The following is a 57671-nucleotide window of genomic DNA, read 5'->3' as shown; positions in this document are numbered from 1 at the left end:
CAATAAAAATTTTTCATTCCAGTCCGGCTGGACTTTTTTTAATTGACAAATACATGAAATTATAGTACATGTTATATATGAGTGACTGCTCACTCTGATCTTCAGCAATTTGCATCCTGATTGCCGACGGAAGGCGCACAGCGAGCTTCTCCGTGCAGGAATCATTTAACAAACGCCTTTCGATGACAACCGTTGCATACGCACACTCTAGTCCAGGAGGAATCTGATGCGATTAACGACTAAGGTATCGACCGTACTGATGGTACTTCTCTTCAGCACGGCTCTTTTTGCGGGGCAGTGGGTATACAAACCCATGAGCATCAACGCAAAAAAAGGCGACGTGATCCTTTCCACCGGTGAGGGATTCATTCAAGACATGCTCGCGCTCCTCGGCTGTTACTGGAGCCACAGCGGCATGGCGGTCGACGACGGAACCAGCATCCGTCACAACACCATGTACGTGAGTGAAATTCCCATTGAGTACAATTACTTCCTGTGGATCCAGACCACGCCCAAGCGCCTGAATCCCACGCGCCTGAGCAACGGTCTGCCCGGCATTCTCACCGAGAACATCGACACCACGTATAACGTCACGCATAACTTCAACGCGGCCGGCGGCGCGGTGCTCAAACCTGCGGCGGCGAACGAAGGCCTCTATCGCGGCGCGTTGAACGCGGCGGCGGACGTGATGAACTACCTCAAGGGCTACTACCGGGTAAACGCGTACATGAACATGTACCAGCTCGATTATGTGAACTACTACATCACCGGCAGGGGCAATCACTGCTCGGGGACGTGCTGGTATGCGAATTACTATTCCGGCAAACCGATGAACGTGGCGACCATCTCGCCCAGCCTCGTGGCCACCTGCTCGAACAGCCTGTACACCTCGGTGGTGAACATGGTTCGTGACGACGCGGGCGGATTCGGCTCCTTCATAATCGACATCGAGGGCCTCTTCGGGACCGGTGCCGACGAGAAGGTCGCAAACCAGATCGTGAACACCTTCGGGTTCGACCGCTCCACCGACACGTCGTCCTACTGGAGATCGAGGGTCGGTTCGCTGACGGCTGTTGCCAATGCGCCCGATCACCTGCTCCTCCAGTCGTACACGAACCCGAGCAGCAGGAACCCCGGCGTACAGACGGCGGCTTCGTCGAACTACGGCCAGGTGGATCCGCTCGTGATCACCTCGGGATACTACTACTGGGTCGATTAAGATCCGACGTATCGTTTAAATGTAATCTGGAGTCCCCGCCGAATGATCGGCGGGGATTTTTTATATTTTTTTGAAGCAATCCGTCCGGACTTTTTTATTGACAAAAGACATGGAATCATGATACATGTTCGTATTGAGTGATTACTCACTCTTTATTCACAACACCGTGCATCAGGTGACGTCGAAAGGCACATTCACCGATCTTCTCCATACAGGAACCATATATCTTTATGCCCTCCGATGGCAATTCTTGCATGCACCAAAAATCGAGTCCGGGAGGTATTAGATGCGGTTAACGACTAAGGTATTCACCGTGCTGCTGGTTCTTCTTTTCGGCACGGCGCTCTTCGCAGGGCAGTGGGTATATAAGCCCATGAGCATCAATGCTCAAAAAGGTGACGTGGTTCTTTCCCCCGGGGAAGGCTTCATTCATGACATGCTCGGGCTCCTGGGCTGTTACTGGAGCCACAGCGGCATGGCGATCGATGACGGTGCCAACATCCGTCACAACACCATGTACGTGAGCGAAGTTCCCATCGAGTACAATTATTTTCTCGGCATCAAGACGACGCCTAAAAGACTGAATCCCGACAGGCTCTCGAACGGTCTTCCCGGCATTCTCACCGAGGACATCGACACCACGTACAACGTCACCAAGAGTTTTATGGCGTCGGGCGGCGCGGTGCTTAAACCGACTGCGACGAACGAAGCGGGATATCGCGGCGCGTTGAACGCGGCGGCGGAGGTAATGAAGTACCTCGTAGCCTACTACCGGGTCAATTCGTACATGAATATCTACCAGCTCGACTATGTGAACTACCTCATCAAGGGCAGGGGCAATGCCTGCTCGGGGACCTGCTGGTATGCGAATTACTTTTCCGGCAAGACGATGAGCGTGGCGACCATTCCGCCTAACCTCGTATCGGTCTGCGCGAGCAACATGTATTCTTCGGTGGTGAACATGGTACGCGACAATGCCGGAGGATTCGGCTCCTTCGTGATCGACATCGAGGGCCTTTTCGGGACCGGCGCCGACGAGAAGGTCGCGAACCAGATCGTGAACACCTTCGCGTTTGACCGCTCCACCGACACCTCGTCCTACTGGAGGTCGAGGGTGGGTTCGCTCACTGCACATGCCAACGCTCCCGACCACCTGCTTCTCCAGAACTTTATCAACCCGGCTGGTGCAAACCCCGGCGTGCAGACCGAGTCCACGTCGTACTACGGACAGGTTGATCCGCTCGTGATTACCGCGGGCTATTACTACTGGGTCGATTAGGTTCCGATACTGCCGCATGGATTGAAATGCACAACGAGTCCCCGCCGGCAGCACATCGGCGGGGACTTTTATATGGTGGACGCTTTTCCGCATCTATGAGAGTATTTGATCCGCCGATTCGCTTGAACGATCGGGAACGCATAAAACAATAAAGGCACGCATATGACCAGGAAGAACATACTCATCATCGCCGTGGCAGCAGTCGCAATTATTCTGGGAATTATTCTCACGCGCGGAGAGAAAGACCCCGCCGAGGATAAGAAGTCCGCGAAAAGCAAGGAGTATGCCGGCCTGCTTGATTTTCTCACCGCCCCGGACAACGAACCGGAATCGAAGGAGGTGAACCCGGACGAGGTCCCCTCGTATGAAATCGAGGAGGCAAAAATCATCAAGGACGTCATCGTCGAGAAGGACCCCGTGTGCTCCGGGGAGGATTTCAAGGTTACCGTAGTAGCACATAATCCCAACGGGCCCGACAAACACCTCGTGTACCGCATCGGCGACAAGATGGGGAATCCCGCCATCCTCCGCTTCACCCAGCCCGGAACGAGGGAATTCTACGTCGTGGCGCGCGACGAGGGCAAGCACATAGACCACCGCGTGGTGCAGGTACAGGTCCAGGATTGTCCCGGGAAGCCGGTCGTCGTGCTCAAGGCGCGCATGCACCACACAATACCCGAGACGGGAATGTTCGAGGTGACCTCCGAAAAGGGGCTCACCGGCACATGCACCTATGAATGGGATTTTGGAGACGGGAAGAAGACGACGACGAACACCGGTTACGCCACCCACACATATGCGGACCGCGTCCAATCCGAGCTGCAGTCGAGCTACGTCATCTCGCTCAAGGTCACCGATTCCCTGAACAAGGCCGTGGATATCCGGGCGAGCCTTTCCTTCCCCAACATTCACTATATCTCCAAGCTCATGGGCCAGCCCATCCTGCCCGTGACCGCCGACAAGTTCGCCACCTATGCGGGCGGGATCTACGAGGTCAACGCGACCATCAAAAACATCTTCGAAAGCCAGGTGGAATTCGACGAGGCCGAGCTCGAGATCAAGCCATGCGACAGCTCGTATTCCCCCACGGTAAGGGTCGTCCAGGCACGCGAGCTCATGGACACGTCGCTCCTCGCTCCCCTTGAAAGCCTCACGCAGACGATACGCATGTCGAAGGCGCTGCTGCCGCCATCTTCCTGCAACGTGACCATCACCTTCTCGGGACCATTCGACAAATCCACGCGCGTGACCGCGAAGGTATATGTCGATATCCCGCCGTCCTCCGCGAAGGACATCGATACCGCGCGGGACAAGACCGTGACCGATAAGGCCATGGTTGAGAAGCTTAACAAGGCCTCCCGCATCCTGGGCACGGGAAAGCCCATCACCCCGGAGGACCTGGACCGGCTCGAGAAAGAGGGGAAGCTTTAGGGATCGCGCCGGACGCACGACGATGGAAAGGCGGGGCCGGGGGGCACCCTCATGCAATGCCCTCATGTCCCGAATGCTGACGGTGAATCGGTCCGACTAATCAAATCTTCTTTCAAAGGGAGGCCCCTGAATGAAAAGCGCCGATATAGCACCAACCCCGGGAATAAGGCTCCCCAGGGTGAACCAGGTCGGGATTGTCGTGAAGGACATTGTTTCGGCTGTAACGCATTACGAATCGGTGCTGGGAATCGGCCCGTGGTTCCGGACGAAGACCGCGTCGCACGAGACGTTCTACCGGGGGAAGCCCGTTACGGTCGAGCTTGACCTCGCGATCGCCTTCCAGGGCGGAACCGAGATCGAGCTCATCGAGCTCAAGGGCGGCGACGAATGCATCTATTCCGCGCTCCTCCGGAAAGAGGGGGGCGGGCTCCACCACGTGGGCTCGATCGTGTCCTCGTACGACCGGGCCATGAAACGCGTCAGGGACGCGGGCGTGGGCGTCATCCAGTCGGGCGTAATCACCACGAAGGGCGGCGCCGTCACGCGCTATGCGTACCTTGACACGGTGCGGCAGTGCGGTATCATCACCGAGATCATCGAATCGAAACTCGCGGGTATCCCTGTGCCGCAGAACAAGCTCATGATGAGGATAGGTTGCCTCACCGGCGACGTCGAGCGGGTGAAGGCGGGGGGTTGATGGCATGGGGACCCGACACGCCGCGTCGCGGGTATGTACTTTACAGGGGTGATCAAATGTTCGGAACAAGGTCCGCCGTTTCCACAGTCCCCTGGTGGTTACTGTAGGGGTACGCCAATGGAACTAATCGCGACCGTTAATGAGAAAAAAGTCTTCCACCTCGACCTGCGCACCGAATGGGAAATGGAATACGTCCAGTCCTATTCCTGGGTGGCATTGGTAATCGCCGGGAGCGCCGCCCCCGATCGCCTCGACGCGATCCTTTCCGCCTGCAAAAAATATAAAACCGGCTATATCGTCTGTAGCGGGGAGACGAGCGGGGAGGCGTATTCTTTTTTCGACCTGGAGACGTTTGATGCGGGAAACTCCGAAATCGAGCGCTTCGAAAATCCGCCCTGCGTGATAGAGAAACCGTCGCCGGCCGACGCCCTGTGGTATTCACTGTACTTCGCGACCTGCGAGGAGGGCGTTCTACGGGCGGTGGTATGCTTCGACTGCACAGATCGCGGGGTGAAGAAATACCTCGCGGCACAGGCGGGAGAGATGAACGAAGACGAAAGCTACCTGTCCCCCGAACCCGATGAAGAGGTTATTGAATACGATTCCTGACCGTTTCCCCAAAAAAATTTTCTTTGACCTTGCCGAATCCATGGGTTATAATCTGCTTTTGCTGCCGCGAACACTTTAATAATTAAAAGGAGAGCGTATGAGAAAATTACGGATTATCGCTATCCTCGTCGCCTGTGCATTCGCCCTGACTTCGATGTCGCTCATGGCGAAGGACGACAAGGATAAATTCTTCGACAAGGACAAGGCCATGAAGGCCGCCGACAAGGGCGTGGACCTGTACAAGTCGCAGAAGGGCGGAGACTCGGAAAAAGACGCGGATCAGGTTAAGGACAAGGATAAGGACAAAGACAAAGATAAAGACAAGGATAAGGATAAGAAGGGCCCCGATATCGCAAACGAAAAAAAGGCGAAGATAAAGGGCTATCGCAAGGTCGTCGAGAAGCTGAAGACTGTTGCGGCGAAGCTCGATGAGAAGGGGAAAAAGGACCAGGCCGACAAGCTCCGGGCAAAAATAAAAATGATCGAAGACAAGCTCGCGGCGAAGGAAAAGAAGCTCGACGCCAAGGCCGATAAAGACGAGCCTGCAGCGAAGAAAGGCTGAGGAGGAACATCAATGAAAATGAAATCACTTGTAGTATTATTAGCGTTTCTCTCCATGGTCGCCCTGGGCGGCTGCAAGAAGGATGCCGTCGATCCCGCGGCCGAGATCGAGAAGAAATACAGCGCGGTCACCGAAGACAACGCACTGGAAGAAGCCGATAAGATCCTGAAAGAGATTGATGAGCTTTAGGAAACGGCATTCAGGGCTGCGAAGCAAAGTCGCATCCCGAACCGCCGATCCGGCGGATAGCCGCACTTGACTAAACCACGCGGGGCTTCCACCCCGCGTTTCGTTTTTCCCGGCGCCGGCAGGCGCCCCCTCATAATACCGGAACACGCGGAGGCTGCAGGCGATGAAGGATAAAATCAAGCGGGACCCCGCCTCGCTGACATGAAAAATTACCTGAAAATCCTGATTGCCGCATGCGCGCTCCTGCTCCTTGCAATCGCGTACGTCTGGAATTCCGGAAAGGAAGCCAGGCCCGCGATCGGAAAGGCGGGCACGGTCGAATACGGCGGCATAGTCGTGCGCTATTACGAACGCGGCACGGGCGACACGGTCGTGCTCATACCGAGCCTGGGGAGATCCGAGAGCGACTTTAACGAGCTCGCCGGCACGCTCTCCGCCTCCGGGTTCCGCACGGTCGCCGTGGAGCTGCGCGGCGTGTCCGCGGGCTCCGGCCTTTTCGCGAAGCTTACGCACCACGACTACGCGAACGACGCCGCCGCCGTTATACGAAATATCGGGGCGGACGGAAAGGTTCACGTGGTGGGACACGCTTTCGGCAACCGCATCGCGCGGACCCTGGCCAGTGACCACCCGGGGACGGTGCGCTCCCTCATCCTCATCGCGGCGGGGGGATACGTTCCCATCCCGGACGACATCCGGAAAGCGATGTACATATGCTTTTTTAATTTCCTTCCCGACCGCGTCCGCGGGAAGTACATTCGAAAGGCGTTTTTCGCGCCGGGCGCCGCCGATATACCGGAATACTGGGTATCGGGCTGGTATTTCCGGGCCGCCTGGCCGCAGTCCCGGGCGACGCTCGCAACCCCGCGCGAGGAATGGTGGGCCGGGGGAAACGCGCCCATACTGGTCCTCCAGGGCGCCAACGACGCCATCGCGCCCGCGGAAAACGCGGACGCGATGAAGCGGGAATTCGGGGATCGCGTATCGGTGGTGAGGGTTCCAACCGTGGGACACGCCATGCTCCCCGAGCGGCCGGACCTTATCGCGAAGTCAATCGTCTCGTACCTTCGCGCGCATTGAGCGCGCTCGGCCGTTAGGCGGAATAAGAACCCCCCGGGCCGGCCGCGCCGCTTCCCGGCGTGCGCGTATCGGCCCCCTTCCCCGCCGCGGTCTGGAAGGGCCCTTCCCGCGTCACCGCGCCGGGATCACCGGCAGCTCGATCCTCGAGGGATACGCCTTCGCGCGATGCACGGTCACGGTTGTCGCGGGGCAGTCCTCCGGGCGGTCCCCGGAACAGAGGTACGGGTTCATCTCGAAATTTTTGTCGTCCGCGCACGCGACCGCGACGCGCACGCGGTGTCCCTTTTTGAAGAGCCACGAGGTGGGAAGGAGATCGAAGCGCAGCTCCGTGATCTTCCCGCCCGCGAGGGGCTTCGCGGAATACTGGTCCTTTTTATATCCGTGCCACGGGAGGTCGGGCTTCACGTCGATCTTCCCGAGCACCTGGTCGTCGTCGTTGTACATATTTTTCCACCCCGCGCGCAGCTGGCCCTCGGTCACGTAGAGCGATTTTCCCGACTCGTCGACATCGGACAGGTACACGAAGAAATCGCCGTCATCGCGGTTCGACGAGACGTACAGGCTCACGACGGGATGCCCCGTCACCTCCATATCGCGATCGAGCGCGGGCGTGTCCCAGGTGAGGCATTTCGCGTCCTGGCCGGTACGCTCCATGAGACCGTCGGGGACGTACATCATGAGCCAGCGGTTCACCTCGTTCTTCCCGTAGCTCGAGCTGTGGGTGAAGTCGACGTCGTACCGGTCCGCGCCGTCGGCCCCCGGCGCCTCGGCGAGCGCGCGTCCCTCGCCAAAATAGAACGGCGTCACGCGGCCGCGCGCAGGCGGCCATTCGTTCTCGGAGCGCCAGCCGGCGTTCATCACGTAGATGTTCACGGGCGCCTCCCGGTCGATGCCGTTCTCGATTCCCTTCAGATAGCGGTCGAAGAAGCGCAGGCGCTCTACCGTGATGATCTTCTCATAATCGACACCGTAGTCGAAATATTTTCCGTAGGCCTTGCTGATATACGGCGGGTAGTGGAAGCGGGGCGCGAGGTGGAGCTTCGCGCGGGTCTTTCCCGCCATGGTCGCGTGAATCTTCGCCGTGCCCCGTACGAAGCCGTCGAACCAGCCGCCGATATTGTACACCGGGATTCCCGATTCGATCACCTCTTTCAGGTAGTAGCCAGGGCTTCCGTCGACTACGCGGTAGGGCCCGAAAACCTCGGGCGCGATGGTGTCGAAGTACGGGGCGCTCTTTCTTTTAAACGAGGTGAAGAGCACGTTTTTTTTATGTTCGAGTGTCGCCTTGTGATAGAGCCCCTCGCGCGCCTTGCCGTCGGCGTAGACAGGCGGGCCGTCGTCCAGGAAGCTCGCGGGATCGCCCGCGCCCATGAGGGGCATCTCGTCGGCGAAATCACCGTCCACGTCCTCGTCGGCGGCGGGCGCCGTGGGTATGCTCAGGTTCGCGGGATCGAACCGGTTCAGGTTCAGGTCGAGCAGGAGCTTCGCGTAGCGCTCGATCCAGGCGATCGCGTCGATCCCGCCGGGTTTCACCCCCTCGGTGTAGGCCTCGGAGACGATGACCTCGGGCATTATGCAGGCAAGGGCCTTCGGCTTTTTCGCGGCGATCATGAGCTGTATCCAGCCCAGGTACGACCGACCGTACATCCCCACCTTCCCGTTCGACCACGGCTGCGCGCCTATCCAGTCGACAAGCTCCTTCCCGTCCTCGGCGATTCCGGGCGTGAACGGCATCTGCGCGCCGAACGACGCACCCGCGCCGCGCATGTCGGCGACCACGAAGGCGTAGCCGTGGGAGAGGAAGAGCTTCACGTCTTCCCGCGTGGACCAGTCGAATATCGGCCCCCACGTGCCTCTTGAGATCCGCGCGAACAGCTTTTCGTACCACGCCATTTTCGGAAAGAGGTACGCCCTGCCGTAGGGCGTGAAGACGAAGAGGGAGGGAAATTTTTCCTGCGCGGGCCCGTCTTTCGGAATGAAATAATCCACCGCGAGCCTGGTGCCGTCCTTCATGGGGACGAGACGCGTTTCCTTCGCATAGCCCTTGAACGCGGGGGCGGAGTAGCCGGAATATTCCAGGTGTCGGCTCACGGGTGCGCCCTCGTTCGCGCACGAAAGAAACGCGAGGGATAGCGCAAGACAGACCGCGGTGACGACAAGTCCCGACAAACGATACGTATACATGGCGTATGCCCCCTGTTATTCAAACGAGCATATGCCGGCGGGCGCGTTTGTCCAGCAGAATTACAGCGCGCCGCCCGTCACAGTGCCTCGTAAAACTTGAGCATCCTCGCGCGCATGGCCGCGTCCGGCATACGTCCGAATCCCGCGCCCATGTTGTCGCCCATGTGCCGCGCGCTGGAGCTCGCGGGAATCGCGCAGGTGACCGCCGGGTGCGAGACGACGAATTTCAGGAAGAACTGGCCCCAGCTCGCACAGTCGAATTCCGCGCTCCAGCCGGGGAGCGGTGTGCCCTTCACCTTCCGGAACATGTCGCCCCTCTGGAAGGGGCGGTTGATGAGCACGGCAATGCCCCTGTCCGCCGCGAGCGGCAGCAGGCGTTCCTCGGCCGCACGCTCCTCGATGCTGTAGGAAAACTGGACGAAATCGAGCTGTTCCGATCTCATGATCTTTTCGAGCTCGTCGTGGGAGCGGCCGTGCGAAGTCGTGATGCCGATATAGCGTATCGTCCCCTGGCGCTTCCAGTCGCGGAGCACCGGGAGGTGTGCCTGCCAGTCGCGCAGGTTGTGAATCTGCATGAGGTCCATCACGCTCACGCCTATGAGCTCCATCGAGCGCCGCATCTGCCCGATACCCGCGTCCCGCCCGTCGATCCACACCTTCGTAGCCGCGAACACGGACTTCTTCGTCCCCGTCTCCTCCAGGAGTTTACCCACGACGGCCTCGGAGGTGCCGTACATGGGCGAGGAATCGATCACCGTACCGCCGCCGTCAAAGAAGGCCCTTACGACCCCGGCGAGCTCATCCAGCGCGGCCCGGTTCGTACCCGCGTCGAAGGTGCGCGAGGTTCCCATTCCTATCACGGGAATTTTTTCGCCGGAGGACGGGATGGCGCGCCGCGCGTGCGTGCGCTCTTCCGCCCCCAGGCCGCCGCGCGCGAGTGAGTATCCTGCCGCGAAAGCAGCCGCGCCCGCCAGAAATTTCCGCCGTGTTATCGTCAAGTTAGTTTCAATCATGCTGCAAGCCTCCATTGTCCAATGTTCCCGTACCCGCAGAGGGGCGTTCCGTTGCATTGTGCGCGAAATCAGCGTCCCCCGTGCGTCCCTTTTTCCGCGGCGGCGAGCGTCTCCTGCCGCAGGCCCAGTCTCCAGGCAATCCACGCCCACAGGGCGGCGAGCGGCATCGCCGCGAACGCCGTGCCCGCCACGGAAAGTCCCAGCCCGCCCATCGCGGCATACGCCCAGGCGCTCAGCGCGTCCCCGCCGCGGTAGACCACCGTGTCGATGAAATTTTTCGCCTTGTACTTTTCCTCACGACCCAGGACCACATAGAGCATTTCGCGCCCCGGCCGCGTGAGGGCGTAATCCCCCGCCCGCCGCACGACCTGCACGGCGACGATCGTCCCGAGCGCGGGCATCGCCCCCAGGAACGCGAAGCCCGCCGTGAGCAGCGCCGGTACGGCGGCAAGAGATATTCCGATACCAAAGCGCCCGACGATCCTCCCGGTCAGGAACACCTGCACCGCGAGGGTGAGCGCGTTCACGGCGAAATCCATGCCGGCGAAAAACGCCATGCGCCGCGACGGGTCGTCCAGGTACGCGCGCACGATGTGGGCCTGCTGGAAATAGAGGAACGTGGACAGGGTCGTGAAAAGGAGCATGAACGCACATATCCCCGCGAGGTACGGCGAAGAGAATACGAGCCGGATACCCGCGAGCACGCCTCCCCCGATCGCCCTTTCATTTTCGGGGGCCGATGCGCTCTCACGCGTTCCCGCATGCCGTGCGTCCGGCATTGCTTTCTCCTGGTCCTTCCAGGAGGCCAGCCGGCGGATGCACAGCACCGCCACCGCGAGGAAGCCCGCCGAAAAGAGCAGGAGGACCGGCGGCCCGAACGGCATCACGAGCGCGGCCGCGAGCGCGGGACCCGCAAGCGCCCCCGCGGTACCGCCGGCCGCGATGATCCCAAAGAGCCGTGCCGCGCGCGCGCTCGTGAATATGTCCGCCATGAAGCTCCAGAAGACCGATACGATGAAAAGGTTGTAGACGCTCGCCCAGATGAAAAAAGCCCGCGCGATTCCTGCCGGGGCGATGCCCGATCTGAACAGCGCGAAGAACAGGAGCAGGTTTCCAATGAAGAACAGGTAGACGTACACAAGGAGCCTGCGCGGCGCAAAGCGCCGGGCGGCCCACCCGAACAGCGGCACCGCGGCCAGCATCACGACAAACGTGCCGCTGAACATCCATTGCAGCTTTTCAACTCCCCCCGCGATGCCCATCTCGTCGCGCAGGGGACGAATAATGTAATAGCCGCATAGGAGGGAAAAATGATACATGAACGACCAAGTCAGCGCCGGCCATTCGCCGGGTCCTATCGCGAGGAGACTTTCCCGAATCCGGTCAAGCCGCGAAGCTGATCCCGGGGCCGCCGCGGGATTCACGCGTTTCCTCCCCGTGGGCGCAACTGATTATTCCTCTTCCAGGAACACCATGTTCGGCAGCTTGGCCTGCGGGTTTTCATGGAGCGCCCTCGCGTGGATCGTGTCTATGAATTCGCGCGCATGGCCTATATCGCCCGCCCAGAACAGGAACAGGATCTCATTGGCGTCGTCGATATTACGCCAGAGATGCTCCAGGTACAGGCCCTGCTCCGCGTGCCGCGTCGAATCCGCGACCAGGACCCGCCGGATGTCCGCGTAATTCACGCCCTTGAGCCTTGCCAAGACATGCGCCATGCCGACACTCCCTTACTTGTAATGCCCCCGCATCGCATGACCCGGCCCTTTTCAGGACCGGAACGCTATCACCAGCGCGATCGCGATGGCGGCGGGAAGCGCCTGAACGTATAGAATTTTCCGGCTTGCGGTCAACGCGCCGAACACACCCGCGACGATCACGCAGCCAAGGAAGAAAATCCTGACGTGGATCCCGTCGGCGCCCAGCATGAGGCCCCACGCGAGACCCGCGGACAAAAAGCCGTTATAGAGCCCCTGGTTCGCGGCCAGTACGCGCGACGCCTTCGCGAACTCCGGCGTGAGACGAAACGCCTTCCTTCCCGCCGGCTTTTCCCAGAGGAACATTTCAAGCACGAGAATATACACGTGCACAAGGGCGACCACTGCGACCGTGATGTCGGCGATCAGTTCCATTTTTTCACCATAGTTATTATTAATATTTTTTCGGGAAAAATTCCAACGGGGACGGAAAAATATTTCGATTTCCGTGAAAGACCGGCGATTTGTCCTGAATTGCAGCGGTCGCACCTTTTGACTTTTCCCCGCTCTTCAGGTAAAATTAAATCGGCCCCGGAAAAATACCAGGCGCATGGCCTCGGGGGGTCGGGAAAGACGGAATCGTTCACCAGGGGGGCGCGGGCCCCGGATCCCGCGCAAAAAACAGCGGACCGTCCTTATACCACGGTTCACCATGGCCGGGTTCGGGATGTTCCGGCGGCAGGTGTGCGGCCATCGGCGGGACGAGGCCGCGGGGAGAGTGAGAATCGCGTGGCAATATTCTGGAGACAGCTCATGTTTACCGAGTCCGGACTCGAATCCGAGTTCCGCGAGGATTACCTCGACAAGTCGATGCTCTCGGTGAGGATCGCGCTTGCCTTGGGCGTGGTTCTGTATTCGGCTTTTGGCGTCCTGGATTACCTTATCGCCCCCCTCTCCATGTACCATATCTGGTTCATCCGCTTCGCGATTGTCGTGCCCGCGCTGGCGGCCGTGTTCGGGCTTACCTACCTCCGTATTTCGAGACCCTTCATGCAGCCCCTTCTCTCGTTCAGTTCGCTCATCGCGGGTTTCGGGATCGTCGCGATCATTGGCGTGACGGTCGAAAAGGAAAGCAGCCTCTATTACTACGCGGGCCTCATCCTCGTGATCATGTGGACCTACACCTTCGTGCGGCTTCGCTTCCTGTACGCGACCGTGTGCAGCTGGATCATCGTGTTGGCATACGAATTCACGGCGATAGGCTACCAGGGCCTGCTTGACAGGCCGGAAATGATAAATATTTTCGTGAACAACAACTTCTTCTTCATCGCCTCCAACGTGATCGGCATGTTCGCCTGTTACCTGATAGAGCTCTATACCAGGAAGGACTTTCTGCAGCGGAGACAGATCGCCTCGGGAAGGGAAGAGCTTCAAACGGAGAGGAACAACCTCCAGACCAGGATGGACATCATGGACAGGGAGCTCGAGATGGCGCGCCTGATTCAACAGAGGTTCATCCCTGACCTTAACCCCACCGAGTATATTTCCGCCCTGTACAGGCCCATGGAGGCCGTGGGCGGAGACCTGATCGACTTCGTGCGTTTCGGCGAGGGCGAAAAGATTGGGCTTTTCATGAGCGACGTGTCGGGGCACGGCGTCCCCGCCGCGCTGATCACGTCCATGCTCAAGAGCAGCATGCTGGAGTCCAGCAGGCTCTCGTTCAACCCCGCGCTCGTGCTCGCGCACCTGAACCGGGTTCTAGGCGACCAGACGGACGAAAACTTCGTGACGGCGTTCTACGGCGTGTATGACAAGTCGACCAGGTCCATCATCTACGCCAACGCCGGCCATCACCCCCCCAGGATCATACTGAGCAAATCGGTCACGACCCTTGACAAGGCGAAGAGGATGCCGCTCGCCATATCGACGAACGAGGAGCTGGTTTCGACCGGGATGATTTACGCGAACGCCAGGGCGACCATCCCCGCGCACAGCAAGCTCATTCTCTACACGGACGGGCTCGTCGAGGCGAGGAATCCTTCCGATCGATCGACGGAATTCGGGGAGAGCCTGGACGATCGGCTCCTTAAGCTGCGCGAGTTCGACTGCAGGGGTTTTCTGGACGCCCTCTACGGCGAGCTCGTGGAATTCAGGGGCGGCGATTCCTTCGACGACGACATCTGTATGATCTGCGTCGACATAAGGTGAGAGAGAGCTCCCATGCTCCGCCAGGATCGGAAACGGGAGCGCTTCATCAGATCGCCGGCGTCAGTCGAGCGCAACCGCCGCGGGGAGCGTCTATGGGGGGACCGAAAGCCCGTTCGAAGAAACCTTTGACATGCGCCGGGAAACGATTACACTGCCCTATCGACACAGATCAAATCCCGGGTGAATTCCATGAAACGTATCTCAATGACACTGATCATGCTCTTCGCGTGCTGCGCCGCGCTCGCCGCAACCGGCATACCTACCCTCGTGTCGCGCGTCACCGACACCGCCTCCATGTTCTCTTCCGCGGCGCGGTGGCAGGCGGAGCGCATCCTGGAAGAACACGAGCGTAAAACCACGAACCAGGTGGCGGTTCTCACCATCCCCACCCTGGGGGGCGAAGTCCTCGAGCAGTATTCCATCCGCGTCGTTGAAAAATGGAAGCTGGGGAAGAAAGGAAAGGATAACGGTGTGCTCCTCCTCTTCGTGCGCAACGACCGCAAGGTGCGCATCGAGGTGGGTTACGGCCTGGAGGGAGTGCTCACCGACGCGATGTCGGGGCGCATCATTAACGATATAATCACGGTGCACTTCAGGCAGGAACACTATGATGAAGGCCTCATCCAGTCCGTGAATGCCATCATCGCGGTCATCGCGGGAGAATTCAAGGCAGGCGACGAGGGGAAGTACGCGCCCCAGCCCACGTTCGGACAGCGGGTGAAGCACTATTTCTTCAGGGGCTTGCAGTATACGCTCATAGGGATCGGCATCCTCGTGGGATTGTTCCTGGCGGGGACGATCATATGGATGATCTTCCAGCCAGCATTCCTGCTGCACGGAGCCGGGGGATGGGTCGGGTTCGGAATCCTGGGACCGGTGTTTATGTTCCTGGGCTTTCTCCCCTTCCTGGTCAACGCGGACAGCGTCGAGGCGAGCGGTATCTCGGTGCTTCTGTTCCTTTTTCCGCCCGTCGCGCTGTTCACGGCGATCAAGCTATTATTTGCGTTTACCCGCAGGGGTCAGAGGCTCGCGAAGAAGCTCTGGGTGAACTTTGGCGAAGGCGGGTCGGGTTCATCTTCGAGTTACTCGATCTCGTCGAGCTACTCTTCGTCGTCGAGCTCTTCAAGCTCTTCGGACAGCTACAGCGGTGGGGGCGGCAGCTTCGGCGGAGGCGGCGCGTCGGGGAGCTGGTAGAGGGTCCATAGCCCGTTTCCCGGGGACGCGCGGCGCCGATTAACCGTTAGGCGGTATATCAGCGCCCGCCGTTCGTTCTAAGCCTTCCTCGCCGCGAGCTCCTTCGCCAGCGCGTCACGGACTCTGTCCACGTCGGGCGGCAGGACCAGCGGCCTGTTCGCATAACGGCTCGTCACGCCGGGTATCGCCCCCTCGTGGTAGCCCACTTTGAACTCCGAGAACTTGAGCCCGTGCGCCGTGGAGATCACGATCGTGCGCGCGTTTTTCGGGATCACGCCGCGGCCGGCGAGCTTCACAAGGACCGCGAGCGCCACGCCGGTGTGGGGGCAGTTGTACATGCCGGTGCGGTCAGCGAGCGCGGCCGCGTCGGCGAGCTCCTCCTCGCTGGCCTGCTCCACGATCCCGTTGAATTCCCGGAGCGCCGCGATCGCCTTGCGTACGGACACGGGATCGCCGATCTGTATGGCGGAGGCGAGCGTCTTCTGCGGCACTATGGGCTCGAATTCCCTGAATCCTTTTAGGTATGACCGATACAGCGGGTTGGCGTTCTGTGCCTGGGCGAGCACGATCGTCGGCTTTTTCGAGATCATGCCGAGCTCGAGCATCATCGAGAATCCCTTCCCCAGGGCCGAGACGTTCCCCAGGTTTCCGCCCGGGATAATGATGAAGTCCGGGACCTCCCAGTTGAACTGCTGGACCAGCTCTACCGATATCGACTTCTGTCCCTCGACGCGCAGGGAGTTCATAGAGTTCGCGAGATAAATGGTGTTATCCTTCGTGATCTCCTGCACCACCTTCATGCAGCCGTCGAAATTCGTGTCAAGGGAGAGCACGATCGCGCCGTTCGCCATGGGCTGCACGAGCTGGGCCGTCGATATCTTGTTCGCGGGAAGGAACACGATTGAGGGTATGCCCGCGTAGGCGCAATACGCCGCAAGCGCCGCCGAGGTGTCGCCCGTGGAGGCGCACGCCACCGCGTCGATCTTCTTGCCGCGGCGGATCATTTCGCTGACCATCGATACGAGCACTGTCATCCCCAGGTCCTTGAACGAGCCCGTGTGGCTGTTTCCGCACATCTTCACCCAGAGGTCCTTCATCCCGAGCATCTCGCCGAAGCGCTTCGCCCAGAAGAGGTTCGTGTTCCCCTCGAACATGGAGATCACGTTCTCGTCGTCCACCTCGGGGCATACGAATTCCTTCTTGCCCCACACGCCGCTCCCGAAGGGCCACCGCGTGGTCCCCACCCGGCTGTCGAAAAGCGCGCGCCAGTCGTTCGCGCTCCTGGCCCCGCGCAGGGCCTCCATGTCGTGGCTCACCTCGAGAAGCTCGTTGCATTTCCTGCAGCGGTAAATGATCTCGTCGAGCGGATAGGTCTCTCCGCATCCGATACATTTGAAAACGGCGTGGAATTCGTAGCTCATGGGTTTTCCTTTTAATCCCCCCGACCCCCCTGAGGGGGGCTCAGCAAACTGTGCTCATAGCAATATCAGTCATTCTAAATGAAGCTCTCACCAGGCAATGTCCCTACCTCTCCGGGAGGCATGGGGGGCCTAGTCCTCGACGCGGATCAGGGTCGCGCTTCCCTCGACAAAGTCGAAGCCGCTGATCTCGCCCGCCGCCGCGAGCATGTCCGCTTCCGTGACGCGGTGCGTCATGATGATGAGCGGCACGTGCTGGGTCTCGCTCTCCTTCTGGATGACCGAGGCGATCGAGATTGAGTGCGCCGCGAGGGCGCCCGCGATCTTCGAGAGGATGCCGTGCCGGTCCTCGGTGTGGACCCGCATGTAATAGCGCGAGAGGCGCGCGCCCGGTCCCACGTACGCGGCGCTGCCCGAGAAACGGACCGGGTCGCCGCCGCTCCCCTTCGTGATCTCGACGATATCGCTCGCGACCGCGGAGGCGGTGGGCAGGCTCCCCGCGCCCTTGCCGTGGAGCGTCACGGGACCGGTCATGTCGTTCGTGAACATCACGGCGTTGAACTCGTTCTGCACCGACGCGAGCGGGTGGCGCAGGGGCAGCATGGTGGGGTGCACCCGTATGTCCACCTTCCCGTCCACGAGCTTCGCGATGCCCAGGAGCTTGATGACGTAGCCCATCTCGCGTGCGAACTCCATGTCGAGCGCGCGTATCTTCGTGATGCCCTCGATGGAGAGCGCGCGGTAATCGATCTTCATGCCGTAGGCGAGCATCGCCAGGATCGCGATCTTGTGACCGGCGTCGAAGCCCTCGATGTCGAAGGTCGGGTCGGCCTCGGCGAAGCCCTTGCGCTGCGCATCGGCGAGCGCGGTCTCGAAGGAGAGGTGCTCCTCGCGCATGCGCGTAAGGATGTAGTTCGTGGTCCCGTTCAGTATGCCCATGACGCTCAGCACGCGGTTGCCCACGAGGCCCTGCCTGAGCGCGAGGATGCACGGGATGCCCCCGCCCACCGCGGCCTCGAAGCCCAGGCGCGCCGGCCCCGCCGCCGCGAGCGCGAAGATCTCGTCCCCCGCCTCGGCGAGGAGCTTCTTGTTTGCGGTCACCGCGTGCTTCCCGGCACGGAGCGCATCGGCGATGATGGTCTTTGCCGGCTCGATGCCGCCGATAAGCTCGACCACCAGGTCGATCTCTTTATCCGCGAGTATGGTGCGGTAATCCGCCGTAACGTCCACGCCCTCCGTCGCCGATTTCACCCGCGCGACGTCGAGATCGCACACGGTCTTGATGCGCGCGTCGATTCCCGCGCGCGCGCGGATGAGCTCGCCGTTCTCCGCGAGCAGGCGGTACAGCCCGCCTCCCACGGTGCCGAACCCCACGAGGCCGATGTTCACCTGTTTCATTTCAAGTACCCTGAGCCCGGAATTGTGCCAGTGATTCTGCAAACGGCGCCGCGTTTTGTCAATAGAAAAGCGCGTTGCGGATCGGGGCAAGTCGTATCGGCGAGGCGCGGGGGGCCGATGCGCTTCAAGGCCGTTCATCGGCGCACGAATACAGGTCAAGGTGATGCACCGTGATTTTACAGAGAAAGCGTGGTACTGCATATGGGGAGAATATTCTTTGCGGAGGATATTTCAGGTACAGGAAAAGGGAACTTTGAACGTTTCCAGTTCTTACGGCACTGATTATGAAGTTGACTTTTCATCAATACCATATAGATTTCAAATAGTTGCAAATATGATGCTTTATGGATTCCTATAAGGCGTATTGAATTTTTTGCATTAGCTCCAAGCTTAAAAATATATTTGTAATTAGATAAAAACGTATGCGGAAAGACTGATGTTAGGAGCACATATTTGAAATCTAGTAAATTCAAGGCCAACTTTCTTATTATTGCGATCACCTGGTTTGTTTCAGGTTGCATGGAGGATGAATTCACTCCAAAAGGGAAATTTACTTTTTCTGTCGATAACGGAGCATCACAGACCTGGTATGGCAAGGGAGATGGCGAGATTAACTATTCCAATACAATGGGGTGGTATTTACTTTTTAAAGATCCAGCGACGGAAAACAACAGCACATGGTATCAGAATGATATCTGTCTTTTATTCTGGGATCTCGGATATAACATTCCCTTGGGTGACTATATAAGCATCGATAGCGTATTTGACGATAATGTATTTTTTGCTTACTATCCCAATGGACCTTCACCATGGTATCCTGCCGCCAGCACATACGAGTTTGTAATAACCATAACACGTTGGCCTGGACCTGAAAAGACCGCAAGGGGAGAGGTATCGGGGATATTAGAAGCTTTCAGCGGCGGCGGAACAGTGCAGCTTGATGGAGAGTTCGAATTCACGATGCCTGGAAGAGAGTAGTAGAAAATCAATTATAGTAATAAAATTTTAAGCCTCTCCCCAGGGGCTTTTTGACCGGGGAGCGATGACTTTCCCGTGGAGGACGCTTCAAGTATCAACCGTTATGTCGGGGAGCTTTCCCCGGGAAGAGGACGCAAATTCCTTGATAGTATAGGAGATTAAGATGAATAAAGTATATCACATGGCATCGATATTAATATTACTTCTGGTTTCTGTACATTTAATGGCAGAGGAAAGTTTTATTGAACTCTGGAATACAGGCACTCCGGCTCAGATAACAAAAGCTCTGAAAAATGGAGCCTCTGTAAAAGCTAACGAGTATGGCATAACCCCGCTTATGTTTGCTGCACAGAATAATCCGAATCCTGAAGTTATTGGTGTGTTTATAAAGAATGGTGCCTTGATAAACGAGGTTGATCCTACAGGAACAACACCTCTCATGTATGCTGCAATGCAGAATAATGCTGCGGTTGTTGATGCACTATTGAAAGCAGGTGCAGATGCAAAACTGAAAAACAGTGACGGCAAAACAGCATATGATCTTGCAGAATATAATGAGAAAGTCAACAGGACTCCAGCTTATCAGGCATTGAAGAACGCGCTGGATAAGTAGAGGATTATAGTATCGCCCGGTTGCGGGCGATTTCTTTTATATGAAAAAACAGAATATCTCCTTTCTCAGCGGCTTCTGCCATGCCTGTCTCGAGACATAAAAGAAAGCATCCGTGCCTCCGTAAAGCGGGTCCTCCGCAGCAAGGACAGCAAACTGGACGACCTCGACCCCTTCGTCGCCTGCGTCATGTCCCAGGCCAAAGCCCTCTACTCCAACTGGCTCGAGGCGGCCTGATTATAAAATCCTTGACAGTAGAAAAAGTTATTTAATAATTCATATTCAATATGGATAATATGAGAATAATTGAAAAGCTCCCCAATGCGCCTCTCCAGGAGGTCATTTTTGAAATCCGCTGGGACCCTGATGTAGATCAGGAGACCAATCAGCCGCTTGATCTCGGGTATGAGCTTGCGCAGGGCCTGTTTGCGGAGTCGGTTGCAAAAATCCTTTCCTATCATAAAAGACTCGCAGCCCCGTCAATTCCCGTGTTCTCTCCTTATATGTTGGCCCACCAGTTTTGGAAATCCAACGGCGAATGGCCGGTGGTGCAACTCGGGCCATGCATCATGACGGTCAATGACATTGGCAAAAATTATATCTGGCAGAGCTCGTTTAAACCCCTGACCGTTACCATGCTGGACATTTTGCAAAAAAGTTATAAAAAACCTATACGGTTCAATTCCGTGAGTCTGCGTTATGTAGACGCTGTGGATTTGCCTTCGGTTCCAAATGCTTCGGTGCAAGCGTTTATCGAAGATAATTTCAAATTGAAGCTCAACAGAGAATATGCCGTGGAAGGAGCCTTAAACGATATCAATATCACTGAAGTCTATCTTCTGCCAGATGGAACCAATCTGAATATAACTGTCGCCAGCGGTACACATGGAGTGAAAATATCTCCTGCAATAATATGGCAGACTGCGGTAACTAAAAGTGCTTCCACTACATCAAATGATATTGTCGAATGGCTTGAAATGGTGCATAATGTCGTATCAAGCCTTTTCAAATCCATGTTGAAGGATCATTTTTATGAGAGCTTTAGAAAACTGCCTGGTTCTTAAAAATGAAATATTCACTGTATTCGCCCCTTTTTCTACAGGCGACTACCGGTTGAATGTGATTCCGTTTAATACTATCGACACATCATTGTTCCTGCATCGGGATGTTGAATCATTGTCTCTTGATTCCCGGTTACAAATAAATAAAATTCAATCTTTCGGCAACCTCCCGGACAACTGGGACGGTTATGGAGCGGCGCGGCCGGATAGTGCGGCCATAGATGCGGCAATATCGGCGGTGAAAACGTTTGATCGGTATAATCAGAAAATATATTTTACCGCCCCCGGGCCGTCTGGAGACATACTGCTTGAATTGAAAAACGGGGATAAAACCATCGAATTATATTATAATGGCTCAACGATCGAAAATGCTCTTTTTAAAGGTGATGAATGCGAGATCGAAAGCACATTAAAAACTGACGAGTACTCAGACCTCATTAGGTGGCTTACCGCATAGAAATATCCATGACCATGGAAATTATTGAAATAGCCGACAGTGATAATCTGCTACGAAGGGTACCTTTCACCGATCCAAATTATATCAAACCGGATGGCACGATAACCTCATTTGCCTTTTCTCCGCGCAGACAGGATACAAATGGCCTCTCTATGGATGTTGAGAAGCTTACGACCTTTGGAAAGTCGATAATGGATCGAACAAAATTCAGATTGTATCGTTTGCAAGCCCAAGTCCCAAGGAATCATGGTCTAAAGTGCCTTCACGATCCAAAACCGGAAAACGTATCACACGCATTAATCCAAGGTGAGTTTAACAAAGCCATATCCAGAAAACTTGCCTCTGCCGCCGAGCGAGTGATAGCAGGGTAAATTTTAAGCCTCTCCCCGGGGGCTTTTTGACCGGGAGCGATGTGCTTTCCGTGGAGGACGCTTCAGATAAAAGTCCTTATGGCAAAGAGCTTTCCCCTGGAAAGAGTACGCAGTTTCCACTATGATTGCCGTCAATAATTTAAGCTGTCTCGCTATGTGTATAAAAAACGAAAGGCCGGCGGGACTTGACATTTACGGCGTGTAGGCTCGTTGTCCCCTTATCCGAGATGGGTAGCGGTTTGACCACTGTATACACTTCAGAATAAGCAGCCTCGGAGAATCGGGTTTATTGGGGAGCTCTCCCTGATGAGCATAAATAAATCGCAAACGATCTTTAAATAGGTAATCTGCATTACACTTCCTTTCCTCTCTTTGCATATTCGCTGGATAAAAACAATAACAACAGATTTTTCTTTCCTTCTTGACAAAATGGGCGGTAAGATTATATATTGTAATAGTTATAAAAAGTAATAATTATTATATATAATAGTTATAAGGAATAACAATGATTAGAACTTTGACAAGAACGGCGATTATCATGCTTCTCGCCCTTTTCCCTTTGCATGCCGGCGCGGAAAGCGGCAAGGTCGAAATGAAAACCATCAAGTACGATGACTATCTTGAAACGATCGTCTCGGTTCTTCCCGAGATCAAGGCCAACGGCATTAACCTTTTAACGCAGGAAAACGCCCTTAAAAAGGCCGGATCCCTCAGCGATATCAGCCTGAGCGGGAATGGTTCATATGTCCGTGAGAATCAGACCCTTGCATATATGGGCAATGCCTCCGGGAAGAACAGTACCTCCGATCTTTCGCTGGGCCTTTCAAAAAAAATCGCTCCCACGGGCACCGATGTCGGAGTCGATTTTGGATATTCCCGGACCGCCATGGAGGATTACTCCGTATTCAATAATGCCTATACGAATACTCCCTATGCGGGCGTTACGGTAAAACAGCCGCTGCTCTACAACTTCCTTGGGAAGGTCGACCAGTACGGCGAGAAAAACGCCGAGATGCAGGTCGACATCGAAAAGGTGAAGCTCATAGAATCGAACAAAAGCACGCTAAATGCGTATAAAAAACTTTTTTTCGAGTGGAGCCTCGCGAGGAGGCAGATCAGGAATACGGAGGAGGCCCTTGCCAATTCGAAGCTTCAACGCGATCAGATCGCCATAAATTATCGTGCAGGACTCTCGGACGAGGACGACTATGAGAAGACGGCAGCATCCGTGATCGAATATGAGCGCCAGCTCGAATCGGACTTCATTACGTTGAATGCCATCGTCAATAAGCTTTCCGTCTACCTGCACACGGAAAGCGTCGCTCCCTCCGAAGATGATTTTAACCGCCTTTATCAATCTTCCTTACAATCCGATTTTGGCTTAGTTGGCTTTGAAACTACGACTTCGGCCAGGATCATTTCCATGATGATGAAGCGGCTCCTGTATTCCAAGGGAGTATACGAGAATAGAGTGCTTCCGGAGCTCAACGTATATGGAGGCGTTAGGCAGAAAAATCTCGCATCCGGATCGTCGGATGCCTTCAACGAGCTCCCGTACCGGGACTGGAATATAGGCTTCGAGTTTTCATACAAGCTGGGAAATACCGAAGCGGAGAGTTCGCTCAAGGATATCGAAATACAGGTTAAATCCCTGGAATGCGAGAAGGAAATCGCCGTCAACGACTACAAAAAATACCTTTCGGTTCTCGCCGGCTCCGCCAACGGGACCAAGCTGCTTATTGGGAAAAAAACAGCGTACCTGGATACGTTGAACAGGCAGCTGGCAGCCGAAATGATCAAGTACAGGCAGGGGCGGCTCAATCTCTCGTATGTAATCCAGACGGGAAACACGATTTCCCTTACGAAAACCGAGATCGAAACCCTGAAATACAGGCTTATCGCCTATTGCATAGACTACCGGGATTCGATACAATGATTCCTTTTCAATACCGGAGAACACCATGAATACCGCAAAATTCGCCATCAAACGGCCGATCTTTATTACAAGTTTAGTGCTGATCATTATAATTCTAGGCGCTATATCGTACAGGAACATAAGCCTTGAGCTCTTTCCTGATATATCCTTTCCATCAATAAATGTAACAACCGTCTATTCTGGCGCGTCACCCGCCGATGTCGAAAACCTTATCACCAAGCCCCTCGAAGACGAGCTCGGGACCCTCGCGGGTCTCAAGCACATCAACGCAAAGAATACGGAAGGCCTCTCTTCCATTACACTCGAATTCAATATGGATGTCGACGTGGATAAAACCGCGCAGGACGTAAGGGACAAGGTGAGCCAGGCGAGGAATTCGCTGCCGTCGGACCTTGGCGACGATCCCGTCGTTTCAAAACTCGATCCGGACGCCTCCGCGGTCGTCACGCTGGCCCTGATGTCCGATCTCCCGGCACCGGAAATATATGATCTGGCAAAGGAAAAAATCAAGCCGCAGCTTTCCAGAATCAAGGATGTCGGAAGCGTCGTCCTTATCGGGGGCAGCAGGCGCGAGATCCAGGTCGAATTCGATCTCGACAGGCTGAATCAATACCACATATCCCTTCCCAACATAGCAAACCAGATGACCCGATCAGGATCGAACGTTTCCATTGGAAAACAGGAGCATGGAAGGGAAGAAACGGTTTTCAGGTCGATCGGCGATTTCACGACTCTGTTCCAGATCGACAACTCGCTCCTCTCGTTTTCCGGAGATTTTGGCAACTCCGTCACGGTAGGCACGCTCGGGAGAACCCGTGACGGCATCAAGGATGTTACCAGCACGGGATATGTCTATTATCCAGAGAAGATGCGATCGGGAAATGAGAAGCAACCAGGAAAGGGATCGGACCGTGGAACCGAATCGTGCATATATCTCCAGGTAATAAAGCAGTCGGGAAAAAATTCGGTTGAGGTCGCGGATGCCGTTAAGAAGAAGGTCGCCGAGATAAATGAAGCCTTCAAGAAAGAGGGATCCGGATCCTATCTGCTGACGACGCTCGACCAGTCCGTCTGGATTAAGACAAACGTGAATGAAACCGTAAGCTCGATCGTGGTCGGGATCATCCTAGCCGTCATGGTAGTATTTCTCTTTCTTGGCAACATACGCTCAACCATCATCACGGCAATCGCCATACCGAACAGCCTGCTAGGGGCCGTTATCGCGATGAACGTCATGGGCTATTCCTTCAACCTCATGACGCTCATGGCGCTGTCACTCGTGGTGGGGCTTCTGGTTGACGATGCCATTGTCGTACGTGAAAACATTTTCCGCAAGCTAGAATCGGGGATGGACCCTCACGAGGCCGCCGAGCGCGGGACAACGGAGGTTATGCTCGCGGTCATCGCAACGACACTCGCAATCATCTCGGTATTCTTTCCCATAGGAATGCTTTCAGGAGTAATAGGAAAGCTCTTTAAGCAGTTCGGTTTTACGGTGATATTCGCGATGGTCGTCAGCCTTTTCGACGCCCTCACCGTCGCCCCTTTCCTTTCGGCCTACTTTGCCGGTGATGCAAAAAAATCCGGGCTCAAGATCGTCGCCTGGTTCGAAAAACTCCAGGAGTCACTCGATAGAATCTACGAAAAAATCATGAGGGCATGCCTGAATCGCTCGCTTACGGTTATCGCCGCAACATTCGCAATTCTCATCGGCAGCGTAGGGCTTCTTGGGTTCGTTAAATCGACATTTATCCCTACAGGCGACAGGGGGGAATTCCGCATCAACGTGGAGATGCCGGGAGGCACAAGCCTTGCGGGAACGAGGGAGACGATCGAAAAGATCGAGGACGAGTTGAGAAAACTGCCGGACATTCAATATTACACGGTTGCAGTAGGGAATTCGAACGGAGAGATCACGAAGGGCAGCATCGAGTGCTTTTTAAAGAAGGACCGCAGCATGGACACCGAATTTTTGAAACAGGTCGTGCGCCAGGAGATCGCGAAGTTCGCCTATGCAAATCCGTCGGTCAGCGACATCGACAACGGCCCCCAAGAGGCGCCCTTTATGCTGATCGTTTCGGGAAACGACCTTGCGGCGGTCGAGGAGGGAGCACGGCTGATTTACGAAAAAGTAAAAGAAATCCCCGATCTCATCGATATTGATTCGACAATGAAGCCGGGAAAGCCCGAATTCAGGATCGTGTTCGACGAGCACAAGATGCAGAGCCTCGGTGTAACAACAACCACCGCCGGGACGGCGCTGCGCTACGCGGTAAACGGAATCAAGGTGGGTTTATTCAGACAAAACGGTTATAATTATGACATCCGGGCGCGACTAAAACCGGAGCAGCGCGACGTACAGAAACTTTTCTCGAAAATGAAGGTACCCAACAGCCAGGGCAGGCTCGTGAGCCTGGACTCGGTCGCCAAAGGCGAATACACCACGGGAGCGGCCGAGATTCACAAGCGCGACAAGGTCTATATCGTCAAGATAACGGCAAATCTTCCGCCCACCGGCGCCCTGGGAACGGCCATGGCCAAGATAAATGAGGCCCTGGCGGGAGAGGTCAAGCTCCCCGCGGGCGTCACCTATGGATTCAGCGGCCAAGCCGAGAACTTTTCCGAAACGGGGTCGAGCATCGTCTTCGCGCTCGTGCTTGCCCTGCTGTTCATCTTCTTTGTTCTCGCGAGTCTCTACGAGTCATACGTGACGCCTTTCACTATTCTGATCGCGGTTCCGCCAGCGCTGACAGGGGCGCTGCTTTTCCTGTTCATCACGGGTTTCATGCTTGATATATTCAGCATGATTGGAATGGTTATGCTTATAGGTCTCGTTACAAAGAATTCCATCCTCCTCGTCGATAACGCGGTCCATGGCGTCAATCAGGGTCTCGACAGGAAGGACGCAATATTGCAGGCGGGAATGCGAAGGCTCCGTCCCATCCTCATGACCACCTTCGCCATGCTAGCCGGCATGTTTCCGCTGGCTATGGGGATCGGCGAGGCGGCGAAAATGCGCCAGTCGATGGGAATCGCGATAATGGGCGGTATCACGATATCGACATTAGTGACCCTGATCGTGGTCCCGGCCATCTTCGAATACGTTGACAGGTTCAGGGTGGCAACCGAGGCCAGGATACTGGTCCGCCGCAGGGATGCCCGCGAAAATTCAAGAGTCGAAACGGATATGCTTCCAGTGCCCGTACAGCCGGAGAAATGCGATAAACCATTGAGGAAATCGAAACATACTAAAATTGAAGCATAGAAACAAACCGGGTTTGCCGGACAGTTCCGATGTGAGGCGGGATCATTGTATGAATAAAAATGAAATGATCAAACAGATCGAGCAAAACGTATATTTTGTCCATGTTTTTTTCAGGCACTTCCTGAAGCCGCCCCATCTTTTCATTAAAAAGCTCAACATGCTTAATATCTCCCCTTCAGAGATACAAATGCTGTTCCTGGTAATGGATAATGGAAGGTGCACCATGACCGAGCTGAGCAGGGCGATGCACATCCCGAAATCGAATGTAACGAGCATTGTCGCAAAGCTGATCGAACTGGATTGCGTGGAGAGGATTTACGATCCGAATGACAGGCGGCGGATCTACGTGGACATTACTAAGACGGGCAAGGCGTTGCTCAGGAAGGGACAGGAGGGATTTGAAAAAGCCATGGCTGATATGATTAAGAACTACCCGGATGAACAGATAACTCGCCTGAGCAAGATACTGGAAATGATGAGGGAGATGCTTGAAGCCGACCCGGAATATACAGGCAAGAGGCAGCGATGATTTCAGGGCAATTGATTCGACGACGGCAAACCTCCTCCGGCGGGACTTGACATTAGCGGCGTGTACGAAAAGGGGAGAGGGAGATGGATAAAATTAAAGAGAAAATTTTAAGCGCCTTGCCGGAGGCACTTTGACCGTGGAGTAATGACTTTTCCGATGAGGGCGCCTCTGATATCAACCGTTATGTTGGGGAGCTTTTCCCGGAAAGAGAACACACATTCCTACGTGTTAAATACTGCGTATCGCGATATGCGATAATAAGTTCTTGCCGCAAATACTCATCCATCCCAAATAACTAATACAAACTACTATTTATACTGCTATAGCAGCAATATATCCCATATTTTCCTATTATATTTTAAAATATCATATATTTTACCGCTGTAGCAGTATAATATATTGACTTTTAAATCTATCCGCTGTATTTTAGTGATAATCTAATGTTTTTACTGTTATAGCGGCAAATAATGACATCCATAGAGATCGGAAATATAGTCCTCATCCACAGGAAAAAAAGCGGACTCACCCAGAAGGGACTGGCGATAGTAGCCGGTGTGGGAAAAACCGTGGTTTTCGATATCGAAAAGGGGAAGGAGACCGTCCAGATAAACTCCCTGCTGAAAGTATTCTCTGTCTTGAACATATCAATAGTTCTCAAAAGCCCGATAATCACGCTGATGGAGGGGCGCGATGAGAAAAGCTGAAGTGTATAATTTCGGGGTTTACGCCGGGGATCTGATTGAGGACGAAAAGGGAAAACAATACCGATTCAGGTATGCGGATCACTATAAGGGTCCCGCGGTGTCACTTACACTCCCTCTGGCTGAACGCGAATATCAGTTTGATGCATTTCCTCCATTCTTCGAAGGCCTCCTTCCCGAGGGGATACAGCTTGATGCGCTGCTCCGCAAAGCGAAGATAGATCGGAACGATTATTTTTCAATTCTTATAATAACCGGAAAAGATCTTGTCGGTTCGGTGACCGTTCAGGAGCCTGCATGAATATTTGCCCTATAATATATCAGCCATGCGGCGAAGAGAAATATTCACAAAAAGGGTTATCCCTTCTTTCAAAAAATCTTACACGGCTTAACGATTTCCCGTACACGCAGGAGGAACAGCTGCACGAAGCCGCAATGCGGGCGGATAAGATGTCCATTCAGGGGGTGCAGCCTAAACTCAGCGCGAGGCTTGCTACGAAGGGTGAAATATTTACCATTGCAGATCGCGGCGGAGAGTATATCCTGAAACCTGAAAACAGTTTTTATCCCGAGCTCCCCGCGAATGAATCCCTGACCATGAAGCTTGCGCAATCCGCCGGAATAGAGACGCCGCTGAACGGGATGATCTACTCATTAGACGGACGGCTTACCTATTTCATAAAAAGATTCGACCGGTACGGAAAGGGTAAAAAACTCTCTATTGAAGATTTTGCCCAGCTTGCCGGAAGGAGCCGCGAGACAAAATATGACTACAGCATGGAAAATCTCGCGGGCCTGCTTGACCGGTTCTGCACATTTCCGGTAATAGAGAAAGTCAAACTGCTGCGCCTGACATTATTTAATTTCCTCACGGGGAACGAGGACATGCACCTGAAAAATTTTTCTGTTATCCTCCGTGAAGGCAAGGTTGAATTATCCCCTGCCTATGATCTTCTTAACACAACGATTGCATTAAAGGATGCCAAGGCGGAGATTGCGCTTCCGATAGACGGGAAGAAGAATAATTTAACCAGACAGGCACTTATCAACTATTTCGCGAAAGAAAGACTCGGTATTAATAATACCGTAATAGCACGCGAACTGAAATATTTAGAAACCGCATGGTGCGGATGGGAAAAACTTGTATCAATAAGTTTTCTTTCGGCGCAGATGAAACAAAGGTACATAGAAATGATACGCCATCGCGGGGAGAGAATCGGATTTTTAAAAATCCATGGGATCCCATTCCCGCTATAATCTCACAGGAGACTACACATGTCGATTTGGAAAAGCCGGGATTCGATAGATGATTTAACGGACAAATCAAAAAACACCTTGGTTGAAAATATTGGAATTGAATATATTGAAATTGGCGAAGATTTCATTAAAGCGAAAATGCCCGTCGATAATCGGACCAGGCAGCCGTATGGAATTTTGCACGGGGGCGCTTCTTTGGCATTTGCGGAAACATTGGGCAGCGTAGCCGCGCGCCTTAGTATCGATAATTCTAAAAAGAGATGCGTCGGCCTTGAAATTAATGCCAATCATGTAAGGTCAGTATCGGAGGGGTTCGTCTATGGTATCGCGAAACCCTTGAATTTGGGAAACTCGATTCATGTTTGGGAGATTACAATAACAAATGATGAAGGAAAGTTGGTGTGCGTGTCCAGAATGACATTATCGATTTTAGATAAACAATAAGCGTAAATTTCCGGGATATCCTTGACTATTGCCGCTTATTCAGGTAAGCTATTGCAATATTCAACAACCTACCCAAGGAGATTCATATGAAAAACAAATCCCTGCTCCTTTTCGTAATGATCTTCTTCACGGCTTCAATTCTCAATGTTGCGCTATCTCAAACCAAAGTATCGACAGGCGACGCGGTGTTCGCGGAGTGGACACCTAATTCCTGGTATCACGGCAAAGCGGGAATCGCCTGCGCCCAGGGCCTCACCATCAATTTCGATGACGGTGACGTCAAGTGCTGTACGACGGCCCAGATCGTGGCGGATGTCGTTCCTGCCGCTTCCGCGTTGAAAGTCGGCACCAAGGTACTCGCCCTCTGGGGCAACGGAAAATACTATCCGGGAACCGTAAGCGCGATCGCGGGAAATGATTATTCCATAAATTTCGATGACGGGGACAAGGGCAAGGCTTCCCTGGACCACATAAGGGTGAAGTAGGAACCGCACGTGCCGAATCGCCATCGTGAACACTTTAAAGCCCCTGCAAAGGGGCTTTTCTCCATTGAGGATGAACTTCCCGCCATGTTCGCGAAAGGGATTGGCTACGCAGCCGGCCCCCGGTTACCGGAACGAGGGTTCAGAATTCATGTTATTAATGCAGGGGTACCGACGTGAGAAAGCGAGGTGTTATCCTATGGTTGGCCGTTCTGGTAATTCTTTTCCCTGGCGCAGGATTTACAGGTCCCGATGAAACGCTGACCCGCGAAATCACCTACCTGTTAAACACGATTGAAACCACGGAATGCGCGTTTCTGCGGAACGATGTTTCCTATTCATCGAAAGAAGCCGCGGACCATATCAGGAAAAAATACGATTACTTCAGGGATAAGATCGGTTCGGCGGAGGATTTTATCGAACTATGCGCCTCTCAAAGCAGCATGAGCGGAAAACCCTACATGATCAAGTGCGGCGATTCGGACGCGGTTCCAAGCCGTACCTGGCTGAAGATTAAGCTGGATGAATTTCGCAGGGATAATAAATTTTCTTATTGATTTTAAAAGCCATCATGTTTGATTCTAATCAAGCGAAATGAAGCAGGGTGACCCCCGTTTCATTTCCTTTCGAATGCGCCCGTAGCTCAGCTGGATAGAGCATCGGACTTCGAATCCGCAGGTCGCAGGTTCGACTCCTGCCGGGCGCGCATCATTCCTGCCACGTTACATTTCGTAAAAAAATAAATGAGCGATCATTGTCCATGGGGAAATATCGGCGAAGCCAACCGTAATCAAGATTTTCACCTGGGTGTGGGTCTTGAATCCCGGATAGGATTCGCGGTGCGGACAGGGAAGCCGTACCGGGGAAACAATCGGGGATCGGGCAGACTGCGCTCCCGATCCCCGGACAGGTATTACTGTGCCACGTATTGAATTATCTGGATGAGTACCCCGTCGGGGTCCTGGACGAAGGTGGTCCACCGGTCCGGCCGCGGCTGCAGGGGCTCAAAGAGGAGCTTCACCCCCATTTCCTTCAGCCGCACCGCCAGGGCCTGGATGTCCTCGACGATAAGGCTTATATGATTGAGGCCGGTCATGGTGCTCGCGTTGGCCTGGGTGTCACCCGGGTTGCCGCCTTCGATCTCGATCTGGAAGGTATCGTTCCCCACGAAATGAAAATTTTTTCCCATGATGCTGACCGTCTCGATTTTCCGGAGGCCCATGATATCGCAATAGAACCTGAGGCTCTCCTGGACGTCCTTCGCTTTTATCCCAAGGTGGTAGAACTTCATTTGCCGCCTCCGAACTTGTCCTTTACCAGCTTGAAGCATTCGGCGGAAATATCGAGTGTCTTCTTTATATCCGCGTCCGTTATGGCGGCGCAGACGAACCAGTTGTGGTGCGGGTGGAAGAAGATACCGCGCCGGGCGGCTTCGCCGCAGAAATACCGGTTGATCTCGAAGGTCGGGTCATTCGCGAAGGTCATGTACGGCATGGCCGGGGGACCGCTGGTCGTGATCGTGACACCAGCCGCCGACGCGGCCTCCGCCAGACCCTTCATGAGCTTGGTTCCCATGCTGTCTATTTTCTGAATGGCGCCGCTCGCCTTGATCTCCTCTATGGACGCGAGGGCCGCCGCGAAAGGGACCCCGGAGAAGAAATGCGTGCCGGTAAAAAATATCTTTTCGGCGGATGTTTTCAGATCCTTCCTTCCCATCGCAACCGCGATCGGGTAACCGTTCGCCATGGCCTTTCCGAAGCACTGGAGGTCGGCGTTGTATCCGTAATGGACGGCGCTTCCCTCGAGCTTGAGGCGGAAACCGCACCGGATGTCGTCCACGATAACCATGAAGCTTTCGCTTTTCGCGAGGGCGTTTATCGCATCGACGAACTCTTTTTTGGGCAGCGCCTGGTCCTTCAGGGCGTCATGGCAGTGGGGGGTTACTATAACCGCCGCTATTTTGCCCTTGTTCTCGTTGACGAGCCTCGTGAAATCGGCAGCGTTGTTGTACTCAAAGGATTGCACATGGGTCTTCCATTCAGCGGGCACCCCTTCCCCATGCGGCTGGCACCAGAAGTGCGAACCGTGGTAGGAGCCCTTGGCCATAAGTATCTCCGTCTTCCCGGTGAACACGCGCGCCACCGTGATGGCGTAGGAGGTCACATCGGATCCGTTCTTGCCGAATACGCACCAGTCGCCGCCGTGGATCGTCTCGACCATTTTTTTCGCCAGCGGGACCCAGAGGTCCGAGGGCAGGGTAAAGCAGTCCGCGTTTTCCTGCTGTTTCCGCGCGGCCGCCTCGATTTTCGGGTGCCGGAGGCCCAGCAGGTTCGTGCCGAATGAGCACATGTAGTCGATATACTCGTTCCCGTCGACGTCCCATATGCGGCATCCGTCTCCCCTTTTAATAAACGCGGGGTAGGAACCGAATGTCAGGAACGCCGGTGTGCGGGGACCGTAGATTCCATTGGGAACATACTTTTTCGCCTCTTCGAAAAGCTCGTACGATTTGGTCAGGTCATAGAGTTTCATGGTAATCCCTCCTTGCAAGGTTATCGAAACAGCCGTTCATTAGGAACGGCGGCGCGCGCAGAAGAGCAGTGACGGGCAGGAGTTATGTTGACACGGGCGGGCAGGCTCCGTATCGTACCGCATTCACGCGGGGCACGCCGGTGTGCACTGAAAAGAAACCGGCTGTCGGGCATGTGGCTGTCGCGGTACCCTTTTCGGAAAACGCGCCGCCATGGCGGTCATTCATATCTGCGCCCTTGGGCTGTTTATAAATGTTAATATTTCACTAGAGTGTAATATTATTTACTTGACTGCATTTATTTATACATATAGTGAATTGTCAATAGAAAAAACACGCAGCAACACAAGAAAATTATGCAAAAGAAACAGAGGGCCGTAAAGAGCGACGAAAGAAAGGCGTGGGAACGCGATCAGCGGATAAACAGGATCATCGATATCGTTGAGGACCTGTTTTATACCGGCGGTTATGAGGCCACCACGGTGGATGAGATCGCCCGGGCGGCGGGGTATACCAAGCGCAGCATCTATCTGTATTTCCGTGACAGGGAGGACCTCTTTCTCGCCGTGGTGCGCAGGGGCCAGTTGCTTTTCAAAAGCGTACTCGAGCAGGCGCTGGCCGGCCCGGACCGCGGCAAGGAACCGCTGGTAGTCCGCCTGGGGCGCGCGTTCTACCAGTACTCGCTGGACCACCCCAAGTACATCACGTTGCTGATGACCTACGAGTCGAAACTCCACCGCTACGTGCCGGACACGCAGGAGGTGGACGACGGGAGCTACCGTTCCCAGTGCCAGCGGCTGTCGTCCGAATACGGCCGGATCGTAACTTCGGCCATCGAGGAGGATATCGGGAAGGGCCGTATCCGCACCGTCCTGAGCGCCCGGCAGCTTATGTTGCTGCTGTGGGGGCAGGTGTTCGGCGTGCTCCAGATCATTCTTATGCGGAAGGCGTCCTTTCGCGAAGTATATCAGACCACACCCGAAAAGCTGTTCGAGGAATACCTGTCGATGGTGGTAAAATCGTTTCGTTGAAACGACGCCCCCGCCGGCATTGCAGGCATACTGCGCTGATTTTAAGGCGCCCGTTCCGCGGATTTTGATCAGGGATCGCTTAATTTCCCATGGGGAATGCTTTTTGCAGAAACAGTTATATCGGCGGGTGGTCCGATAAAAGAAACGTCATCGACCAGACTTATTGAGGAGATACTATGAGCACAGAAAAAAAGAACATAACGTCAATGGGAACGGTGGGCACGTTTCTTAACGGGAGGGCGTGTTCCGATACGCTTTTCCACGTCCTTAACCGCGCGTACGGTTACCCATTGAAAGACGAGGAGCGCGCCGCCATGCCCCTTGCGGGCGGAATAATGCAGCATGGCTACCAGTGCGGCATGATCTGGGGCGCCGCGCTTGCCGCGGGGGCCCACGCGTACCGGATTCTGGGCGCGGGCCCGCAGGCTGAAGCCAGGGCGATCGTCGCGTCGCAAAGGCTCGTGGAATCATTCCGCGCACAGAACAATAATACGAACTGCCTCGAAATAACGGATATCGACAAGTCGTCCTCGACCATGAAGATGATAACCTTTTTCCTGATAAAAGGCGGGACCATAGGCTGCTTCCGTATGGCCGCGCGATACGCGCCTGCCGCACTTAATGAAATAAATGCCGCTTGTTCCGAAGAACAAATTGAAACACCCGCGGCTTCCGTAAGCTGTGCGGCGCTGCTGGCCCAAAAGATGGGCGCGTCCGAAATGCATTCTGTCATGGCGGCGGGGCTTGCGGGCGGAATCGGCCTGAGCGGGGGTGCCTGCGGGGCATTGGGAGCCGCGATTTGGATCACGGGAATGAGGAGCCTCGAGGCAGGCACCGATAAGCTTGGCTTTAAAGAACCCACCGCCCTCGAGGTAATTGATAGATTTATAAAAAGCTCCGATTATGAATTCGAATGTTCTAAAATAGTCGGACGAAAATTTGAAAGCATCGGCGACCATGCCAATCACGTATGCAAGGGTGGCTGCTCGAAAATCATAGAAGCGCTTGCCGCCGGATAACCGCCCGGATGCAGGCCCTCGCTAACACGCAAAATATTTATTTTTTTATTTGACAATATTCCGACTATGTTCCTATAGTCCGTGCATCAAATTCGGATAATGAAATGAACGGAAAAACAGTACATACCATTTCGAACTCGGACGCCGCCGGCGTACGATTTTATTGGTTTTGGTGGACAACCAGCACGGTGTTCGCCTGATCCGACATTGAACTGACAATCAATCGGAAGCCGCGGGCGACATCGCCCGCGGCTTTTTTATCAACACCAGCAGCCGCGGAACCTTAAAGGGATTCGCGGCTTTTTTATTTTATGGAGGCACCAGGCTATGATGTATCCCTCGCTCTCGACCGTCACAAGACTCGCGCGGCGATTCAACCGCATCCCCGTGTACCGGGAGATGAACATCTCGGAGCCGGGGATGCTCATGCTCCTTCGATCGCTCCAGTCCCAGGAGAATGTGGTTTTCCTGGAAAGCGCGCACGGGAGGGGAAAGCCGCAGCGCTTCTCCTTCCTGGGAATCCACCCCCGCCGGCTCGTGCGATGCGTGAGCCCCGGGGAAGTCCTCGTGAGCGAGGGCGGGCGCGAGGAGCGCCTGGAAATAAATTTCTTCGACTACATGAAGGCGCGCATGGCCGAACACCGCGCCCCGCACTACCCGCGCTACGGCGACTTCAACGGGGGCTACGCGGGCTACATGGGTTTCGGGCTCGTGAACCACTGCGGGATCATGCGCGCGCCCGTCAAGGAAAACGCGCCGCACCCGCTCGCGATGTTCCACCTCATAGACGACTTCATCGTCCACGACGGAAGGGAGAACTGCTATCATGCCGCGACCTGCATTGACACGGAGGGGGGGGAGCCGATAGCGCTTCTTTACGAACGAGCCTGCGCCCGCCTCGAAATGATCGAGCGCGAGACGATAGCCCGCATCGTGCACACGCGCGTCCCCTGCCTTCCCCTGCGCGCCGATGCGGACTGCCTGGCCTTCCGCGACGAGCCCGCGCGCTTCATGGAAAAGGTCGCCCGCGCGCGGGAGCTTATCGGCGCGGGGGAGGCGCTGCAGGTGGTGCTCTCCATGCGCGCGGACATCACCGAACGCGTCGACCCGTTCCTGTTTTATCTGCGGCTGCGCCGCCTCAATCCTTCCCCGTACATGTTCTTCCTGAAATTCGGCGACCTCGTCGTGACCGGGAGCTCGCCCGAGATACACGTAAAGGTGAAGAACGGGAAGGCGGTCCTGAAACCCATCGCCGGTACGATCCGCCAGGGAGAGGACCGCGCCGAAAGCGCCCGGAACAAGGCAGCGCTTCTCGCCGATCCCAAGGAGCGCGCCGAGCATCTCATGCTCGTCGACCTCGCGCGCAACGACCTCGCGCGGATATCCGCCGCCGGGAGCGTGAGGGTCACGCGCTTCATGGAGCCCGAGGATTATTCCCACGTGATACACCTGGTCTCGCTCGTCGAGAGCGGTCTTCGTCCCCGCACCGACGCGGTCGACGTGCTGCGCGAGACCTTCCCCGCGGGCACCGTGAGCGGCGCGCCCAAGGTACGCGCCCTGGAAATTATCGACGAGCTCGAAGACCACGCGCGCGGCATCTACGCGGGGGCGGTGGGCTACCTGGGGTTCAACGGCCACGCGGACACCTGCATCACGATCCGCACGGCGGTCTTCTCGCCGGAGGAAAGCTACCTTCAGGCCGGGGCGGGCATCGTCTACGACAGCGTGCCCGAAAACGAATACCGGGAGATCCGCCACAAGCTCGCGGCGCTCGCGGCCAGCCTGCCCTTCGGGCGGACGCAGGAAGACAAGGAGGAACTCGCATGTTCTGTATGATCGACAACTACGATTCGTTCACCTACAACCTGGTCCATTACGTGCGCGAGACCGGGGCCGATATCGAGGTGTTCCGCAACGACTGTGCCCTTGACGGGATCGATTTCGCGCGCTTCGAGGGCGCCATCCTTTCCCCCGGTCCCTCGTCCCCGGAGAACGCGGGCATCACCTGCGAGGTGATACGCCGTTATGCGGAACTTCCCATGCTGGGCGTCTGCCTGGGGATGCAGGCGATGGGGCACGCCCTGGGCGGGAGGGTCGTACGCGCCGCGCGCATCATGCACGGCAAGACCGACGAGATCACCCACCGCGGCGGGCCGCTCTTCAGGGGCATCCCGGAGCGATTCAACGCCGTGCGCTACCATTCGCTCGCGGTGGCGCGCGAGGGGCTTCCCGAATGCTTCACGGTGGAGGCGGAATCGTCCGACGGCGAGATCATGGCGCTCTCCCACCGGGAGCGCTTCCTCTGGGGGGTGCAGTTCCACCCGGAGTCGTACCTGACCGAACACGGGCGCACCATTATAGAAAATTTTATCGGAGGATGTCGAGACCATGCGGAAACTCATTCAAAGCATAACTGAGGGAAATTCCCTGGACGCCTCGTCCAGCGAATCGCTTTTCGATTCCATATTTTCCGGAAGCGTGTCGCCGGTGGAGCTCGCCGCGATACTCGTCGCGATGAAGATGCGCCGGGAAACATCCGACGAGCTCGTGGGTGCCGCGCGCTCGATGCGGCGCTTCGCGGTCGACCCGGGACTGGAAGAGGGGAACCTCTTCGACACGTGCGGCACGGGGGGCGACCATTCGAACTCGTTCAACATCTCGACCTCGGCGGCGCTCATTCTCGCGGCGATGGGGGTGCCGGTCGCAAAACACGGGAACCGCTCCGTCTCGAGCAAAAGCGGGTCGGCGGATTTCCTTGAGGCACTGGGGATTCCGATAAACCTGCAGGGGGACGCGGCGCGCGCCTATTTCGCGCGGCACCGCTTTCTCTTCCTGTTCGCGCCGCTGCACCATCCCGCGATGAAACACGCCATGCCCGTGCGCCAGGCACTGGGCGTGAGGACCATCTTCAATTTCCTGGGACCCCTGACCAACCCCGCCTCCCCGTGCAGGCAGATGATCGGCGTCTTTCACCCGGGGGTGCTTCCCCTGTACGCCGACGCGGCCGCGTCCCTGGGGTTCGAACGCGTGCTCCTCTATTCGTCCGTGAGCGGCATGGACGAGGTTTCGCCCCTGGAGCCCACGGTGGTGATCGACGTGCGCGGCGGCGCGAAGGAGCGCTTTACGATCGACCCGGCCGCGATGATCTCGCGCGCGGAAGCTGAGTCCATTCCCACGCACTGCAGCGCCGATCAAAACGCCCGGCACTTCATGGAGACGGTGAGCGCATCGGCACCCACGCCGCTGGGGAAGCTCCTGGCGCTGAACGCTGCGCTCGCCCTGCACGCGCGCGACGAGGCCACGACCATCGCCGATAATTACCGGGACGCGCTGGACGCGGTCGTGAGCGGCCAGGTGCGCCGCAAGGTGGAATCCATGCGCGAGGAGGCCGCGTGAAGGCGCGCTTTTCACTGGATGCGATGCGCGCGCGCAAACTCGCGGAGCTGCCCGCTCTCAAGAAGCGCCTGCGGGAAGCCCCCGCGCGTACACGCCGTCTGCACGGCTTCGCCCCCGCGCCCGGCGCGGTGACCGTCATCGCCGAACTGAAGCAGGCCTCCCCCTCGGCCGGGAAGATCCGCACCGTGGAACCCGTCGCGCAGGCGCGCGCGTACGAGCGCGGGGGCGCGGGCGCCCTGAGCGTGCTCACCGACGGCTCCTTTTTCGGGGGAAGCTACGACGACCTCGAGGCCGTGTGCGCCTCTGCCGACCTCCCCGTGCTCTGCAAGGAATTCGTCTATTTCCCCGAGCAGGTCGAATGCGCCTATCGCGCGGGCGCGGACATGGTGCTCCTGATCGCGCGGGCCCTGGGCGCGCGGGAGCTTCGGGATCTTTACGCGCGCGTCGCGGTCACCGGCATGATCCCCCTTGTCGAGATCCACGAATCCGGCGAGCTCGTCAAGGTCCTGCCGCTCCAGGCGCCGTTGCTCATGGTGAATTCACGGAACCTCGAAACGCTGGCGATCGATCGTGCCGCGGCCGCGCGGACGCTCGGGGAGATTCCGCGCAACGTCGGAAAGATCGCCGCGAGCGGCATCGAGTCGCGCGCCGACATGGAGCCCTTTCTCGAAATGGGTGCGCGCGGATTCCTGGTCGGAAGCGCCCTCATGAAATCAGCCGATCCCGCATCGATGATCAGGGAGCTGCGCGATGTTCGTTAAGTGCTGCGGGTTCACCCGCGTTGAGGATATCGCCGCCGCGGCAGAATTAGGGATTTCGGCGGCGGGACTGATCTTCGATCCACGCTCGCCCCGCTTCGTGAGCCCGGCGCAGGCGCGGGAACTTTCGGGCGCGATCGCGGGGAGCGGGGTGCTCACCGTGGGCGTGTTCGTCGGCGGGACCCCGCAGCAGATCGTCGAGACCTGCGAGTACGCGCGCATCAATTGCATTCAGCTCTACGACGGGGAAACCGCGCGCGCGCTTTCCGGATTCCGGCCCCTCATCCGGGCGTACCGGATCAGGGGCGTCGAATCGCTCTCCAGCGTATCGGCGCCCGGGGATGACGGCATGGTGCTTCTCGATGCGTACTCTGCGAGCGCGCACGGAGGGACGGGAACGAGCTTTGACTGGGAGACGCTCAAGGGCTTCGTTCATATAAAACGCACGATCGTCGCCGGGGGTGTATCGGCGGCCACGCTCCCCCGTCTTTTGTCGCTGGTCTCACCGCTGGGCATTGACGTCTCGTCCGGCATCGAGGACGCGCCGGGGATCAAGTCGCACGGGAAAATGAAAACGCTTTTAAGAATCGTACAGGAGGCTCACCATGACCGCATCCGCACTGCCTGACGCACGGGGCTACTTTGGAAAATTCGGCGGGCGCTTCGTGCCCGAAACGCTCGCGAACACGCTTGCAGCCCTCGAGGAGGCCTACGCCGCCTTTCGCGCCGACGCGGAGGCGCAGGCGACGTTAGGCGACATGCTTGCCAATTACGCGGGCAGGCCCACGCCCCTATACCACGCGAAGCACATCTCCAGCGCGACCGGCGTGCGGATATACCTGAAGCGCGAGGACCTGCTGCACACGGGGGCCCACAAGCTCAACAACACGCTGGGGCAGGCGATGCTCGCGCGCTACATGGGCAAGCGCCGCCTCGTCGCCGAGACCGGCGCGGGACAGCACGGCGTCGCGACCGCGACAGTCGCCGCGCTCATGAACATGGAGTGCGTCGTCTACATGGGCGAGACCGACATCGCGCGCCAGATGCCCAACGTGAAGCGCATGAAACTCCTGGGCGCGCGCGTCGTGCCCGTGACGAGCGGGGGGAAAACGCTCAAGGATTCCGTGAATGAGGCGATGCGCGACTGGGTGAAGCACTGCAGGGGCACGCACTACCTTCTGGGCTCCGTCGCCGGGCCGCACCCCTTTCCCATGATCGTGCGCGATTTCCAGTCGGTGATCGGGCACGAGGCGCGGGCGCAGATGCGCACACAGACGGGGGGAGACCCGGACGCCGCGATCGCGTGCGTGGGCGGGGGAAGCAACGCGGCGGGCCTCTTCCACGAGTTTATCGGCAGCGGTGTCGAGCTCGTGGGCGTCGAGGCCGGGGGGCGCTCGTACGTACCGGGCGATCATAGCGCGTCGCTCACCTACGGCGTCGAGGGCATCCTTCACGGATGCCTGACCACGATTCTGCAGAACAGGCACGGCCAGGTCGACCCGGTGCACTCGATCTCCGCGGGGCTCGATTATCCCTCTGTGGGTCCCGAACACAGTTTCTGGAAAGAAAAGAAACTCGTACGCTACGAGACCTGCAGCGACCGGGACGCGCTCGTGGCCTGCCTCGCGCTCGCACGCGCCGAGGGTATAATCCCGGCGCTGGAATCGAGCCATGCGCTGGGTTATGTGCTCACGAACCGCAGGCAGTTCAAGGGACGCTCGGTGATCGTCAACCTCTCCGGAAGGGGAGACAAGGACCTGGATACAATCATGAAGGAGGCGGGAATATGAAACCGTACAACGGATGCTACCTGGTGGGGAATTACCCGGACCGCGCGCGCTTCATCGAGGCGTCGCTCTCGGCCCTGGAGTACTTCGATTTTCTCGAGGTGGGCGTGCCCTTCTCCGATCCCGTCGCCGACGGACCCGTTATCTGCAATGCGGCGCATGCGGCGATCGAGGCGGGCGTGACGCCGGACGCGGTGTTCGAAAGCGTGCGGGAGATTGCCGCGCGCATGCCCGCGGGAAAGCACATTTACCTGATGCTCTACGCGAATCATGTCTACACCCGCGGCCCCGCGCGCTTCGCGGCCGAGTGCGCCGATTCGGGGGTGCACGGCGTGATCGTGCCCGACGTGCCGTACGACGAAAGCGCCCGTTTCAAGGAGCCGCTGGAATCCCGGGGGGTGCGCTTCGTGCACTTCCTCACCCCGGAGAACACGCCCGCGCAGGCGGAGCGCTATGCCACCGGTGCCGGGGGATTCCTGTACGCGGTTTCGATGCGCGGCATCACGGGGGGGGACCTTTCGATCGACGAGGACACGGCAGCCGTGATCGCGCGCGCGCGCGAAGCATGCGCGGTTCCCGTGGTGCTCGGATTCGGGGTGAGAAGCGCCGCCCACGCGAAGTCCGCGCTGGCCTGTGCGGACGGATTTATCATGGGGACGCGCCTTGTGGAGCTTCTTGCGAATGAAGGCATAGAGGCCTTCACAGGGTTCGTGAACGGTCTCCGCGAGGAACTCCGCGGAGAAGTGATGGCCGCGGGGGCGTGATCACGAATCGCACCGGATACCCCGAAGGGCTCCCAAACGGTTGTTTTTCTAACAAGCGTATCCGGTGCGCCTCACGATTTTTTCTCCTTGGCGGGTAATTCCGGGGGACGGAGTCCCCCAATATAGCTGCCAGCAGGCAATTCCATCTGAATTTGAGAAGCTGACTGCGCTCCCTTTGTAACGGATATAATTAATTAATTCACTATTCTCCTTCGCGAGCAATTCGGCCATGTATTTCTTGACCGCAATCGCCACCAGGAGCGAAACGGACTTCTTGCAAAGCTTCCTCATGTCCGTAAAATACTCGTACTCTTCCGCATTGAACCGGATGCAGAAACAATACCATCCTCCCTCCGGTTTGCCGGTCTGGCGCCGCACCCCGGTAAAACCCCCCAGTAATTGATGCACGTCGCGCATGAGCCGCGTCAAAAGCTCGACAATAATCTCGTGTTGTGTTTTCCCGAGCCGTTGCGCCGCGCCGGCAATCGAGTCTCGTGTCGCGGGTGCCATGTTTATGGAAGTCGTCACCATGCTGATTCTCCGTTCGTATCAAAATAAACGTACATTCCTGATACGCGCGTGGGCGGCAAAATAAAAATTTTTCCCGACCCGATAATGGAAAAACCGCAGGCAAATCCTGCGGTTTTTCCGGCCCGGCGGACCTTCGTGTCCGGGAATACTCTATTCCGCCGCCATAGTGAACCGGTACCGGACTACCCGTCGTCCCCGCTCACTTCCCCACAAGCATGACCTTCCCCTCCTCCGCCGCGAACGAGTCCGGGAATTTTTCCACGAGCACCCTGAGCGCCTCCTTCGCCTTCACCGGATTGCCCATTGCCGTGTACGTCTTCGCGAGCCCGAACCATGCCTCGGCGCGGGTCATTGCGTCCGGGTAGCGCTTGATGAGCGCCTCGAACGCAGCGAGCGCTTCCGTATATTTCGCCATGTAATTCTGGAGCACGTGCCCCTTGCGGTACCACGCCTCGTTCGCCTCGTCCGTGTCGCCGTATCGCTCTATGAATTCCTGGTACTTCGCGACCGCGGCCTCCCAGTTGTTCATGCGTTCCAGGAGAAGCGCCTCGTCGAGAAGCTTCCGCGACAACCGCTCGAGCTTAAAATCCGCAAGGTTCACCTGTTTAGGCTCGATCGCCATGTCTCTTACCGCGGTTTCGTAGCCCCGCGAAGAGACCTTTATCTGGTGCGCGCCTTTTGGAAGAAAGGTAAGCACGGGCGCCGTGCCCGCGGGAAGGCCATCAATGCTTACCTCGGCCCCGGGCGGATCGGCCGTAAGCCTCAACGTGCCTATCTTATTGTTGAGCGCGTCCTCGACGTTGCGCGCGATATGGCGCGCCACGGGCCTCATGCCGTCAAGCGAAACGATCTCCGTGTAGCCCGTGAACACGGGCGCCCCTCCCTCGGTGCTCAGAAGCTCGTAGGCGATACAGGTGACGTCCTTGAACACGCGGATGCCCCCCGTAAGCCGGTAGGCGATGCCCCTGACCTTGAGATAGCCGTCCGCGTCGTTGTTCTCGATCACGCCCGCCATCTCGAGGGCCTTCTCGTTGATGAGCGCCTTCGAGTGCGTGCGCTCGATCACCTGGAGCTTGCGCAGCGCCCCGAGCTCGCTGTTGAGCATCTCGGCGAACGCGCCGCCGTATCCGGCGCCCTGCGCCATGACGTTCGCGTCATCGAACTTGAACACGGTGACGGTCGTTTTATCGGCGCCCTCCTTCTCCTTGCCTTCGAGCTCCCCGCCCGTGAAGGTAATCTGGATGTCCTTGTTCACGTAGCGGCAGGCCGAGTCGACCGTGTAGGAATCGATGCCCGATGAATGCACGATGCTCCAGTCGTCCACGTTCACGGTCCGCACGTCCACCTGGTAGAGCGCGCCGAAACGGGAAATGGAGCCCACCGCGATGTAATTGATCTTGAGCGCCTCCCCGACGCCTCTGAGCTCGTCGGGGTTCGCCGCGCCGGCCTGCGCGAGCTCGAGCTTCCTGATATACCCTTCCACCTCGCCCGACTTGCGCAACTGGAACCGCGAGAGCGAACCCAGGTTCGCCGCGATGAGCTGCGCGGCGTTTTCCCCGGGCTTTTCCGCGTCCGCCTCCGCGGTGAGAAGCTCGAAGGAAGCCACGGCGATCTTTATCGCCTTCGCCTGCGACCATGCGATGCCGCACAACGCGCATGCGGCGAATACCAATGCGGCGATTTTCATTCTGGTTTTCATTGTCAGCCCCCCAGCTTCTGGATCCAGAGCCTGACCGCCGCGCGGTCCGGGGCGTTGGGCCGCACCTCAAGATATTTCCGGTACTGCGCGAGCGCCCCGGCGTTATCCCCCATCTTGAGCTCGTAGAGTATCCCCAGGTTCTTATACGCGCTCGCGTAATCGGGCTTCAGCTCCATCACTTTTTTCAAGGACTGCTCGGCCCGCGCGGCGTTTCCCGTCTGGTAGAACATGACACCCATGTTGTTGTACGCCTGGAAGTTCGTCCCGTCGAGCTCGACGGCGCTCGTGTAGGACGCGATGGCGGCCGGGTAGTTCCGCATCTTGTAGTGAAAATTACCCATCTCGAAATGCGCCGGCGCGAGCTTGGGATCGAGCTCGATCGCGGTGGCAAGCTCGTTCTCCGCGTCGCGAAACCGGCCGGACGCGAGGTAGGTCTTTCCCAACAGGTAATGCGCCTCGGGGCCGTTCGGATAATACTTGATCGATTCGAGCGCCGATTTCATGGAGCCGGCCGCGTCGCCCTTCTCCGATTCTATCTGCGCGATCTTCCGGTGAATGGACGCGCGTTCGAAATCGTCCTTCGCGCCGGAAAGCGAGTCGCGCAGTTTATTAAGCTCCTGATTCATCGCCGCCTTCTCCGAGAGCTTCCAGTTGTCCTCGAGTATCGCCTTCTCGCCCTTCTTGCATGCTGGAGAGAAAAATGCGAGCGAACACACGAGTGCGGCCAGGCACAATCGCGTCATCAGTTTCATTGCCGGTTCTCCATGATCAGATTATGATTCCCAATAACAGGATCGTTGTGCGCGGAAAAATTTCAAGTACAATTAGCAGCCGCACGATACGCATCGGGTATACGAATGCATTCATATTCTCCCGCTTCATTTTCGGGGGCCGATGCGCATGCGTGCATGCATCCGTCCCTTTTCACAGGCATGCCTGCCACCGACATCCTATCGGCCATATCCGATACGCGATCCTCGATGAATGCACCAAATTTAACTCAAAGCGTTTTGTGGCGGGCAATGGTCGTGGCAGAGATCGAAGAGATTCATTCCGCAACGATGGCGAATGCCCGCACCGGGAAGGAGCCGAATCGCTTCACCATGGGCGGCACCGCGAAGAAGCGGAAGGCTTTCCCCCGGAGCGCTTCCAGGCCGCAAAGATGCTCGACGATGGGAATCCCCGCGCCCAGCAGGATAGTATGCACCGGGCGCAGCAAATCGAGAGTGCTGTCTATGTTGTAGGAATCGATCCCCACGAGCGCCACACGGGATTGCGCGAGAAGCATGGCGGCGTCTCGCGTGAGGTGAGGATGGCCGGAATAATAGGTCTCGGTGCGCCAGTGCGCATCCCAGCCCGTATAGACGAGCACGGCCTTCCCCGCGAGCGCGAGCCCGGAAAAGTGGGACGCATCGGCGGCCCTTGTACCGGCGGGAAGGCTCACGAGTACGCCTTCCAGGTTAGCGAGCGACGCGAGCGGCAATGCCGCGAGGTCCGCCCCGGCGCGGTGACGGTGATACGGTGAATCCACATAGGTTCCCGTGTTCGCGACCATCTCGATCCTGCCTATGGTGAACTCGGTGCCGGGGCCGTAGTGCGCGTGCGAATCCTCGAAGCCCATGTGCTCTCCGATCGCGGGCGCGGGCAGCCCCTTGTAGGTAATCATCCCGTCTTCTATCTCGTGACTCAGGTCTATGAATCGGTCCATGCTTCCCCCCTCGATACGTGTATCGGACCCCCTGATATTCCCGCGGCGGATCGTGAACAGTCAAACAATAAAATCCACGGGTATCCACCGCCGTCCCTTTGCGGCGATAATCCGGATTCCCGGATTATTGTCCGGCGGCGCCCCCGGCATTTCTGCTTGACGCGGACTCTATTCTCTGCGTATACTCGGCGCATATCGGCGTGCGGGATCGCGCGCGGCTTCTCATCGAAAAAATCTGACGCACCAAATTCAGGCAGGAAATGGAAAGGAGGTACCCGTATGACTCGCAGGCTATTATTCATTATTCTCGCGGCGGCCTTGGCCCTCTCGTGGGGATGTAAAAAAGACATCGGGGGGGTCATGCTCGAGAACGCGGCGTTGCGCGACAAGCCCACCACCGAGACGGGGGCCTTCAAGTGGATCGCCAACGTGAACCGCGGGCAGGAGCTCAAGGTGCTCATGGTGCAGAAGGACGGCGACTGGATGGAGGTCGTGCTCCCCGACGGAACGACGAAGGGCTGGATCCAGAAACAGTTCGTTTTCGAAGGGAAGAAGCAGGTGATCGAGTTCGACGAGAAGACGAAGCTCCACGAACAACCGGACGGCGACTCGCCCGTCAAGGGGCAGCTCGCGAAAGGCACCAAGGCCATCGTGATCGCCGAAAAGGGCGACTGGGTCAAGGCGCATGTGAACATGCAGCTCGTGGGCTGGGTGAAGAAAACGGCGGCGCGCGAAGCGCCCGACGCGAAGGCGAAGCCGGGCAACGAGATCGCGATACCGGGGATCGGGAAGTGCCAGTACGAGGCGTCATCGGCGCTGCCGGACAGCGGCGGGTACAACTTTGGCGCGGCGAACCTGTTTGACGGCAACCCCGGCACCACCTGGCAGGTGGGCAACGACGGCATAGGCCAGTGGATCGCGGTGAGCTTTCCCGAGGCGACATCGGTGACGGTGTCGATGATCAACGGCTTCGTGCTTAAAGACAAAAATTTCGCGAGCTACGGCGCGGACGGCGACCTCTACGTGCTCAACAATCGCGTTAAATCGATGCGCGTCGAGATCACCGCGGATAACGGCAACACCTTCACCTCGGCGGTCAATTTCGAGGACAACAGGCGCGACCTCCAGAACGCCGGCACCTACAAGGGCGTGAAGCGCCTCAAGTTCATCATAGACGGCGTCTACAAGGGAACCAAGTGGCAGGACACTGCCCTCGCCGAGCTGAAGCTCGCGAAGGCCATGTAGGCGTTTCGGGAAAACCCCACAGCACAGGCGGCAGGGCGGCAACGCCCTGCCGTGTCTGTTTTTCAGGATACCCCCCGCCCATTCGCAAGCCTCTTGATTTAAACGATCGGCTTTTCATCTGTGAGGTGCCGGGTCACGGCGTCTCCGAATATTTGATAATGAGATTGACGGCTCCGCGTTATTCGTATAACGTCGAACAATCCAGTTCCCCCTGCTTTCTTGAAACCGATCGAGGAGGCTCCCATGAAAATTACCCATCCAGTCCCTGCAATCGTCATTCTCGTACTATGCCTGGCCGCATTCTCATCCGCGGCACATGCGGACCAGCAGAGCAACTTCCAGATCGCCCCGTCTCCCATCGCCTATCCCTATTTCGAATCGGGCCGCACCGACATGACCGCGGGCGGGGCCCTCGTGAGCATCTCGATGGGCGAGCTCTCCCTGTTAGGCGCAAACGGTGAATTCAAAGGCAGGGGCGCATTTACGGAATTCCTGGCCCTGGACTTCGAAGCAGGTCTCATGATGATGGGCGGGACCATGCCCGGAATCCCCCCCATTACAACTATTTACACTAGTTCGGCACCATATACCCCATATTTCACACGGGTCGACGGAGACGCGACTTTGTTTCTATTCGGAATGCGCGCGAGCACCAATATTGAGATACAGGCCATCCATACGAGTGATTTCAGCCTCATATTTTTCGCAGGGCCGAATTTTGGTTTTTCCCTGTTCACCATAAACACGCCCTACAGCGTCATTGTGCCCCCGCCATTTGCCAACCAGGGCGAGGTATTTTCAGGCTACACCGATACTGTGAATATCAATTCCACTACCTACGGCATCCAGTATGGCGTTCAGTTCGATATACCCCTGGGCGGCCAGGTGCGGCTGAGCCCGTTTTTCATGATAAGCTCTTTCAAGGGCAGCGCCACGCTCACCGACAATCCCGGCTATTCGGGGGCCGGTTCCACATCCATCACCGTGGACATCCCGAATACCGTCTCAATGTCATACGGGTTTGATATTATTTTCGATGATATCAGCATAGGGACCGTACTTCAGCAGCTCCAGTCCTCGGCCAAGGGCTCGGAGAAGCAGCGCGTGATCCAGATCTCGGCGAGTTACCACTTTTCAGGGGGCTCTGAGGGCGAGGAGAAAAAGCATGGCTTCGAACCGGAGCCGCCGGAGAAATAGGCAAAATCAAATCGCCCCGGCATCCTTGAACCTACCAATTACCTAAATCACAAAAACCGCATCAGGAGGCCCCCTAAATCCCCCGGAGGGGGACTTCAACAATCGGCAGAATATGCATTTTCTATTAATGGCAAATGTCGTTACCCCTCGCCGGGGGGCATGGAGGGCGTTTTTTGACTTGTGGGTAATGGGTAGTTACGAAAGGGGGCGCGCCGACAGGCGGGGGGATTTAACGCACAATTGAGAGCCCGCCCGTTACCTTATTTTCCCGGCCTCCCGCACCATTCCACGATCGCGTCCACCAATCCGTCAATGGTGTACTCCTTCGCCTCGATGTCCACGCGCTTTCCAAGCTCGCGAAGCGCCGCGGAGGTGACCGGACCGATCGACGCCAGGGCGGCGCTGGTATCCTTCACCATGGCGAAAAAGTTTTTCGCGGTCGAACTGCTCGCGAAGGTGACGATATCGGCGTCGCGCACCCGCTCGAGCGCTTCCGCCCCCGCGTCATCCGGCATCACGGTGTCGTAGATATGCACGCGGTCGACCGATGCCCCCAGCCCGGCGAGCCCGGTACTGAGCACCTCGCGCGCGCCTGACGCGCAGGGAAGCAGTACGCGCGCCCCCGCGACACCCGCCTTCCCGAGCGCCGCGAGCGCCGCCTCGGCGACGTATTCGTCGGGCACGAGGTCGGCCACGATTCCGCGTCCCGCGAGCTCCGCCGCGGTCGCGGGCCCTATCGCGGCGATCCGGCACGCATGCAGCGCACGCGCGTCGAGACCGTTATCCGCCATCGCCTGAAAGAATATGCCCACGGCGTTCTGGGAGGTGAATACGATCCAGGAATAGGTCCCTATTTTCCCCAGCGCCTCGCGAAGGGAACGCTGGTCCCCGGGAATCCTGATCTTTATCGATGGAAGCTCTATCGCCTGCGCGCCCAGCGCGGCAAGCTTCCGGGAAAGTACCGAGGCCTGCTCCCTGGTGCGCGTCACGACGATATTTTTCCCGAACAGCGGGAGCGTGTCGAACCAGCGAAGCTTTTCGCGCAGGCCCGCCACCCGCCCCACCACTATGATCGCGGGAGGCGTCATGCCCGCCGACGCCGCGGAGGCGGCGATATCCCCGAGCGTCCCCGCCGCCGTGCGCTGGGCGGGCGTGGTCCCCCAGGTGACCACCGCCGCGGGCGTGTCCGCGGGGAATGCCTTCCGCGTAACGAGCGAGGAGGCGATGTGCTCCAGGTTTTTCATCCCCATGAGGAAGACGAAGGTTTTATCGGGATCGTAGTCCGGGAAGTTTACGTCCTCGCCCTCCGGGGCGTCCGCGCGGCGATGCCCGGTGATCACCTCGAAGGCGTTCGCGAAATCGCGGTGGGTCACCGGTATCCCGGCGTAGGCCGGCGCTGAATAAAACGAGGAAATTCCCGGAATTATGGCGAAGGGAATGCCGTGCTTTACCAGCTCCTCGGCCTCCTCGCCGCCGCGGCCGAAGATGAAGGGGTCGCCCCCCTTCAGCCGCACCACGACCTTCCCCTCCAGGGCTTTTCGAACCAGGAGCGCGTTTATCTCCTCCTGAGGCAGCGTGTGGTCTCCCCCCTGCTTTCCCACGTAAATCTTTTCGCACGAAAGCGGGCCCAGCACGGAAGGGTTCGCGAGGAAATCATAGATGACGCACTCCGCGTCGCGCAGCGCGTTTAGCGCCTTGACCGTTATCAGGTCGGGGTCGCCGGGACCGGCCCCCGCGAGGTAGACGAATCCTTTTTTCATAGCAGCGAATCGGCCCCTTCCTCTTTCAGTATCCGCGCGAGCTCCGCGCCCGCGCGCTCGGGATCCTCGTCCACGACCGTGCGCCGCAGCAGGGCGCTTCCGTCCAGTGCGGCGATCACCCCCGAGAGATGGACCCTGGGTCCCTGGACGATGCCCAGCGCACCCAGGGGGACATGGCACCCCCCGCCGAATTCCTTTAAGAATGCGCGCTCCGCGCGTATCGCCCGCGCGGTCTCCCGGTGCTCCAGGGCGGAAACGATTTCGGCTAACGCGGAATCGCCCGCGCGCACCTGGAGCGCGAGCGCCCCCTGCGCGGGGGCCGGAAGAAAATAGGAAAAGGGCAGCGTGAAATCGACGAATCCGGAGAGGTTGAGCGCGAGCCGCGAGAGTCCCGCCCGCGCGAGTATAACCGCGTCGAACTTGCCCTCGGCCAGACGCCTCACGCGTGTGGGCACGTTGCCGCGGAGCGGCCGCACCTCCACCCCGGGATGCGCCCTCCGAAGCTGGGCCGCGCGCCTGAACGACCCCGTCCCCACCACGGCACCGTCACCGAGCGGGAAGGCCTTCTCCCGTGCGTACCGGTCGGCGCGCACCAGGAGCACGTCCGAGGGGTCTTCGCGGACGGTGATCGCGGCGACCGCGAGCCCGGGCGTTTCCTCGGTGGGAAGGTCCTTCATCGAATGCACCGCGAGGTCGGTGCGCCCCTCGAGCAGGGCGTCCTCGATCTCCCTGGTGAAAAAGCCCTTCCCCTCCATCTTATCGAAGGAAAGGTGCTGCACCTTGTCGCCCTGCGTCTTGATGATCACGATCTCGACGCGCTCGCGGCCCAGTAGCCCGGCCACGTGGCGTGCCTGCCAGAGCGCGAGGTCGCTGCCGCGGGTCCCTATCCGTATTTTATCCATATCGTTATACCTGGCGCCGACGCGGAAAATCCGTCCGGGAGACATGGCGTCCCCTGACGCGTCGAGCATCACACAAGCAGAACCGGACATCGTTGTCAAGTCGATAAACGGATGGGTGTCCGCGCACGCCGGGGAAGCGCGACTTCGCTCCCTGAGGGGAAGCCCGACTTCGCTCCCTGAGCGGAGTCGAAGGGAGCGCCGGGGAAGCGTTATGGGCGGAGTTCCTTGATGTAGTACTGAATGCTGAAAGGAATGCTTTCGTCCAGCACGGGTTTGCCGGGCTCCCCGGTGGGCCGGAGAAGCCGCGCGAGGTTCACCCTCGCAAACTCGTTTTCACGCTCGAGCCGCCTTGAGTTGTCGATCGCCTTCCAGTAGCTCACGCTGGCCTTCGTTTCGTTTCCCTTCCGGTGAAATACCGAGCCCATGTTGTTGTACGCGGAGGCGAGCGTTCCATAAATTTTAAGGTGATCGGCGCGGTCCGGGAACACCGTCTTGATCTTTTCGGTTTTCCGCTCGAAGCTGTTGATGAGCTTAAGGTATTCGCCGCGCGCCGCCTCGATATTGTCCATGTGGTAGAACGCGTTCCCCAGGGCGAACATGATCTCCGGGTTTTCCACGAAATCCTCGTAGAGGTCAAGCCATTGCTCGAGCGCCTTTTCGTACTGCTGCTTCAGGTAGAATATCCGACCCAGGTTGTAGGAAAGCTCGGGCGCCTTGTAGCCCTCGTCCGCAGCCGCCTCGTATTTCGTCTGCGCGATCTCGTAATTCGCGCGCTGCTCTATCTCGTTTTCCCGGTCTTCTTCCTCCTCGAGCTCGTCGCCAAACCGCGAGGTCGCCTTGACCTGGTCGAAGAAGTAATAGAAGATATTGCCCATGAGATGGTAGGACCTGCCCACCGTCTCCGTTTCCTTGTAAAAATCCTCCATCGCGAATTCGGGCGGGCTCAGGTTCGCCTGCACCGCCTTGTTTAGATAGTCGTAGGACTTCACGGGCTGCTTCGTCATGTAGTAATACTCCCCGAGAAGGTGGAGGGCGGCGAAATAAGCGGGCTCCAGCTTCAGCGCCTTCTGGAGATAGCTCTCCATGAGCGTGAGGTTCTTCTCGTCCCTGTTCAGCCGCGCGTACGCGACGTACAGCGGCGGGTAATCGGGATCGCGCTGGTGCAGCGCGCTGAGCACGGCGCGCACCGCCGGGTAGGGATTGTCCGCGAGATCCTTGAACCGGTTCGACTGGATGCCGTAGTCGAGCCGGATGTTGACCTTGTCGGTTCTCTTCTTGCCCAGGTAATAGTTGGCAAGCTTGTAGAGCAGGGGCGAGGGCGCCTTTTCAAGCAGGTCCTTGTCCTGCATCGCGACGTGAACGCTCACCACCTCCGGCAGCACGTCGCGCTCGATGTACAGGTTCAGCAGCCCCGCGTGGCCCTCGGCGGACTTCTTGTTGATACGCAGCATGTCCTCGTAGTACTGCTTTGCCTTGAGGTAGTGCCCCTGGTAGAAATACGCGTTTCCCACGCCGTAGAGCGCCGTCTGGTTCTCCGGTTCGCGGGTGAGCACCATGCGGTAATACTTGATCGCGAGATCCAGCCGGTTCTCTTTCTTGTCGCGCCGCAGCCTCTTGAAATCGACGTCGGGGACGCGCGCGTAGAAATAGCCCAGGTTGTTGAGCGTCTCGACGTTCACGGGGTCCAACTCGATCGCGTTTTCGAGCTTCTTGATCGCGTAATCGTACTCGTGCTTGTCGAAATAGGCGCGCGCGTACGCGTTGTAACCGGGAATGTAGTTCTTGATAAAATGCTCGTCCACGTCGCGGAAGAGCTTCTCCGCCTTTTCGTAGTCGCGGGGCTTCTTGTTCACCGGGTCGCCCTTCTCGCGGATATACGCCACGCCCTCGCGGATGAGCTTTTTGGCCATGTACGGCTTGTAGATGAACTGGTAGCAGAGCACCGTCGTGAGGAAGGTAACCGCGGCGACGATCGCGAATACGCGCGTCGCCTTAAACAGCTTCTTCTGGCGCTCGATGCCCACCTTCGTGTATTCGGGGCGCGCACTTATAACCCGCCTTCCCTCGCGCGGCGCCTCCTCGGCGATGTCGATGAAGATGCCGAGCTTGCCCTCCAGGAAATCCTTGACCGCCTCTTCCGAGCCGCCCTTCAGGATCAGGTCCACGAGCGCGCGCGCGTCGGGGACGGGCAGCCTGTCCGTCATGATCGTGTCCTTCACCGCCCTTCTCAGGGCGGGATGGAACAGCATGAGCGCCTTCTTGAGCTTGCTGAGCTCCCTGGATGACAGGTCCAGCCCCTCGTCGCCCGCGGGGGCCCGCTCCCCGGGGAGGGGTTCGATATCGAAGGATTCCGCCGCGCGCTCCTTCCGCGCCTTGGGGGCCGGCTCGGGCTCCGGTTCCTCGAACGCGCCCAGGTCGGCGGAATCGGCGAAATCCTCGAACGACTCGATTTTTTCTTCGCGGCGCGGAGGGGCTTCCGCGAACACATCGAGCTCCGGCTCGGCGGGTTTCTTCGCCGCGGGTTCTCCGGACAGACTCATGGGCTCCGGGATATCCAGGCCATGCATGTCTTCGGGCATCTCCTCGAACGGCTGAGGGGCTTCCTCCGTCTTGCGCCTTCCGGGGGGAGCCGTCTCATCCGGCAGGGGTATCTCGCCGGCCCCGAACTCGGGTATATCGGCCTCACCGACCTCCGGCATGTCCGATATTTCCTTCACCGAAATATCGGACAGGTCGCCGATATCCAGGTCCACGTCCTTGTCGAGTCGGACCTCCTGCCTGGCCTCGGTCCCCGCACCGGCCCCCGGGATCTCGTCAAGGTCACCGATCCCGAGCTCGTCCTCCGGGGGCGCCTTGCGCGCCGGCTTCGGCTCTTCCGCGAACCCGCTGTCCGGGATGTCCTGCAGATCGACCGAGGGGGGCTCGCCGGCGGTGAGCTCCTCGAGGTCCCCCAGCGTCCCTTCCGAGACGGGCTTCCGGGCGCGCGGCGGCGCCTCCTCGATTTCGGGCATTTCGCCCAGGCCGGCGAACTCGTCGGCGGGGAGTATATCGGCCCCCTCGCCGCTTACCGGGGCTTCCGGCGCCTGGGCGCCCTCGTCGAAAGGCTCGAGCGCCGATATATCCAGCGTCTCGGCGACGTCCTCGGCGGGCCGAATGCGTCCCCTGACGGGGGCCGGCTCCTCCTCGACGAACTCGATCGCATCGGAGATGTCCTCGATCTCCTCTATAGCCTCTATGCCCTCTTCGTCCCCCGGACGGAGATCGCCGTCATCGAGCGTCTCCTCGATCTCCTCGGGGAGCGCGACGCGCGCGGCCGGGGGCCTGCGCGCAGGCACGCCCTCGCTCGGCATGAGACCGATAATCCGCTCGATCTCGGCGAGCTCCTGCGGCGTATATTCTATTTTCTGTTCGCTGTCACCCATTGGCTGCTATCCGGAACACGCCGCGCGGCGGCGTTGCGACATAATCATTACGCGTGATCGCGCATTAAAAATCAATCCCTTTTCGCGCCCGCACCCCGGAGTACGCGTGCCGCGTTCGGCGGCTGGAAAATCCGCGTTCGCCTTCACCCCGCGGGCACCGGCCTCAAAAATACGGGATAATGAAGCCCTTTTCACATAGCGCCCGCCCCCGTCGGTATCAACGCGGGTTGAAGCAATTCCTCGATCAGTTTCCCGTAAGCGCGCGCGTTTTTGCATAAATATTTTTACTATACCTATCGACATAATTAATACAACGCATGAAAACAATTTGACCCAGGCCAAAGGTCCGCCCATGCATCTGAAGCTCAAGCAGCTCGCTGCCTTTCTGCCGCTCCTCGTGACCGGCTTTACCCCGAACGATCCCGCCGTCCCCGTGGCGGAGAGCTACTACCAATATCTACTCCTGAAAGAGGCGTCCGCGCCGCGCGAGGTCAAGGCGATACGCGCCTACGACAGCGGCCTCGCCCCCAGGATGGAGAGCGGGCTCCTCTTCACCTACAAGAGCCGGTCGGCGAAGCGGGTCCAGGTGGCGGGTAGCTTTAGCGAGTGGAAGCCGGTCCCCATGATGCGGGGAGACAACGGCGTGTGGTTCTACCTGCTCACGGGGATCGAGGAACCCGGCGAGGTCCGCTACAAGTTCGTCGTGGACGGCATGTGGACCAGTGATCCAAGGAACGCCGGCGTCCAGGACGACGGGGGCGGCTCCTACGTCTCGCTCGCGCCGCACGAGGGGAGCGGCGAGGGGACGCACCTGACCTACCGCATACTGGAGAAAAACCTCGTGGAATTCCGCCTCTACAGGCCCGAGGCCCGCATGATCTCCCTGGTCGGCGATTTCAACAACTGGAACCCGGAAAACGATCTCATGCGCCGCGATGCCACGGGGACCTGGCGGCTGCGCAAGCGCCTGCAGAAGGGAAATTACCGGTACAAGTACCTGATCGACGGCGCCTGGAGCGTGGACGTGTACAATGCCGACACCTCGCGGGACGATATCGGGAAGCTCTGTTCGCGGATACTCGTGAAATAGACCCCGTCACCGGGAGGCGGCCAGGGCGAGGTTGCGGGTGATAAAATGTTCGATCTCCTCGCGCGGCCACGAGCCGTACATCTCATCGAGCAGCCTTCCTCTATAGAAGATCTTCACGCAGGGTATGCGCTGTATGCCGAACCGCCGGGCCGTCCATTCATGGTCGTCCACGTTCAGCTTGGAAAATTTCATCTTCCCGGCGTATTTTCCCGAAAGGTCTTCCAGTATGGGGGCGATCATCCTGCAAGGACCGCACCACTCGGCCCAGAAGTCCACGAGCACCGGCAGGTCGCCGTGAAGCACCTCGCTGTTGAAGGTCGCATCGGTAAGGTTCAGCAGGGGTCCCTTCGCGTAGGGGCCCGAGGGCGTAAGGATCAGAATCGCCGCGATCAGCGGCAAGAGGATAGTGCGCATGAATATCTCCTGGTGTGTCCTGAAATGAAATATACCGCCCGTTCCCGGAATTTTCACCGGCATTTTTCATACGGGGCGATATCGGACCCCTCTCCCGCCGTTCCCGGAATTCCCGGGATGACCGTACCCTTCGCCGGCGGAATTTCTGGTACGCTGCCGAAAACGTGCTTAATTGTATCTTGGGGACACGCTGTCCATCATGAAACGGCGCGGGGAGCCGGGCTGCGGTACGTGAGCTTTCCGCCGCCTGCCCGCGTGTCCCGTTCCGCAGACACAGTATGAGCTTTCGTTACGACATTACCGAAATCGACGCCCACCTGCTGGTGACGAGCCGCGGCGTGCAGAACACGCTCACTGAATCGCTCGCCTACATCAAGACGATCGTCGACACCTGCAGAAACCGGAATCTCGCGCTGGTCCTGCTCGACGAGCGGGAGGTGGCCTACCGCGAGACAATGCTCGACACCCATATCATGGTCGAATTCCTGACGGAAAAGCTCAAGGAATTCCCGGTAAAAAAGATCGCCTGTGTGCCCGCGAAACGCTATTACTCCCAAGTTCGCGACTTCGAAACGCTCATGCGGAACAAGTCGCTTAACTACAAGACCTTTCGCGACATGGAACTGGCGCGCGCCTGGCTCCTCGATCACGGCGCCTCACCCGGCGGTTCGGGTTATTGAGGCGGCGGGGTCCGATTCGCTAACACGCGAGGGACACGCCCGCGCAAGCCGGCAGCGCCCGCACAGGGGCCTTTTCCTGCACACCTCCTTCCCGTGGTTCACGATGAGCGCGTGGTACTCGTTGTACTCCGGGACCCCTCCCCTGAAGCGCGCGTGAAACATCCGCTGAATCGCGTCATAGCTCTCCGATCCCAGGAGAATTCCCAGCCGCGTAAAGACGCGGCGCGTGTAGGCGTCCACCACGAACACCTTCCTCCCCATCGCGTAGAGCAGAATGGAATCCGCCGTCTCGGGTCCTATGCCGTTCACCGCGAGAAGCTCCTCGCGCAGGATGGCGGTATCCGCGCCTGCCGCCTTCGCGAAGGAATAGCCGTACCCGCGGAACCAGTCGAGAAAATTCAAGAGCTTCTTCGCCTTCTGGTTGAAGTAGCCGGTGGGGCGTATGAGGGGCGCGAGTTCCCGCGCGCCCAGGGCATGGAGCCTGCGGGGATGCAGAAGGCGCTCCCCCCTGAGGGTGCGGATGGCCGATTCGACGTTTTTCCAGGAGACGCTTTGCGTGAGGATGGCCCCGATCGCGACCTCGAAATCGGTGCGGCCGGGCCACCAGTGCTGCGGCCCGTATTCCCTTAATAGAAGATCGTATACGCGGTTTACGGTGAGCACGCCCGTCACAGGCTGAGCGGAAGGCGCTTCGATTCGGCCTGGTCCACGAGCACGTCGCCGTCTTCCTTGTATTTCTTCAATAGAAAATGCGTCACGGTGGACTGTACATTTTTGATCGTGGCGAGCTTCTCGGACACGAAGAGCGAAACCTGCTGCAGGCTGGGCCCCTCCACCTGGACCAGCAGGTCGTAGCTTCCCGAGAGAAGATACACCGCCGAGACCTCGGGAAATTTGTAGATCGCCTCGGCGACCGCGTCGAACCCCACCCCGCGCTCGGGGATCACCTTGACCTCGATGAGGGCGCGCACGTCGAGGTTGCGCACCCGCATCCAGTTGACGTGCGCCTTGTACCGGAGAATGATCTTGTCCTTCTCGAACTGGGCGATATACTTCCGGACCTTCGCGGGCGTCGTGTCGAGCTGCCGCGCGATGTCCTCCGGCGTCGTTTTCGCGTCCTTGGCGAGGATTTCGAGTATCGCCTCGCCGGTCTCGTCGGTCTTGTAGGGGCGCATCATGGGTTCGTTCCGCCTCCCTGGCAGTACGCGCGCGTCACGGAAATGGCCGCGTGCGAAAAATTATGTACTTGAATAAATTCACGTTTCGATTTTTCGTCAATTATAAATTTAGCCCGACACGATGCAGCCAGGATGACCAGGATCCCCCCCATAGCCATTATTATCCCCCACGGGGGATACGCGGTGCCCGAGGAGCTTGCGGGCATTCACGCGCTCGAGCCGTTCGATCTGTTCTTCGAGGCTGACTCGTGCGCGCGGGACATCTTTCGCCTGGCCGACGGCCTGTGCGAG

Annotated in this window: 55 protein-coding genes, 1 tRNA gene and 1 pseudogene (1 of these 57 only partly in view); 38 read left to right on the top strand and 19 right to left on the bottom strand. The window is 57.8% G+C overall.

All coding sequences use genetic code 11. The annotated features are described in order from the left end of the window. The first annotated feature begins 226 nt into the window (after positions 1-226). The 7 genes and pseudogenes from EPN93_12340 (at position 227) to EPN93_12310 (ending at position 7066) form a co-directional block, all read left to right on the top strand. Positions 227-1219, top strand: a complete 993-nt coding sequence (locus tag EPN93_12340) for a hypothetical protein (protein ID TAL34501.1) — start codon at positions 227-229, stop codon at positions 1217-1219. Positions 1220-1505: 286 nt separating this feature from the next. Further along, a complete protein-coding gene (locus tag EPN93_12335) occupies positions 1506-2498 on the top strand; it encodes a hypothetical protein (protein ID TAL34500.1) in 993 nt (330 codons plus the stop codon). A gap of 162 nt (positions 2499-2660) precedes the next feature. Then, positions 2661-3929: a hypothetical protein gene (locus tag EPN93_12330; protein ID TAL34499.1), complete on the top strand. Its 1269-nt coding sequence runs from the start codon at positions 2661-2663 to the stop codon at positions 3927-3929. Between the two features lie 130 nt (positions 3930-4059). After that, the gene (locus EPN93_12325) at positions 4060-4626 is read left to right on the top strand and encodes a hypothetical protein (protein TAL34498.1); all 567 of its coding nucleotides are present in this window, start codon (positions 4060-4062) and stop codon (positions 4624-4626) included. Between the two features lie 117 nt (positions 4627-4743). Continuing rightward, a complete protein-coding gene (locus EPN93_12320) occupies positions 4744-5235 on the top strand; it encodes a hypothetical protein (protein ID TAL34497.1) in 492 nt (163 codons plus the stop codon). A 244-nt stretch (positions 5236-5479) separates the two neighbouring features. Next, positions 5480-5572: pseudogene (locus EPN93_12315) on the top strand (DNA primase). A 615-nt stretch (positions 5573-6187) separates the two neighbouring features. Further along, complete coding sequence (locus EPN93_12310; GenBank protein TAL34496.1) at positions 6188-7066, top strand: alpha/beta hydrolase; 879 nt, start codon at positions 6188-6190, stop codon at positions 7064-7066. Positions 7067-7177: 111 nt separating this feature from the next. On the opposite strand, the gene EPN93_12305 is transcribed toward EPN93_12310, so the two are convergent. The 5 genes from EPN93_12305 to EPN93_12285 all read right to left on the bottom strand — a co-directional run bounded on the left by EPN93_12305 (position 7178) and on the right by EPN93_12285 (position 12389). After that, positions 7178-9250 (bottom strand): CocE/NonD family hydrolase, encoded by a 2073-nt coding sequence (locus EPN93_12305; protein TAL34495.1) that lies wholly within the window; start codon positions 9248-9250, stop codon positions 7178-7180. Between the two features lie 77 nt (positions 9251-9327). Next, complete coding sequence (locus tag EPN93_12300; protein TAL34494.1) at positions 9328-10263, bottom strand: aldo/keto reductase; 936 nt, start codon at positions 10261-10263, stop codon at positions 9328-9330. Positions 10264-10331: 68 nt separating this feature from the next. Further along, complete coding sequence (locus EPN93_12295) at positions 10332-11582, bottom strand: MFS transporter (GenBank protein ID TAL34518.1); 1251 nt, start codon at positions 11580-11582, stop codon at positions 10332-10334. A 132-nt stretch (positions 11583-11714) separates the two neighbouring features. Continuing rightward, positions 11715-11981 carry a hypothetical protein gene (locus EPN93_12290; protein TAL34493.1) on the bottom strand — a complete coding sequence of 89 codons (267 nt, stop codon included), beginning with the start codon at positions 11979-11981 and terminating at the stop codon, positions 11715-11717. Between the two features lie 51 nt (positions 11982-12032). Beyond that, positions 12033-12389 (bottom strand): DUF1304 domain-containing protein, encoded by a 357-nt coding sequence (locus tag EPN93_12285; protein ID TAL34517.1) that lies wholly within the window; start codon positions 12387-12389, stop codon positions 12033-12035. Positions 12390-12773: 384 nt separating this feature from the next. On the opposite strand from EPN93_12285, the gene EPN93_12280 reads away from it, so the two are divergent. After that, complete coding sequence (locus tag EPN93_12280) at positions 12774-14168, top strand: serine/threonine-protein phosphatase (GenBank protein TAL34492.1); 1395 nt, start codon at positions 12774-12776, stop codon at positions 14166-14168. Between the two features lie 189 nt (positions 14169-14357). Continuing rightward, complete coding sequence (locus EPN93_12275) at positions 14358-15362, top strand: hypothetical protein (GenBank protein TAL34491.1); 1005 nt, start codon at positions 14358-14360, stop codon at positions 15360-15362. A 77-nt stretch (positions 15363-15439) separates the two neighbouring features. Here EPN93_12275 and thrC read toward each other — a convergent pair whose 3' ends face one another. Then, positions 15440-16783, bottom strand: a complete 1344-nt coding sequence (gene thrC, locus EPN93_12270) for a threonine synthase (protein ID TAL34490.1) — start codon at positions 16781-16783, stop codon at positions 15440-15442. A 129-nt stretch (positions 16784-16912) separates the two neighbouring features. Beyond that, positions 16913-18379, bottom strand: a complete 1467-nt coding sequence (locus tag EPN93_12265) for a homoserine dehydrogenase (protein ID TAL34489.1) — start codon at positions 18377-18379, stop codon at positions 16913-16915. 252 nt (positions 18380-18631) lie between these two features. Here EPN93_12265 and EPN93_12260 point away from each other — a divergent pair, with 252 nt between their 5' ends. The 15 genes from EPN93_12260 to EPN93_12190 all read left to right on the top strand — a co-directional run bounded on the left by EPN93_12260 (position 18632) and on the right by EPN93_12190 (position 30975). Next, positions 18632-19156 (top strand): hypothetical protein, encoded by a 525-nt coding sequence (locus tag EPN93_12260; GenBank protein TAL34488.1) that lies wholly within the window; start codon positions 18632-18634, stop codon positions 19154-19156. 163 nt (positions 19157-19319) lie between these two features. Further along, complete coding sequence (locus EPN93_12255; protein TAL34487.1) at positions 19320-19769, top strand: ankyrin repeat domain-containing protein; 450 nt, start codon at positions 19320-19322, stop codon at positions 19767-19769. 284 nt (positions 19770-20053) lie between these two features. Further along, the gene (locus EPN93_12250) at positions 20054-20830 is read left to right on the top strand and encodes a TIGR04255 family protein (GenBank protein ID TAL34486.1); all 777 of its coding nucleotides are present in this window, start codon (positions 20054-20056) and stop codon (positions 20828-20830) included. After that, entirely contained in the window at positions 20799-21284 is a 486-nt protein-coding gene (locus EPN93_12245) for a hypothetical protein (protein ID TAL34485.1), read from the top strand. Before EPN93_12250 ends, EPN93_12245 begins: the two co-directional genes overlap by 32 nt. 8 nt (positions 21285-21292) lie before the next feature. After that, entirely contained in the window at positions 21293-21655 is a 363-nt protein-coding gene (locus tag EPN93_12240) for a hypothetical protein (GenBank protein ID TAL34484.1), read from the top strand. A gap of 505 nt (positions 21656-22160) precedes the next feature. Next, positions 22161-23591 carry a hypothetical protein gene (locus tag EPN93_12235; protein ID TAL34483.1) on the top strand — a complete coding sequence of 477 codons (1431 nt, stop codon included), beginning with the start codon at positions 22161-22163 and terminating at the stop codon, positions 23589-23591. 25 nt (positions 23592-23616) lie between these two features. Next, the gene (locus EPN93_12230; protein TAL34482.1) at positions 23617-26856 is read left to right on the top strand and encodes an efflux RND transporter permease subunit; all 3240 of its coding nucleotides are present in this window, start codon (positions 23617-23619) and stop codon (positions 26854-26856) included. A gap of 49 nt (positions 26857-26905) precedes the next feature. Further along, entirely contained in the window at positions 26906-27385 is a 480-nt protein-coding gene (locus EPN93_12225) for a MarR family transcriptional regulator (protein ID TAL34481.1), read from the top strand. Positions 27386-27852: 467 nt separating this feature from the next. Further along, positions 27853-28089 (top strand): transcriptional regulator, encoded by a 237-nt coding sequence (locus EPN93_12220; protein ID TAL34480.1) that lies wholly within the window; start codon positions 27853-27855, stop codon positions 28087-28089. Next, entirely contained in the window at positions 28076-28387 is a 312-nt protein-coding gene (locus tag EPN93_12215) for a toxin HipA (GenBank protein TAL34479.1), read from the top strand. Before EPN93_12220 ends, EPN93_12215 begins: the two co-directional genes overlap by 14 nt. After that, positions 28384-29343 (top strand): type II toxin-antitoxin system HipA family toxin, encoded by a 960-nt coding sequence (locus tag EPN93_12210; GenBank protein ID TAL34478.1) that lies wholly within the window; start codon positions 28384-28386, stop codon positions 29341-29343. The genes EPN93_12215 and EPN93_12210 overlap by 4 nt, the downstream gene beginning before the upstream one ends. 18 nt (positions 29344-29361) lie before the next feature. Further along, entirely contained in the window at positions 29362-29787 is a 426-nt protein-coding gene (locus tag EPN93_12205) for a hotdog fold thioesterase (GenBank protein ID TAL34477.1), read from the top strand. 86 nt (positions 29788-29873) lie between these two features. Then, positions 29874-30272 carry a DUF4537 domain-containing protein gene (locus EPN93_12200; protein ID TAL34476.1) on the top strand — a complete coding sequence of 133 codons (399 nt, stop codon included), beginning with the start codon at positions 29874-29876 and terminating at the stop codon, positions 30270-30272. Positions 30273-30445: 173 nt separating this feature from the next. Continuing rightward, positions 30446-30826 (top strand): hypothetical protein, encoded by a 381-nt coding sequence (locus EPN93_12195; protein TAL34475.1) that lies wholly within the window; start codon positions 30446-30448, stop codon positions 30824-30826. 75 nt (positions 30827-30901) lie between these two features. Continuing rightward, positions 30902-30975 (top strand) — tRNA-Arg (locus tag EPN93_12190). A gap of 207 nt (positions 30976-31182) precedes the next feature. Here EPN93_12190 and EPN93_12185 read toward each other — a convergent pair. Together EPN93_12185 and EPN93_12180 are read right to left on the bottom strand one after the other, a co-directional pair. Next, positions 31183-31599 (bottom strand): hypothetical protein, encoded by a 417-nt coding sequence (locus EPN93_12185; protein TAL34474.1) that lies wholly within the window; start codon positions 31597-31599, stop codon positions 31183-31185. Continuing rightward, positions 31557-32801: an aminotransferase class III-fold pyridoxal phosphate-dependent enzyme gene (locus EPN93_12180; protein ID TAL34473.1), complete on the bottom strand. Its 1245-nt coding sequence runs from the start codon at positions 32799-32801 to the stop codon at positions 31557-31559. Before EPN93_12180 ends, EPN93_12185 begins: the two co-directional genes overlap by 43 nt. Before the next feature lie 354 nt (positions 32802-33155). On the opposite strand from EPN93_12180, the gene EPN93_12175 reads away from it, so the two are divergent. From EPN93_12175 to trpA, 9 genes are all read left to right on the top strand, one after another. Then, positions 33156-33830 carry a TetR/AcrR family transcriptional regulator gene (locus EPN93_12175; protein TAL34472.1) on the top strand — a complete coding sequence of 225 codons (675 nt, stop codon included), beginning with the start codon at positions 33156-33158 and terminating at the stop codon, positions 33828-33830. Positions 33831-34006: 176 nt separating this feature from the next. After that, entirely contained in the window at positions 34007-34849 is an 843-nt protein-coding gene (locus EPN93_12170; protein ID TAL34471.1) for a hypothetical protein, read from the top strand. 327 nt (positions 34850-35176) lie between these two features. Next, positions 35177-36685 carry an anthranilate synthase component I family protein gene (locus EPN93_12165; protein TAL34470.1) on the top strand — a complete coding sequence of 503 codons (1509 nt, stop codon included), beginning with the start codon at positions 35177-35179 and terminating at the stop codon, positions 36683-36685. Beyond that, positions 36673-37266, top strand: coding sequence for an aminodeoxychorismate/anthranilate synthase component II (locus EPN93_12160; protein ID TAL34469.1), 594 nt, complete (start codon positions 36673-36675; stop codon positions 37264-37266). Before EPN93_12165 ends, EPN93_12160 begins: the two co-directional genes overlap by 13 nt. Then, positions 37238-38245 carry an anthranilate phosphoribosyltransferase gene (trpD, locus tag EPN93_12155; protein TAL34468.1) on the top strand — a complete coding sequence of 336 codons (1008 nt, stop codon included), beginning with the start codon at positions 37238-37240 and terminating at the stop codon, positions 38243-38245. Before EPN93_12160 ends, trpD begins: the two co-directional genes overlap by 29 nt. Continuing rightward, positions 38242-39006, top strand: coding sequence for an indole-3-glycerol-phosphate synthase (locus tag EPN93_12150; GenBank protein TAL34467.1), 765 nt, complete (start codon positions 38242-38244; stop codon positions 39004-39006). Before trpD ends, EPN93_12150 begins: the two co-directional genes overlap by 4 nt. After that, complete coding sequence (locus EPN93_12145; protein ID TAL34466.1) at positions 38996-39631, top strand: phosphoribosylanthranilate isomerase; 636 nt, start codon at positions 38996-38998, stop codon at positions 39629-39631. The genes EPN93_12150 and EPN93_12145 overlap by 11 nt, the downstream gene beginning before the upstream one ends. Continuing rightward, the gene (trpB, locus tag EPN93_12140; protein ID TAL34465.1) at positions 39609-40793 is read left to right on the top strand and encodes a tryptophan synthase subunit beta; all 1185 of its coding nucleotides are present in this window, start codon (positions 39609-39611) and stop codon (positions 40791-40793) included. The genes EPN93_12145 and trpB overlap by 23 nt, the downstream gene beginning before the upstream one ends. Further along, positions 40790-41554 (top strand): tryptophan synthase subunit alpha, encoded by a 765-nt coding sequence (gene trpA, locus EPN93_12135; GenBank protein TAL34464.1) that lies wholly within the window; start codon positions 40790-40792, stop codon positions 41552-41554. The genes trpB and trpA overlap by 4 nt, the downstream gene beginning before the upstream one ends. A 48-nt stretch (positions 41555-41602) precedes the next feature. Here the strand turns inward: trpA and EPN93_12130 are convergent, their stop codons facing one another. The 4 genes from EPN93_12130 to EPN93_12115 all read right to left on the bottom strand — a co-directional run bounded on the left by EPN93_12130 (position 41603) and on the right by EPN93_12115 (position 45492). Continuing rightward, a complete protein-coding gene (locus tag EPN93_12130) occupies positions 41603-42085 on the bottom strand; it encodes a hypothetical protein (GenBank protein ID TAL34463.1) in 483 nt (160 codons plus the stop codon). A 199-nt stretch (positions 42086-42284) separates the two neighbouring features. Beyond that, entirely contained in the window at positions 42285-43784 is a 1500-nt protein-coding gene (locus EPN93_12125; GenBank protein TAL34462.1) for a tetratricopeptide repeat protein, read from the bottom strand. Positions 43785-43786: 2 nt separating this feature from the next. After that, complete coding sequence (locus tag EPN93_12120) at positions 43787-44536, bottom strand: tetratricopeptide repeat protein (GenBank protein ID TAL34461.1); 750 nt, start codon at positions 44534-44536, stop codon at positions 43787-43789. Positions 44537-44832: 296 nt separating this feature from the next. After that, entirely contained in the window at positions 44833-45492 is a 660-nt protein-coding gene (locus EPN93_12115; GenBank protein TAL34460.1) for a cyclase family protein, read from the bottom strand. A gap of 279 nt (positions 45493-45771) precedes the next feature. Here EPN93_12115 and EPN93_12110 point away from each other — a divergent pair, with 279 nt between their 5' ends. Both EPN93_12110 and EPN93_12105 read left to right on the top strand, forming a co-directional pair. Next, on the top strand, positions 45772-46737 hold the full coding sequence (locus EPN93_12110) for a hypothetical protein (protein ID TAL34459.1): 966 nt from the start codon (positions 45772-45774) through the stop codon (positions 46735-46737). A gap of 243 nt (positions 46738-46980) precedes the next feature. Continuing rightward, positions 46981-47934, top strand: a complete 954-nt coding sequence (locus tag EPN93_12105; GenBank protein ID TAL34458.1) for a hypothetical protein — start codon at positions 46981-46983, stop codon at positions 47932-47934. A gap of 260 nt (positions 47935-48194) precedes the next feature. Here EPN93_12105 and cobA read toward each other — a convergent pair whose 3' ends face one another. From cobA to EPN93_12090, 3 genes are all read right to left on the bottom strand, one after another. Beyond that, the gene (gene cobA / locus EPN93_12100; GenBank protein TAL34457.1) at positions 48195-49694 is read right to left on the bottom strand and encodes a uroporphyrinogen-III C-methyltransferase; all 1500 of its coding nucleotides are present in this window, start codon (positions 49692-49694) and stop codon (positions 48195-48197) included. Continuing rightward, complete coding sequence (locus tag EPN93_12095) at positions 49691-50686, bottom strand: hydroxymethylbilane synthase (protein ID TAL34456.1); 996 nt, start codon at positions 50684-50686, stop codon at positions 49691-49693. Before EPN93_12095 ends, cobA begins: the two co-directional genes overlap by 4 nt. A 119-nt stretch (positions 50687-50805) precedes the next feature. After that, positions 50806-54018, bottom strand: coding sequence for a tetratricopeptide repeat protein (locus EPN93_12090; protein TAL34455.1), 3213 nt, complete (start codon positions 54016-54018; stop codon positions 50806-50808). A gap of 352 nt (positions 54019-54370) precedes the next feature. On the opposite strand from EPN93_12090, the gene EPN93_12085 reads away from it, so the two are divergent. Then, positions 54371-55108 (top strand): hypothetical protein, encoded by a 738-nt coding sequence (locus EPN93_12085; protein TAL34454.1) that lies wholly within the window; start codon positions 54371-54373, stop codon positions 55106-55108. Positions 55109-55114: 6 nt separating this feature from the next. On the opposite strand, the gene trxA is transcribed toward EPN93_12085, so the two are convergent. Further along, positions 55115-55522, bottom strand: a complete 408-nt coding sequence (trxA, locus tag EPN93_12080; protein TAL34453.1) for a thioredoxin — start codon at positions 55520-55522, stop codon at positions 55115-55117. 278 nt (positions 55523-55800) lie between these two features. Between trxA and EPN93_12075 the strand changes: the two genes are divergently transcribed. Then, positions 55801-56202, top strand: coding sequence for a hypothetical protein (locus tag EPN93_12075; GenBank protein ID TAL34452.1), 402 nt, complete (start codon positions 55801-55803; stop codon positions 56200-56202). Here the strand turns inward: EPN93_12075 and EPN93_12070 are convergent. Further along, on the bottom strand, positions 56179-56865 hold the full coding sequence (locus tag EPN93_12070; protein ID TAL34516.1) for a hypothetical protein: 687 nt from the start codon (positions 56863-56865) through the stop codon (positions 56179-56181). The two genes, EPN93_12075 and EPN93_12070, sit on opposite strands and share 24 nt — an antisense overlap. Before the next feature lie 5 nt (positions 56866-56870). Continuing rightward, the gene (locus EPN93_12065) at positions 56871-57377 is read right to left on the bottom strand and encodes an Lrp/AsnC family transcriptional regulator (GenBank protein TAL34515.1); all 507 of its coding nucleotides are present in this window, start codon (positions 57375-57377) and stop codon (positions 56871-56873) included. Positions 57378-57512: 135 nt separating this feature from the next. Here EPN93_12065 and EPN93_12060 point away from each other — a divergent pair, with 135 nt between their 5' ends. Beyond that, on the top strand, positions 57513-57671 hold the start of the coding sequence (locus EPN93_12060) for a hypothetical protein (GenBank protein ID TAL34451.1). Its footprint extends 663 nt past the window's final position; 159 of the gene's 822 nt are visible here — the first part of the coding sequence; it begins with the start codon at positions 57513-57515; the stop codon falls past the right edge of the window.

This window comes from Spirochaetota bacterium, assembly GCA_004297825.1.
GTDB lineage: Bacteria > Spirochaetota > UBA4802 > UBA4802 > UBA5368 > FW300-bin19.
The sequence above is the reverse complement of the archived record's forward strand: the minus strand, read 5'-3'. Positions and strand labels throughout refer to the sequence as shown.

What these genes read in the sequence shown, in the direction of transcription:
- EPN93_12265 (TAL34489.1), bottom strand. Translation starts at nt 18,379, where the DNA reads ATGCAGTACCACGCTTTCTCTGTAAAATCACGGTGCATCACCTTGACC.
- EPN93_12200 (TAL34476.1), top strand. Translation starts at nt 29,874, where the DNA reads ATGAAAAACAAATCCCTGCTCCTTTTCGTAATGATCTTCTTCACGGCT.
- EPN93_12250 (TAL34486.1), top strand. Translation starts at nt 20,054, where the DNA reads ATGGATAATATGAGAATAATTGAAAAGCTCCCCAATGCGCCTCTCCAG.
- EPN93_12165 (TAL34470.1), top strand. Translation starts at nt 35,177, where the DNA reads ATGATGTATCCCTCGCTCTCGACCGTCACAAGACTCGCGCGGCGATTC.
- trpA (TAL34464.1), top strand. Translation starts at nt 40,790, where the DNA reads ATGAAACCGTACAACGGATGCTACCTGGTGGGGAATTACCCGGACCGC.
- EPN93_12280 (TAL34492.1), top strand. Translation starts at nt 12,774, where the DNA reads ATGTTTACCGAGTCCGGACTCGAATCCGAGTTCCGCGAGGATTACCTC.
- EPN93_12075 (TAL34452.1), top strand. Translation starts at nt 55,801, where the DNA reads ATGAGCTTTCGTTACGACATTACCGAAATCGACGCCCACCTGCTGGTG.
- EPN93_12225 (TAL34481.1), top strand. Translation starts at nt 26,906, where the DNA reads ATGAATAAAAATGAAATGATCAAACAGATCGAGCAAAACGTATATTTT.
- EPN93_12115 (TAL34460.1), bottom strand. Translation starts at nt 45,492, where the DNA reads ATGGACCGATTCATAGACCTGAGTCACGAGATAGAAGACGGGATGATT.
- EPN93_12240 (TAL34484.1), top strand. Translation starts at nt 21,293, where the DNA reads ATGACCATGGAAATTATTGAAATAGCCGACAGTGATAATCTGCTACGA.
- EPN93_12210 (TAL34478.1), top strand. Translation starts at nt 28,384, where the DNA reads ATGAATATTTGCCCTATAATATATCAGCCATGCGGCGAAGAGAAATAT.
- cobA (TAL34457.1), bottom strand. Translation starts at nt 49,694, where the DNA reads ATGAAAAAAGGATTCGTCTACCTCGCGGGGGCCGGTCCCGGCGACCCC.
- EPN93_12300 (TAL34494.1), bottom strand. Translation starts at nt 10,263, where the DNA reads ATGATTGAAACTAACTTGACGATAACACGGCGGAAATTTCTGGCGGGC.
- EPN93_12290 (TAL34493.1), bottom strand. Translation starts at nt 11,981, where the DNA reads ATGGCGCATGTCTTGGCAAGGCTCAAGGGCGTGAATTACGCGGACATC.
- EPN93_12255 (TAL34487.1), top strand. Translation starts at nt 19,320, where the DNA reads ATGAATAAAGTATATCACATGGCATCGATATTAATATTACTTCTGGTT.
- EPN93_12170 (TAL34471.1), top strand. Translation starts at nt 34,007, where the DNA reads ATGAGCACAGAAAAAAAGAACATAACGTCAATGGGAACGGTGGGCACG.
- trpB (TAL34465.1), top strand. Translation starts at nt 39,609, where the DNA reads ATGACCGCATCCGCACTGCCTGACGCACGGGGCTACTTTGGAAAATTC.
- EPN93_12085 (TAL34454.1), top strand. Translation starts at nt 54,371, where the DNA reads ATGCATCTGAAGCTCAAGCAGCTCGCTGCCTTTCTGCCGCTCCTCGTG.
- EPN93_12180 (TAL34473.1), bottom strand. Translation starts at nt 32,801, where the DNA reads ATGAAACTCTATGACCTGACCAAATCGTACGAGCTTTTCGAAGAGGCG.
- EPN93_12305 (TAL34495.1), bottom strand. Translation starts at nt 9,250, where the DNA reads ATGTATACGTATCGTTTGTCGGGACTTGTCGTCACCGCGGTCTGTCTT.
- EPN93_12095 (TAL34456.1), bottom strand. Translation starts at nt 50,686, where the DNA reads ATGTCCGGTTCTGCTTGTGTGATGCTCGACGCGTCAGGGGACGCCATG.
- EPN93_12205 (TAL34477.1), top strand. Translation starts at nt 29,362, where the DNA reads ATGTCGATTTGGAAAAGCCGGGATTCGATAGATGATTTAACGGACAAA.
- EPN93_12105 (TAL34458.1), top strand. Translation starts at nt 46,981, where the DNA reads ATGAAAATTACCCATCCAGTCCCTGCAATCGTCATTCTCGTACTATGC.
- trxA (TAL34453.1), bottom strand. Translation starts at nt 55,522, where the DNA reads ATGCGCACTATCCTCTTGCCGCTGATCGCGGCGATTCTGATCCTTACG.
- EPN93_12185 (TAL34474.1), bottom strand. Translation starts at nt 31,599, where the DNA reads ATGCTTCAAGCTGGTAAAGGACAAGTTCGGAGGCGGCAAATGAAGTTC.
- EPN93_12230 (TAL34482.1), top strand. Translation starts at nt 23,617, where the DNA reads ATGAATACCGCAAAATTCGCCATCAAACGGCCGATCTTTATTACAAGT.
- EPN93_12235 (TAL34483.1), top strand. Translation starts at nt 22,161, where the DNA reads ATGATTAGAACTTTGACAAGAACGGCGATTATCATGCTTCTCGCCCTT.
- EPN93_12110 (TAL34459.1), top strand. Translation starts at nt 45,772, where the DNA reads ATGACTCGCAGGCTATTATTCATTATTCTCGCGGCGGCCTTGGCCCTC.
- EPN93_12330 (TAL34499.1), top strand. Translation starts at nt 2,661, where the DNA reads ATGACCAGGAAGAACATACTCATCATCGCCGTGGCAGCAGTCGCAATT.
- EPN93_12065 (TAL34515.1), bottom strand. Translation starts at nt 57,377, where the DNA reads ATGCGCCCCTACAAGACCGACGAGACCGGCGAGGCGATACTCGAAATC.
- EPN93_12310 (TAL34496.1), top strand. Translation starts at nt 6,188, where the DNA reads ATGAAAAATTACCTGAAAATCCTGATTGCCGCATGCGCGCTCCTGCTC.
- EPN93_12245 (TAL34485.1), top strand. Translation starts at nt 20,799, where the DNA reads ATGAGAGCTTTAGAAAACTGCCTGGTTCTTAAAAATGAAATATTCACT.
- EPN93_12320 (TAL34497.1), top strand. Translation starts at nt 4,744, where the DNA reads ATGGAACTAATCGCGACCGTTAATGAGAAAAAAGTCTTCCACCTCGAC.
- EPN93_12335 (TAL34500.1), top strand. Translation starts at nt 1,506, where the DNA reads ATGCGGTTAACGACTAAGGTATTCACCGTGCTGCTGGTTCTTCTTTTC.
- EPN93_12090 (TAL34455.1), bottom strand. Translation starts at nt 54,018, where the DNA reads ATGGGTGACAGCGAACAGAAAATAGAATATACGCCGCAGGAGCTCGCC.
- EPN93_12220 (TAL34480.1), top strand. Translation starts at nt 27,853, where the DNA reads ATGACATCCATAGAGATCGGAAATATAGTCCTCATCCACAGGAAAAAA.
- EPN93_12325 (TAL34498.1), top strand. Translation starts at nt 4,060, where the DNA reads ATGAAAAGCGCCGATATAGCACCAACCCCGGGAATAAGGCTCCCCAGG.
- EPN93_12130 (TAL34463.1), bottom strand. Translation starts at nt 42,085, where the DNA reads ATGGTGACGACTTCCATAAACATGGCACCCGCGACACGAGACTCGATT.
- thrC (TAL34490.1), bottom strand. Translation starts at nt 16,783, where the DNA reads ATGAGCTACGAATTCCACGCCGTTTTCAAATGTATCGGATGCGGAGAG.
- EPN93_12175 (TAL34472.1), top strand. Translation starts at nt 33,156, where the DNA reads ATGCAAAAGAAACAGAGGGCCGTAAAGAGCGACGAAAGAAAGGCGTGG.
- EPN93_12275 (TAL34491.1), top strand. Translation starts at nt 14,358, where the DNA reads ATGAAACGTATCTCAATGACACTGATCATGCTCTTCGCGTGCTGCGCC.
- EPN93_12215 (TAL34479.1), top strand. Translation starts at nt 28,076, where the DNA reads ATGAGAAAAGCTGAAGTGTATAATTTCGGGGTTTACGCCGGGGATCTG.
- EPN93_12160 (TAL34469.1), top strand. Translation starts at nt 36,673, where the DNA reads ATGTTCTGTATGATCGACAACTACGATTCGTTCACCTACAACCTGGTC.
- EPN93_12125 (TAL34462.1), bottom strand. Translation starts at nt 43,784, where the DNA reads ATGAAAACCAGAATGAAAATCGCCGCATTGGTATTCGCCGCATGCGCG.
- trpD (TAL34468.1), top strand. Translation starts at nt 37,238, where the DNA reads ATGCGGAAACTCATTCAAAGCATAACTGAGGGAAATTCCCTGGACGCC.
- EPN93_12295 (TAL34518.1), bottom strand. Translation starts at nt 11,582, where the DNA reads ATGTATCATTTTTCCCTCCTATGCGGCTATTACATTATTCGTCCCCTG.
- EPN93_12340 (TAL34501.1), top strand. Translation starts at nt 227, where the DNA reads ATGCGATTAACGACTAAGGTATCGACCGTACTGATGGTACTTCTCTTC.
- EPN93_12145 (TAL34466.1), top strand. Translation starts at nt 38,996, where the DNA reads ATGTTCGTTAAGTGCTGCGGGTTCACCCGCGTTGAGGATATCGCCGCC.
- EPN93_12120 (TAL34461.1), bottom strand. Translation starts at nt 44,536, where the DNA reads ATGAAACTGATGACGCGATTGTGCCTGGCCGCACTCGTGTGTTCGCTC.